The organism is Streptomyces sp. SCUT-3, assembly GCF_014083985.1.
Lineage (GTDB): Bacteria > Actinomycetota > Actinomycetes > Streptomycetales > Streptomycetaceae > Streptomyces_H > Streptomyces_H thermolineatus.
In genome coordinates, this window is the sequence record NZ_CP046907.1 from 2,497,811 (window position 1) to 2,553,993 (window position 56,183).

Annotated in this window: 56 protein-coding genes and 1 pseudogene (2 of these 57 running past the window's edge); 29 read left to right on the plus strand and 28 right to left on the minus strand. The window is 73.4% G+C overall.

What is annotated here, in order from left to right:
* A protein-coding gene (locus GQS52_RS10950) for a tyrosine-type recombinase/integrase (RefSeq protein WP_182313215.1) crosses the window boundary here: on the plus strand, positions 1-841 show its 3' portion. The gene continues 407 nt to the left of window position 1, outside the view; the window shows 841 of its 1,248 coding nt (coding positions 408-1,248); the start codon falls outside the window, past its left edge; its stop codon occupies positions 839-841.
* Positions 842-921: 80 nt separating this feature from the next.
* On the opposite strand, the gene GQS52_RS10955 is transcribed toward GQS52_RS10950, so the two are convergent.
* A complete protein-coding gene (locus GQS52_RS10955) occupies positions 922-1,683 on the minus strand; it encodes a phosphoglyceromutase (protein WP_182313216.1) in 762 nt (253 codons plus the stop codon).
* 102 nt (positions 1,684-1,785) lie between these two features.
* On the opposite strand from GQS52_RS10955, the gene GQS52_RS10960 reads away from it, so the two are divergent.
* Complete coding sequence (locus GQS52_RS10960; RefSeq protein WP_182313217.1) at positions 1,786-3,255, plus strand: MFS transporter; 1,470 nt, start codon at positions 1,786-1,788, stop codon at positions 3,253-3,255.
* A gap of 98 nt (positions 3,256-3,353) precedes the next feature.
* Here GQS52_RS10960 and GQS52_RS10965 read toward each other — a convergent pair whose 3' ends face one another.
* Entirely contained in the window at positions 3,354-3,854 is a 501-nt protein-coding gene (locus tag GQS52_RS10965; protein WP_259371092.1) for a YbjN domain-containing protein, read from the minus strand.
* Positions 3,855-3,993: 139 nt separating this feature from the next.
* Entirely contained in the window at positions 3,994-5,289 is a 1,296-nt protein-coding gene (mshA, locus tag GQS52_RS10970) for a D-inositol-3-phosphate glycosyltransferase (RefSeq protein WP_182316361.1), read from the minus strand.
* 332 nt (positions 5,290-5,621) lie between these two features.
* Between mshA and GQS52_RS10975 the strand changes: the two genes are divergently transcribed.
* Both GQS52_RS10975 and GQS52_RS10980 read left to right on the plus strand, forming a co-directional pair.
* The gene (locus tag GQS52_RS10975; RefSeq protein WP_182313219.1) at positions 5,622-6,464 is read left to right on the plus strand and encodes a class I SAM-dependent methyltransferase; all 843 of its coding nucleotides are present in this window, start codon (positions 5,622-5,624) and stop codon (positions 6,462-6,464) included.
* A 248-nt stretch (positions 6,465-6,712) separates the two neighbouring features.
* Positions 6,713-8,041 (plus strand): fused response regulator/phosphatase, encoded by a 1,329-nt coding sequence (locus tag GQS52_RS10980; RefSeq protein ID WP_182313220.1) that lies wholly within the window; start codon positions 6,713-6,715, stop codon positions 8,039-8,041.
* Between the two features lie 61 nt (positions 8,042-8,102).
* Here GQS52_RS10980 and GQS52_RS10985 read toward each other — a convergent pair whose 3' ends face one another.
* From GQS52_RS10985 to GQS52_RS11000, 4 genes and pseudogenes are all read right to left on the minus strand, one after another.
* On the minus strand, positions 8,103-8,429 hold the full coding sequence (locus GQS52_RS10985; RefSeq protein ID WP_182313221.1) for a DUF2516 family protein: 327 nt from the start codon (positions 8,427-8,429) through the stop codon (positions 8,103-8,105).
* 130 nt (positions 8,430-8,559) lie between these two features.
* Complete coding sequence (locus GQS52_RS10990; RefSeq protein ID WP_182313222.1) at positions 8,560-9,141, minus strand: hypothetical protein; 582 nt, start codon at positions 9,139-9,141, stop codon at positions 8,560-8,562.
* A gap of 485 nt (positions 9,142-9,626) precedes the next feature.
* Positions 9,627-9,983, minus strand: a pseudogene (locus GQS52_RS27695) (helix-turn-helix transcriptional regulator); the annotation flags it as partial.
* A 204-nt stretch (positions 9,984-10,187) separates the two neighbouring features.
* Positions 10,188-10,754, minus strand: a complete 567-nt coding sequence (locus GQS52_RS11000) for a DUF6817 domain-containing protein (protein ID WP_182313224.1) — start codon at positions 10,752-10,754, stop codon at positions 10,188-10,190.
* Between the two features lie 177 nt (positions 10,755-10,931).
* On the opposite strand from GQS52_RS11000, the gene GQS52_RS11005 reads away from it, so the two are divergent.
* The 3 genes from GQS52_RS11005 (at position 10,932) to GQS52_RS11015 (ending at position 13,144) form a co-directional block, all read left to right on the plus strand.
* Positions 10,932-11,870 (plus strand): LysR family transcriptional regulator, encoded by a 939-nt coding sequence (locus GQS52_RS11005; protein WP_182313225.1) that lies wholly within the window; start codon positions 10,932-10,934, stop codon positions 11,868-11,870.
* A gap of 232 nt (positions 11,871-12,102) precedes the next feature.
* Positions 12,103-12,585: a GNAT family N-acetyltransferase gene (locus GQS52_RS11010; RefSeq protein WP_182313226.1), complete on the plus strand. Its 483-nt coding sequence runs from the start codon at positions 12,103-12,105 to the stop codon at positions 12,583-12,585.
* Positions 12,586-12,730: 145 nt separating this feature from the next.
* Positions 12,731-13,144, plus strand: coding sequence for a GNAT family N-acetyltransferase (locus tag GQS52_RS11015; RefSeq protein ID WP_182313227.1), 414 nt, complete (start codon positions 12,731-12,733; stop codon positions 13,142-13,144).
* A gap of 16 nt (positions 13,145-13,160) precedes the next feature.
* On the opposite strand, the gene GQS52_RS11020 is transcribed toward GQS52_RS11015, so the two are convergent.
* Positions 13,161-13,787: an ABC transporter substrate-binding protein gene (locus tag GQS52_RS11020; RefSeq protein WP_259370703.1), complete on the minus strand. Its 627-nt coding sequence runs from the start codon at positions 13,785-13,787 to the stop codon at positions 13,161-13,163.
* Between the two features lie 572 nt (positions 13,788-14,359).
* Between GQS52_RS11020 and dtd the strand changes: the two genes are divergently transcribed.
* The gene (dtd, locus tag GQS52_RS11025; RefSeq protein ID WP_182313229.1) at positions 14,360-14,785 is read left to right on the plus strand and encodes a D-aminoacyl-tRNA deacylase; all 426 of its coding nucleotides are present in this window, start codon (positions 14,360-14,362) and stop codon (positions 14,783-14,785) included.
* Positions 14,786-14,821: 36 nt separating this feature from the next.
* Here the strand turns inward: dtd and GQS52_RS11030 are convergent, their stop codons facing one another.
* The 6 genes from GQS52_RS11030 to GQS52_RS11055 form a co-directional block, all read right to left on the minus strand.
* The gene (locus GQS52_RS11030; protein WP_182313230.1) at positions 14,822-15,793 is read right to left on the minus strand and encodes a folate-binding protein YgfZ; all 972 of its coding nucleotides are present in this window, start codon (positions 15,791-15,793) and stop codon (positions 14,822-14,824) included.
* 154 nt (positions 15,794-15,947) lie between these two features.
* Positions 15,948-16,382 carry a Fur family transcriptional regulator gene (locus GQS52_RS11035; protein ID WP_259370704.1) on the minus strand — a complete coding sequence of 145 codons (435 nt, stop codon included), beginning with the start codon at positions 16,380-16,382 and terminating at the stop codon, positions 15,948-15,950.
* A 130-nt stretch (positions 16,383-16,512) separates the two neighbouring features.
* Positions 16,513-17,076: an FABP family protein gene (locus GQS52_RS11040; RefSeq protein ID WP_182313232.1), complete on the minus strand. Its 564-nt coding sequence runs from the start codon at positions 17,074-17,076 to the stop codon at positions 16,513-16,515.
* 222 nt (positions 17,077-17,298) lie between these two features.
* Positions 17,299-18,231, minus strand: coding sequence for a hypothetical protein (locus GQS52_RS11045; protein ID WP_182313233.1), 933 nt, complete (start codon positions 18,229-18,231; stop codon positions 17,299-17,301).
* A complete protein-coding gene (locus tag GQS52_RS11050; protein ID WP_182313234.1) occupies positions 18,228-19,091 on the minus strand; it encodes a hypothetical protein in 864 nt (287 codons plus the stop codon). The genes GQS52_RS11045 and GQS52_RS11050 overlap by 4 nt, the downstream gene beginning before the upstream one ends.
* A complete protein-coding gene (locus tag GQS52_RS11055; protein ID WP_259370705.1) occupies positions 19,088-19,936 on the minus strand; it encodes a hypothetical protein in 849 nt (282 codons plus the stop codon). The genes GQS52_RS11050 and GQS52_RS11055 overlap by 4 nt, the downstream gene beginning before the upstream one ends.
* Before the next feature lie 480 nt (positions 19,937-20,416).
* On the opposite strand from GQS52_RS11055, the gene GQS52_RS11060 reads away from it, so the two are divergent.
* On the plus strand, positions 20,417-20,779 hold the full coding sequence (locus tag GQS52_RS11060; RefSeq protein WP_182313235.1) for a DsrE family protein: 363 nt from the start codon (positions 20,417-20,419) through the stop codon (positions 20,777-20,779).
* Between the two features lie 49 nt (positions 20,780-20,828).
* Here GQS52_RS11060 and GQS52_RS11065 read toward each other — a convergent pair whose 3' ends face one another.
* The 7 genes from GQS52_RS11065 to GQS52_RS11095 all read right to left on the minus strand — a co-directional run bounded on the left by GQS52_RS11065 (position 20,829) and on the right by GQS52_RS11095 (position 26,079).
* On the minus strand, positions 20,829-21,203 hold the full coding sequence (locus GQS52_RS11065; RefSeq protein ID WP_259370706.1) for a DUF3099 domain-containing protein: 375 nt from the start codon (positions 21,201-21,203) through the stop codon (positions 20,829-20,831).
* 148 nt (positions 21,204-21,351) lie between these two features.
* Entirely contained in the window at positions 21,352-21,642 is a 291-nt protein-coding gene (locus tag GQS52_RS11070) for a DUF1416 domain-containing protein (protein ID WP_182313236.1), read from the minus strand.
* 42 nt (positions 21,643-21,684) lie between these two features.
* On the minus strand, positions 21,685-22,524 hold the full coding sequence (locus tag GQS52_RS11075; protein WP_182313237.1) for a sulfurtransferase: 840 nt from the start codon (positions 22,522-22,524) through the stop codon (positions 21,685-21,687).
* 570 nt (positions 22,525-23,094) lie between these two features.
* Positions 23,095-23,763 (minus strand): DUF2993 domain-containing protein, encoded by a 669-nt coding sequence (locus tag GQS52_RS11080; protein WP_259370707.1) that lies wholly within the window; start codon positions 23,761-23,763, stop codon positions 23,095-23,097.
* 68 nt (positions 23,764-23,831) lie between these two features.
* Positions 23,832-24,923, minus strand: coding sequence for a hypothetical protein (locus GQS52_RS11085; RefSeq protein WP_182313239.1), 1,092 nt, complete (start codon positions 24,921-24,923; stop codon positions 23,832-23,834).
* The gene (locus tag GQS52_RS11090; protein ID WP_182313240.1) at positions 24,920-25,192 is read right to left on the minus strand and encodes a MoaD/ThiS family protein; all 273 of its coding nucleotides are present in this window, start codon (positions 25,190-25,192) and stop codon (positions 24,920-24,922) included. The genes GQS52_RS11085 and GQS52_RS11090 overlap by 4 nt, the downstream gene beginning before the upstream one ends.
* Positions 25,193-25,329: 137 nt before the next feature.
* Positions 25,330-26,079 (minus strand): alpha/beta fold hydrolase, encoded by a 750-nt coding sequence (locus tag GQS52_RS11095; protein ID WP_259370708.1) that lies wholly within the window; start codon positions 26,077-26,079, stop codon positions 25,330-25,332.
* Between the two features lie 266 nt (positions 26,080-26,345).
* Here GQS52_RS11095 and GQS52_RS11100 point away from each other — a divergent pair, with 266 nt between their 5' ends.
* The 3 genes from GQS52_RS11100 to GQS52_RS28220 all read left to right on the plus strand — a co-directional run bounded on the left by GQS52_RS11100 (position 26,346) and on the right by GQS52_RS28220 (position 29,644).
* Positions 26,346-27,119 carry a response regulator transcription factor gene (locus tag GQS52_RS11100; protein ID WP_182313242.1) on the plus strand — a complete coding sequence of 258 codons (774 nt, stop codon included), beginning with the start codon at positions 26,346-26,348 and terminating at the stop codon, positions 27,117-27,119.
* A gap of 53 nt (positions 27,120-27,172) precedes the next feature.
* Positions 27,173-28,195, plus strand: coding sequence for a LacI family DNA-binding transcriptional regulator (locus GQS52_RS11105; protein WP_182313243.1), 1,023 nt, complete (start codon positions 27,173-27,175; stop codon positions 28,193-28,195).
* Positions 28,196-28,534: 339 nt separating this feature from the next.
* Positions 28,535-29,644, plus strand: a complete 1,110-nt coding sequence (locus GQS52_RS28220) for a trypsin-like peptidase domain-containing protein (RefSeq protein WP_182313244.1) — start codon at positions 28,535-28,537, stop codon at positions 29,642-29,644.
* Between the two features lie 224 nt (positions 29,645-29,868).
* Here the strand turns inward: GQS52_RS28220 and GQS52_RS11115 are convergent, their stop codons facing one another.
* Positions 29,869-31,689: a bifunctional metallophosphatase/5'-nucleotidase gene (locus GQS52_RS11115; RefSeq protein ID WP_182313245.1), complete on the minus strand. Its 1,821-nt coding sequence runs from the start codon at positions 31,687-31,689 to the stop codon at positions 29,869-29,871.
* 264 nt (positions 31,690-31,953) lie between these two features.
* Here GQS52_RS11115 and GQS52_RS11120 point away from each other — a divergent pair, with 264 nt between their 5' ends.
* The 8 genes from GQS52_RS11120 (at position 31,954) to pstB (ending at position 42,451) form a co-directional block, all read left to right on the plus strand.
* Positions 31,954-33,300, plus strand: a complete 1,347-nt coding sequence (locus tag GQS52_RS11120) for an MFS transporter (RefSeq protein WP_259370709.1) — start codon at positions 31,954-31,956, stop codon at positions 33,298-33,300.
* A gap of 9 nt (positions 33,301-33,309) precedes the next feature.
* Entirely contained in the window at positions 33,310-34,224 is a 915-nt protein-coding gene (gene mshD, locus GQS52_RS11125; protein ID WP_182313246.1) for a mycothiol synthase, read from the plus strand.
* Between the two features lie 385 nt (positions 34,225-34,609).
* A complete protein-coding gene (locus GQS52_RS11130; RefSeq protein ID WP_182313247.1) occupies positions 34,610-36,799 on the plus strand; it encodes an RNA degradosome polyphosphate kinase in 2,190 nt (729 codons plus the stop codon).
* 75 nt (positions 36,800-36,874) lie between these two features.
* The gene (locus GQS52_RS11135) at positions 36,875-37,873 is read left to right on the plus strand and encodes a CHAD domain-containing protein (RefSeq protein ID WP_182313248.1); all 999 of its coding nucleotides are present in this window, start codon (positions 36,875-36,877) and stop codon (positions 37,871-37,873) included.
* Positions 37,874-38,263: 390 nt separating this feature from the next.
* On the plus strand, positions 38,264-39,391 hold the full coding sequence (gene pstS / locus GQS52_RS11140; protein WP_182313249.1) for a phosphate ABC transporter substrate-binding protein PstS: 1,128 nt from the start codon (positions 38,264-38,266) through the stop codon (positions 39,389-39,391).
* Positions 39,392-39,494: 103 nt separating this feature from the next.
* Complete coding sequence (gene pstC, locus GQS52_RS11145; RefSeq protein WP_182313250.1) at positions 39,495-40,535, plus strand: phosphate ABC transporter permease subunit PstC; 1,041 nt, start codon at positions 39,495-39,497, stop codon at positions 40,533-40,535.
* Positions 40,532-41,605 carry a phosphate ABC transporter permease PstA gene (pstA, locus tag GQS52_RS11150; protein WP_182313251.1) on the plus strand — a complete coding sequence of 358 codons (1,074 nt, stop codon included), beginning with the start codon at positions 40,532-40,534 and terminating at the stop codon, positions 41,603-41,605. The genes pstC and pstA overlap by 4 nt, the downstream gene beginning before the upstream one ends.
* Before the next feature lie 69 nt (positions 41,606-41,674).
* Complete coding sequence (gene pstB / locus GQS52_RS11155; RefSeq protein WP_182313252.1) at positions 41,675-42,451, plus strand: phosphate ABC transporter ATP-binding protein PstB; 777 nt, start codon at positions 41,675-41,677, stop codon at positions 42,449-42,451.
* A 132-nt stretch (positions 42,452-42,583) separates the two neighbouring features.
* Here the strand turns inward: pstB and GQS52_RS11160 are convergent, their stop codons facing one another.
* Entirely contained in the window at positions 42,584-43,579 is a 996-nt protein-coding gene (locus tag GQS52_RS11160) for an inorganic phosphate transporter (RefSeq protein WP_182313253.1), read from the minus strand.
* 7 nt (positions 43,580-43,586) lie between these two features.
* Positions 43,587-44,210, minus strand: a complete 624-nt coding sequence (locus GQS52_RS11165; RefSeq protein WP_182313254.1) for a DUF47 family protein — start codon at positions 44,208-44,210, stop codon at positions 43,587-43,589.
* Between the two features lie 202 nt (positions 44,211-44,412).
* Between GQS52_RS11165 and GQS52_RS11170 the strand changes: the two genes are divergently transcribed.
* A complete protein-coding gene (locus GQS52_RS11170) occupies positions 44,413-44,697 on the plus strand; it encodes a metal-sensitive transcriptional regulator (RefSeq protein WP_182313255.1) in 285 nt (94 codons plus the stop codon).
* Here GQS52_RS11170 and GQS52_RS11175 read toward each other — a convergent pair.
* Complete coding sequence (locus GQS52_RS11175) at positions 44,684-44,875, minus strand: hypothetical protein (RefSeq protein ID WP_182316365.1); 192 nt, start codon at positions 44,873-44,875, stop codon at positions 44,684-44,686. The two genes, GQS52_RS11170 and GQS52_RS11175, sit on opposite strands and share 14 nt — an antisense overlap.
* Positions 44,876-45,104: 229 nt before the next feature.
* Complete coding sequence (locus GQS52_RS11180; RefSeq protein ID WP_182313256.1) at positions 45,105-45,974, minus strand: hypothetical protein; 870 nt, start codon at positions 45,972-45,974, stop codon at positions 45,105-45,107.
* A gap of 132 nt (positions 45,975-46,106) precedes the next feature.
* On the opposite strand from GQS52_RS11180, the gene GQS52_RS11185 reads away from it, so the two are divergent.
* Complete coding sequence (locus tag GQS52_RS11185) at positions 46,107-46,265, plus strand: hypothetical protein (protein WP_182313257.1); 159 nt, start codon at positions 46,107-46,109, stop codon at positions 46,263-46,265.
* A gap of 25 nt (positions 46,266-46,290) precedes the next feature.
* Positions 46,291-47,280, plus strand: coding sequence for a carbohydrate kinase (locus GQS52_RS11190; RefSeq protein ID WP_182313258.1), 990 nt, complete (start codon positions 46,291-46,293; stop codon positions 47,278-47,280).
* Between the two features lie 155 nt (positions 47,281-47,435).
* On the opposite strand, the gene GQS52_RS11195 is transcribed toward GQS52_RS11190, so the two are convergent.
* Both GQS52_RS11195 and GQS52_RS11200 read right to left on the minus strand, forming a co-directional pair.
* A complete protein-coding gene (locus GQS52_RS11195) occupies positions 47,436-48,140 on the minus strand; it encodes a phosphatase PAP2 family protein (protein WP_182313259.1) in 705 nt (234 codons plus the stop codon).
* Between the two features lie 189 nt (positions 48,141-48,329).
* Entirely contained in the window at positions 48,330-49,349 is a 1,020-nt protein-coding gene (locus GQS52_RS11200) for a bifunctional lytic transglycosylase/C40 family peptidase (protein WP_182313260.1), read from the minus strand.
* A 252-nt stretch (positions 49,350-49,601) separates the two neighbouring features.
* On the opposite strand from GQS52_RS11200, the gene GQS52_RS11205 reads away from it, so the two are divergent.
* From GQS52_RS11205 to GQS52_RS11230, 6 genes are all read left to right on the plus strand, one after another.
* Positions 49,602-49,910, plus strand: coding sequence for a hypothetical protein (locus GQS52_RS11205; RefSeq protein WP_182313261.1), 309 nt, complete (start codon positions 49,602-49,604; stop codon positions 49,908-49,910).
* 275 nt (positions 49,911-50,185) lie between these two features.
* Positions 50,186-50,875: a hypothetical protein gene (locus GQS52_RS11210; RefSeq protein ID WP_346268234.1), complete on the plus strand. Its 690-nt coding sequence runs from the start codon at positions 50,186-50,188 to the stop codon at positions 50,873-50,875.
* A 40-nt stretch (positions 50,876-50,915) separates the two neighbouring features.
* Positions 50,916-52,262, plus strand: coding sequence for a hypothetical protein (locus tag GQS52_RS11215; RefSeq protein ID WP_259370710.1), 1,347 nt, complete (start codon positions 50,916-50,918; stop codon positions 52,260-52,262).
* Positions 52,259-53,785, plus strand: coding sequence for an SCO6880 family protein (locus GQS52_RS11220; protein WP_182313263.1), 1,527 nt, complete (start codon positions 52,259-52,261; stop codon positions 53,783-53,785). The genes GQS52_RS11215 and GQS52_RS11220 overlap by 4 nt, the downstream gene beginning before the upstream one ends.
* Before the next feature lie 11 nt (positions 53,786-53,796).
* A complete protein-coding gene (locus tag GQS52_RS11225) occupies positions 53,797-55,188 on the plus strand; it encodes an ATP-binding protein (protein ID WP_259370711.1) in 1,392 nt (463 codons plus the stop codon).
* A 2-nt stretch (positions 55,189-55,190) separates the two neighbouring features.
* A protein-coding gene (locus GQS52_RS11230) for a TraM recognition domain-containing protein (RefSeq protein ID WP_259370712.1) crosses the window boundary here: on the plus strand, positions 55,191-56,183 show its 5' portion. It continues 720 nt past the right edge of the window; 993 of the gene's 1,713 nt are visible here — the first part of the coding sequence; it begins with the start codon at positions 55,191-55,193; its stop codon lies off the right edge, out of view.

Consider the following 56,183-nt stretch of genomic DNA (forward strand, 5'->3'; position numbering starts at 1 on the left):
GCTACAGGAGAACGGCGTCCGCGGGTCGTACGCCCGGACGATCTACTCCAACGTGCGCGCGGCGCTCAGCGCAGCGGTGGATGACGGCCACCTTCCCCGGAACCCTTGTGCCGCTCGCTCGGTCCGGCCGCCGACCGTCGACAACAAGCGTGTCGTGCCCTGGACGCCCGAGCGGGTCTTCGCCGTCCGGGCCGCCATGCCCGAGCGCTTCCAAGCCATGGTCGACCTGGGCAGCGGCTGCGGGCTCCGTCAGGGCGAGATCCTGGGCGTGGCCGTCGACGCGCTCGACTTCGAGTCGGACACGCTCCACGTGGTGCAGCAACTGAAGCTGAGCCGCAGCAAGGCCGTGTTCGCCCCGCCGAAGGGCGGCAAGCTGCGGGACGTGCCGCTTCCCGGCCCCGTCGCCGATGCGCTCCGGGGGCACATGAAGCGGTTCCCGCCAGTCGAGATCACCTTGCCGTGGAAGGTGGCCGACGGGCCCCCGGTGACCAAGCGGCTGATCTTCACCGGGCCACGTGGCGGGCACGTCTGGCGGACGTCGCTCAACGAGGAAGCGTGGAAACCGGCACTCGCCGCGGCCGGCATCATCCCCGTGCCCGAGCGGGGTCGGCCGTACGCCGAGTCCCGCGAGAACGGCATGCACGCCCTGCGCCACTTCTACGCCTCGGTGCTCCTGGACGCGGGCGAGAACATCAAGGCCCTTGCCGAGTACCTCGGCCACTCGGACCCGGGCCTGACGCTCCGGGTGTACGCGCACCTCATGCCGTCGAGCCAGGAGCGCACTCGCAAGGCGGTCGCCGCTGTCTTCGACACGGCCCGGCCGGACCCGTCCGGCACCTGACGGCCCAGAGACGGCCCAGAGGCAGCAACGAGCCCCCTCCCGGCGGAGAAACCGCAGGCAGGGGGCTTGTTCGCAGGTGCTTACTTCTTCTTGCCCTGGTTCTTGACGGCCTCGATGGCGGCCTTGGCGGCCTCCGGGTCGAGGTAGGTGCCGCCCTTGACGAGGGGGCGGAAGTCGGCGTCCAGCTCGTAGGTGAGCGGGATGCCGGTGGGGATGTTCAGGCCGGCGATGTCCTGGTCGGAGATGCCGTCGAGGTGCTTGACGAGGGCACGCAGGCTGTTGCCGTGGGCGGCGACGAGCACGGTGCGGCCGGTCAGCAGGTCGGGCACGACGGCGTCGTACCAGTACGGCATCATGCGGACCACGACGTCCTTGAGGCACTCGGTCCGCGGGCGCAGCTCGCTGGGGATCATCGAGTAGCGCGGGTCGTCGGACTGGGAGAACTCGGCGCCGTCCTCCAGCGGGGGCGGCGGGGTGTCGTAGGAGCGGCGCCACAGCATGAACTGCTCCTCGCCGAACTCGGCGAGGGTCTGCGCCTTGTCCTTGCCCTGGAGGGCGCCGTAGTGGCGCTCGTTCAGCCGCCAGCTGCGGTGGACCGGGATCCAGTGGCGGTCGGCGGCCTCGAGGGCCAGCTGGGCGGTGCGGATGGCGCGCTTCTGCACCGAGGTGTGGACGACGTCGGGAAGCAGGCCGGCCTCGCGCATGAGCACGCCGCCGCGTACTGCCTCCGCTTCGCCCTTCTCGGTCAGGTTGACGTCCACCCACCCGGTGAACAGGTTCTTCGCGTTCCACTCGCTCTCGCCGTGGCGGAGCAGGATCAGCTTGTACGGTGCGTCGGCCATGGTCCTGAGCCTAGCCGTAAACCCGTGGCGCCCTCCGAGCGGGCAGGAGTAATATTCAGCAGCTGGTTTTGCCAATTACACATCCCGTGCGGGGGGCTCTTCGTGGGAACGGTCGGACGCGCCGTCAAGGAGGCGGTCTCGGGGCTGCCCCGGGAGTTCTGGTGGCTGTGGACGAGCACCCTGGTCAACCGGCTGGGCGGCTTCGTCGTCACCTTCCTCGCCCTCTACCTGACCGTGGAACGCGGCTTCTCCGCCTCCTACGCGGGCCTGGTCGCCTCCCTGTACGGGCTCGGCGGCTCGGTGGCGGCGGTGGTCGGGGGCGTGGCCGCCGACCGGTGGGGGCGGCGGGCCACGATGACGGCCGCCCAGATGGGGACCGCGGTGGCCACGGCGGCCCTGGGCTTCGCCGAGCACCCGGCTGCGATCGCCGCCGTGGCCTGCCTGGTCGGGTTCACCGGCAACGCCTCCCGGCCGGCCGTGCAGGCGATGATCGCCGACCTGGTGCCGGCCGCCGACCGGGTGCGGGCGTTCTCCCTCAACTACTGGGCGATCAACATCGGCTTCGGCGTCTCGGCGGCCGTGGCCGGCCTCGTCGCCGCCCACGGCTACCTGTGGCTGTTCCTCGGCGACGCGCTGGCCACCGTGCTGTGCGCGGCGGTGGTCTTCCTCAAGGTGCCCGAGACCCGGCCCCAGGACGGCCCGGCGGACGACCCGGCGGTCGCGGGGCGGGCCGGCAAATCGGGAGGGGCCGGGGTCTCGCTCCTCGACGTGCTGCGCGACGGCCGCTTCGTGGCGCTGACCGGGGCGACCTTCCTGCTGGCCGTCGTCGCCCAGCAGGGCAGCACCACGCTGTCGGTGGACATGGGCGCGGCCGGACTGTCGGCGAGCCAGTACGGCCTGGTCATCGGGTTGAACGGGCTGCTGATCGTGATCCTGCAGATCCCGGTCACCCGGCTCCTGGAGGGCCGCGGCCGGGCCGGGCTGCTGGTCGTGGGCACCCTGCTGATGGGCTGGGGCTTCGGCCTGACCGCCTTCGCCGGCTCGGCCGGGTTCTACGCGCTGACGGTCGCGGTGTGGACGCTGGGCGAGGTCGTCCACGCCCCGGCCATGATGTCGGTGGTCGCCGAGATGTCCCCTGCCCGTGCCCGCGGCCGGTACCAGGGCGTGCACTCGCTCGCCTGGTCGGCGGCGGCGTTCCTCGGCCCGGCCGTGGGCGGCTGGGGGCTGGACCGGTGGGGCGGCGGCACGGTGTGGGGCGCGTGCGCGGTGATCGGCACGGTGGCGGCGGCCGGCTACTGGCTGCTGCTGCGGGAGCGCCCCGCGTCGGCGGGCCCGCCCCTCGCGCGGGGCGCGGCACCGGCCGCCGGCCGCCCCGCGGCCCCGGTCCTTCCCACCGCTCCCCCGCCCGCTCCGTCCGCCCCGGCCGCTCCGAAGGTCTCGGACGCCTTGGAGGTTGCGGCCGCCCCGGCGATCCCGGGCGTTCCGGCGGGCGTTCCGGCGGACGGCCGGGGGCCTGGGGCGGACGCGGACGGAGCCGCGGCCAGGCCTGCGGCGCCGCGCGCGGGCGTCTGAAAGCCCGCGACCCCGGGAGCCCCGGCAGGGGCCCGGCAGGCCGCAGGCCCGGCAGGTCGCGCCCCGCAGACCGCGCCCCGCCCCGTGCGGCCGGGGGTTCAGCCCCGGCCGGGGCCGTCCTCCGAGGGGCTCCCGAGGTCGCGGGTGAGGTGGGTGAACGCCTCCAGGTTGCGGGTGGACTCGCCCCGCTTGGTGCGCCACTCGTACTCCTTGCGGATGGAGGTGGCGAAGCCGAGCTCCAGCAGGGTGTTGAAGCTCCCGTCGGCGTTCTCCAGGACGGACCCGAGGAGGCGGTCTACCTCCTCCGGCGTGACCGCGGCGAGCGGGAGCCGGCCGACGAGGTAGACGTCGCCGAGGCGGTCGATCGCGTAGGCCACCCCGTACAGCCGGGTGTTGTGCTCCAGGAGCCAGCGGTGGAACGCCTCGGTGTTCTCGTCGGGGCGGCGCACGACGAAGGCGTTCACCGAGAGGGTGTGCGCGCCCACCACCAGGGAGCAGGTGGTGGACAGCTTCTTGGTGCCGGGCAGTTTGACCACGAAGTGGCCCGGCTTCGGGGTCTCGAAGTCCAGCTCCGCGTCCCGGAGCGTCCGCTCGACCACCTGCGCCGCGCGGTCCGCGTTCGTGCCGGGGGCGGTGCCCGTGCCGGTGCTGGTGCCCGTGCCGGTGTTGGTGCCGGTGCCCGTACCGGGGGCGGTGCCCGTACCGGGGGCGGTGCCCGTGCCGGTGTTGGTCGCTGTGTCACCCATGGCGGTGATGGTAGGCCCCCGGCGCGCGGCCGCACGCGGCCGCGTACACCTCGGCGGTCGCTGCGGCGGTCGCCTCCCAGCCGAAGTCCCGGGCGTGGCGGGCCGCGGCGTCCCCCATCGTGAGGGCCAGCTCGGGGTTCTCGGCGAACCGGCGCAGGACCGCGGCGTAGTCGGCGGGGTCGTGGCCCCGCACCAGGAAGCCGGAGCTGCCGTCGGCCACGGCCACCGGCAGCCCGCCGACCTCGGCGGCGACCACGGGGGTGCCGCAGGCCTGGGCCTCGATGGCGACCAGGCCGAAGGACTCGCTGTGGGAGGGCATGACCAGCACGGTCGCGGCGCGGAACCAGTCCACGAGCCGGTCCTGGTCGACCGGGGGCTGGAAGCGGACCAGGTCGCCGACGCCGAGGTCGGCGGCGAGCTTGTGCAGCCGTTCCGGCCTGGCCAGGCCCGATCCGCTGGGGCCGCCCACGATCGGCACGACCAGGCGGGAGCGCAGCGACGGGTCCTCGTCGACGAGCCGGGCCGCCGCGTGCAGCAGGACGTCGGGGGCCTTCAGCGGCTGTATCCGGCCGGCGAACATCGGGACGACGGCGTCCTGCGGCAGCCCCAGGCGGTGCCGGGCCGCGGCCCGGCCGGCGGCGATGCCGGCCGGGTCGGGACGGAAGCGGCGCAGGTTGACCCCGGGATGCACGACGGCGATCCGCTCGCGCGGGGCGTCGTAGTACCGGGCCAGCTCGTCGGCCTCCTCCTCGGTGTTGGCTATCAGCCGGTCCGCGGCCCGCACCACCTGGTTCTCGCCGATCACCCGGGCCTCCGGCTCGGGCGTGTCGCCCTCGGCGAGGGCGGCGTTCTTCACCTTGGCCATGGTGTGCATGGTGTGGACCAGCGGCACGCCCCAGCGCTGCGCGGCGAGCCAGCCGACGTGGCCGGAGAGCCAGTAGTGGGAGTGCACCAGGTCGTAGTGGCCGGCCCGGCGGGACGCCTCGGCCTGCATGACGCCGTGGGTGAAGGCGCACAGCTGGGCCGGCAGGTCCTCCTTGGCCAGGCCCTCGTAGGGGCCGGCGTCGACGTGCCGGACGGTGACGCCGGGGGCCAGCTCCACGATGGGCGGCAGGGCCCCCGTCGTGGCCCGGGTGAACACCTCGACCTCGATGTTGATCTCGGCGAGACGTTTCGCCAGCTCGACGATGTAGACGTTCATGCCGCCCGCGTCGCCCGTGCCCGGCTGGTGCAGCGGGGAGGTGTGGACGCTGAGCATGGCGATCCGCCGGGGGCGGCGCCCCGGCATGCGCCACCGCAGCCCCTGCCGTACCTGACGCACCTGCCCGAACCTGGTCGGCCGTGCCGTCTGCTGGCTCACCTCGAGCAACCTCCTGCACCGGCTTCCGGAGCTGACGAATCCACCGAAGGTGCAACCGGGCGGAGCGCCTTCCCATTCCGGATTGCCGAAACTTGACCTTCCGCCCGGGCCCCGGGCCCCGGATCTTGGACCCCGGGCCCCGGGGAGGCGGGACGTACCGGGGCGGGAAGAGGCGGACGGGGCCGGACGGGGAGGGCGGGCGGGGAGGGTGGGCGGGGAGGGTGGGCGGTTCGGCCGGGGCGGCGCTTAGGCTCCGTTCCATGCCCTCCCGCCGTCCACCGCTCCCGCTCGGGAACCCCCGTCCCGCGGGCACGGCCGCCCGCCGTCCCGTCGGCACGGTCACCCGCGGCACGACCAACCCCAACCGGCTGCGCCGCATGGACCGCTGGATCGCCGCCGGCCACGCCGCCGTGCTGCGGCGCTGCGACGACCCCGTCGCCGTCGACCTCGGTTACGGAGCGGCCCCGTGGACCGCCGTCGAACTGCTGGGACGGCTGCGCACGGTGCGTGCCGACGCCGAGGTCACGGGCATCGAGATCGAGCCCGAGCGGGTGGCCGCGGCCCGGCCCTACGAGCGGGAGGGCCTGTCGTTCCGGCACGGCGGCTTCGAGGTGCCGCTGCCCGGCGGCCGGCGGCCGGTGCTGATCCGGGCGGCGAACGTCCTGCGCCAGTACGACGAGGCCGAGGTCGCCGCGGTGTGGGAGCGGCTGTGCGGACGCCTCGCGCCGGACGGCCTGCTGGTCGAGGGCACCTGCGACGAGATCGGCCGGAGGCACGTCTGGGTGGCCCTCGGGCCGCGGGGGCCGCGCACCGTGACCTTCGCCACGCGTCTCGGGTCGCTGGGCCGTCCCTCCGACCTGGCGGAGCGGCTGCCCAAGGCGCTCATCCACCGGAACGTGCCCGGGGAGCCGGTGCACGCCTTCCTCACCGACTTCGACCGGGCGTGGGCCGCGGCCGCCCCGCTGGGGGCGCTGAGTGCGCGGCAGCGCTGGATCGGGGCGGTGCGTTCGCTGGCACAGGTCTGGCCGGTGGTGGACGGGCCGAACCGCTGGCGGCAGGGGGAGGTCACCGTGCGGTGGGACGCCCTGGCCCCACGCGGCTGACCGCTCCTCCCCCGTCACGCCGGGCGAGGAGAAGCCGGGGGCGTTCGGCGGGACGCCGACGCGCCGGACCGTGACGTTCCCCCGGGAGGAGGGTGATCTGCGTCATGCCGCCGTCGTGCCGTCGGCGGCCGAAACCCGCCCGCACCTTGTCATATGCCGAAGGCAATGATCAGGCACCTCTCCCCGGACGGCCCCTCCGCCCGCTATCGTCGCGACAGTGCCCTCGGGGGGAGGGAAGGAATGTCCTCATGTCCGCATCCGGACAGCCGACGGGCCCGGCACAGCAGGAGTGGCCGGTCTCCCGTACGGAGATCACCGGCGGCCCGGGCCGCAGTGGTGATGCCGCACACCCCCGGGTCCTCGACAGCGTCCCCGCGCCCCGCTCCCGCCCCCGGTCCGCGTCCGACACTGCCGGCCTGACCCTCCTCGTCGTCGGCGACGATCCCCCCGACGCCTTCACCGCCCCCGAGCTGTCCGACTCCTCCGGCACCCGCATCCGCATCCGGCGCGCCCGCAACCTCACCGAGGCCGAGCGGCTGCTCACCGACGACGTCAACTGCGTGCTGCTGGACAACCGGGACCGCGACCGCGACCTCGCCCACCTGCGCGAACTGCTGCGGCTGGCCCCCACCACGGCGGTCATCGCCGTCACCGGGGAGGGGGACACCGAACTGGGGGCCGAGGCCGTCCGGGTCGGCGCCCAGGACTACCTCTTCCACCGCGACCTGAGCCCTTCCCTGCTCACCCGCGCCATCCGCTACGCCGTCGAGCGGAAGCGCGCCGACGTCGCACAGCGGCAGCTCACCGAGTCGCGGCTGCGGGCCCAGGAGAACGCCCGCCTCGAACGCGGCCTGCTGCCCACTCCGCTGCTCGCCGGGGCCGGACTGCGGTTCGCGGCCCGCTACCGGCCGGGCCGCAGCCGCGCCCTGCTCGGCGGGGACTTCTACGACGCCGTCCGCACCGCCGACGGAACGGTCCACGCCATGATCGGCGACGTGTGCGGGCACGGCCCGGACGAGGCCGCGCTCGGCGTGGAACTGCGGATCGCCTGGCGCGCGCTGACCATGGCGGGCCTGGCCGGCGAGACGGTGCTCGACGCACTGCAACTGGTCCTGGAGAACGAGCGGCCCGACGACGAGATCTTCGCCACGCTGAGCGTCCTCGAGATCGCCCCCGACGGCACCCGGGCCGGCCTGTACCTGGCCGGCCACCCGGCCCCGCTGCTCACCCGCCCGGCGCACGGCCCCCGCCTGCTGCCGCACGAGGCGGGCGGGCCCGCCCTGGGCCTCCTGCCGGACGCCGAGTGGGAGCGCTACGAGGTGGAGCTTGGGGACGAGTGGAGCCTGATGCTCTACACCGACGGCCTGATCGAGGGCCGCACCGGCGAAGGGGCCGGCCGGCTGGGCCAGGAGGGCCTGCTGGACCTGGTCGCCGCACGGCTGGCGGAGGGCCTGGGCGGTGAGGAACTGCTGGACGCGGCGGTCACCGAGGTCCGCCTGCTCAACGGCGGCGAGCTGACCGACGACGTCGCCGTGGTCCTGCTGGAACGCGGCCGGGACGCGCCGGAAGGCGGCTGAGGCACGCCGGAACGCGGCCGGGACACGCCGGAGCGGGGCCGGGGCGCGCCGCCGCGGCGGTTCACCAGGGGCCGTAGGGGCCCTGCCGGCCGCCGCCCTTGTTCCCGCCCGTCACCTGCTTGAGCGCCGGCCGGACGTCGACCACGTACACGATGGACGCGATCAGTCCGATGATCGACAGGAAGGACATCGCGCCGAGCCAGCCGTTCACCACGGCCGACAGGGCCAGGACGATCAGCCAGAACGGCTTGGTCTTCTTGTCGGCGGCCGGGTACGCGTCGGCCCGCCGCACCGCGGCGTCGACCAACGCGAAGACCGTGAAGGCGAACAGCGCGATCGAGACCAGGCCGAGGACCGAGTTGAACGCGAACACCAGCGGGCCGTTCATCGTTTCCGCTCCTCCTGAAAGCCGTACCGATCCTCATGTCCTGCCACCGTCACGGTACCCGTAACAACGGGCCGGGCACCCGATGCGTGCCCGGCCCGCCGAACTGCCGCCGTACCGCGCCCCTCGGGGCTTATCGGGCCAGGTCCCCGTCCCCGGCCGCCGGGGCGGGCTTCTTGGCCGCGGTGGTTTTGCGGGCCGCCGGCTTCTTCGGGGCGGAGGCCTTCACCGTGGAGCCGTCCGAGCCGGTGGAGACGGTGGAGCCGCCCTCGACGGCCGCGGCGACCTCCTCGATCCCGTCGGCTGCCTCACCGCGCCAGGTCCGCACCACGTCCCGGCCGCGGACGGCCAGCTCGTCGTAGGTCTCGCGGGCCTTGACCGCGTACTCGGCTGCGCGGCCGACCTGCTGCAGGACGAAGTCCTGGGCGGTGTCGCGCACCTCGCGCACCTTCTTGCCGTCGATCTCGAAGGAGGAGACGGCCGAGGAGATCTTCGCCTGCGCCTCCTTGGCCTGCTTGCGCACCCGCTCCTGGTCGAGCCGGGCGTCGACCTGCTCGCGCACGGCGGCCAGTCGCTCCGGCGCCTCGGCGCGCAGCTTCTCGATCAGCTCCGGGACCTCGCGCAGCTTGGCCGCCGCCAGGTCGGCGGTGCCGGCCACGGCGTAGAGGGGGGTCGGGTCGGTCAGGGTCTTGCGCAGGTCATCGGTGATGGCCATGTGGGGTTCGCACCTCCTGTGCGGGGGAGCGCGCGGCGGTTCGGCCCCGCGCCTCCGTGTGTAGTCGTCACTGCTGTTCGCGCGTCTGCCCGTGGTCCGGGCGATCACGCGGTGGCGGCGGTGCCGTCACCGCCGTCCGCCGGGTCGCCGGACGCGGCCGGCGCCGTCCGCACGTCCGGCACGTCCGGCACGGCCTCGAGCTGCCGCCCGGTCCGTGCGCTCCGGCCCGCAACGGTGCCCGCCACCTTGGCCGCGGCGCTCTTCGCCACGCCCCTGGCCGCCTTCTTCGCCGCCTTCTTGGCGGTGGTCCGCTCACCCGAACGGCCGTCGCCGGGCTGCCGGGCCGCCCTGGGCGAGCGCCTGCGCACCGCCTTGGGGGCAGCAGCGCCGTCGTCCGCGGCACCGCCTTCCGCCGCGCCGCCGTCCGCCGTACCGCCCTCCGTGCCGCCGGTAGCGGCGGGAGCCGGGCCGGGCGCCGTGGCGGCCCCCTCCCCCGGGCCGCCGTTCTCCTTGCGGAACGACTCGTAGATCTGCAGGAGGACCTGCTTCTGCCGCTCGTTGAGCACGGGGTCGCCCATGACGGCCTGCCGCACGCCCTCCCCCTGCCGGTCCCGCTCGTCGAGGATCCCGGCCTGCACGTAGAGCGTCTCCGCGGATATCCGCAGCGCCTTGGCGAGCTGCTGGAGGATCTCGGCGCTGGGCTTGCGCAGCCCCCGCTCGATCTGGCTGAGGTAGGGGTTGGACACTCCGGCCGCGTCGGCGAGCTGCCGCAGGCTCAACTGCGCGTTGCGCCGCTGCTCCCGCAGGTACTCACCGACATTGCCGACATTCAGTGAAGCCATACTCACGATGGTGGCCCACCTTGCTAACTTTTGCAAGCACCCGCTTGCAAAAGTATCCCGCGGAGCCGCACCGGACCCCCGGTCGTCTCCCGCCCGACGCATGCGTCCTGCTCCCGGGTTCGTCTGCTCCGATGCCGCCGGCGGTGGCCCGTTCTCCGCGGCGGCACGACTCCCGCGGGAGGGCGACGGCTCCTTGCGTCTGCTTCAGCCCTGCGGGCGGGGCTCCGGGGCGAGAACGGCGCGGCAGGCGGACCGGGCCGGCTCGCTCAGCAGCGGACGGACACGGGTGAACAGGGCGAGGAGTTCAGCTCCCCACTCCTCCCAAAAGGACGGGTCGACGCGGGCGAGATCGAGCTCGTTGGCTGCGGTCAGTTCGACGAAGTCGCGGCGCAGCCGCGGCTCGGGGACACGATCGCGTCCGGTGAACCGGTCGCGGAAGGCCGCATCGGCGTCCGCGAGCTTCGGGTAGGTGGCCTTCCGGTCGCACGAGGCGTAGAGGTACACGATCGCTTCGGCCTCCGCGCCGATCACTGCTGCGAGTTCGGTGCGACGGTCCGGGGACAGCAGGGCGACGGGGAAGCCGTCGGTGCCGTAGGACGCGTGGCACAGGCCCGCAAGCTGGAGGGCGGGGCGGGCGCCCCATGCGGCGAGCTGCTCCCGGACACGCTGGAGGTGCACGAGAAGGGCACCGCCCGGGTGGGCGGTGTCCGCGGCACCGAGGTCGCGCAGGAGCGCGACGGCCCGGCCGGTGGCAGGAGGAGGAGCAGGCACGAGGCGGGATCCTTCCGTTGCTCGGGTCGGCACCCGTCCGCTGCTTTCGCGGAGTCCGGACGCCGCGAAAGCACCGGACGGGTTGCCGCCCAGGGCCCTGCGCCGATCATCGCGGGTGGCAGAAACCCCAGTCAATCCTATGGATTTGTTGAAATCCCCAAGCTGTAGCTTGGGGACATGACTTTGGACGACCTCCGCGTTTTCGTGGCCGTCTGCCGGGCCGGCAGCCTCAGTGCCGTCGCCCGGGAGCTGGCCTGCACACAGTCCGCGGTCAGCCAGCACGTGAAACGGCTGGAACGGGAGACCGGGGTGAGTCTCCTGGAGCGCCAGGCACGAGGGGTCGTGCCCACCCACGCGGGGCGTGTCCTGCGGGACGCTGCCGCCGACGGCATCGCCGGTCTGGACCTGGCCCTGCGGCGCATCAAGGACCTGGCCGACGGCAACAGCGGTTCCGTGCGCGTGACCACGGGCGGAACGACCGTCCGGCACTTCATGTCCGAGGCCGTCGTCACTTTCCGGCAGCGCTACCCGAAGGTGAACCTGGAGTTCCAGACGGAGACCTCCGGCCGGAGCTGCTTCGACGCCCTCATGGCCGGCAACCTGGACCTCGCCTGGGTCACCATCGGCAGCCCGGTACGCGGCATCGAACAGCGCGCCGTCCTCGATCTGCCCTGGGTGCTGGCCGTCCACGCCGACGATCCGCTCGCAGGCCGGACCCGCATCGGCGCGGCCGACCTCGCCGGCATCAGCCTCATCCGGCTGCCGCAGAACTCCGCCTCGGGCACCCGCCTCGATGCCGCCCTCACGGAACTCGGCGTCCGCAGCAGCTCCGACACCAGTGTGGCCGACTGGGACACCGCCGTCCTGCTGGCCGAACTCGGCCTCGGCCACGCCGTCGTTCCCGCTCTTCCCGGCCGGCCGGTACCCGGCGACGACGGCCCCCTCCGCCTTGTCCCCATCCCCGACCTGCCGCCCCTCCCGGTCGGTTGGGCCGTACGCCGCTGGGACGCGCTTGCCCCGATCGCCCGGATCTTCGCCGACACCGTCGCAGACAGTTGCGCGGAGAAGGGTGCGGATGCACACCGCCGGCAGGCATGCCCGCCCGACCGGCACTGACCACCCACCCGACCGGCACTGACCGGCAGGCTCGGTGCAGGGCCCTCGCGACGGGAAGCACGGAACGGAGCAGGTCCGCGGGGCGTCCGCAGCCCACGTCGACCGGGACAGGGCACCCGACGCGCGCCCGGTGCCCCGGCAAGACACGGGCGAGGCACTGGCGGGGCGGAGTGCCGGGATGGCCGAGTGGCCTCTTTCCGCGGCCTGCCACCGCTGACTACCCTGAGTCCCCATGGTGCTTCTACGGGTCACCTCGTCCGCCGATCTCGACGCGCTCGTGTCGCTGGAGAGCGCCCCGGACACCTCGCGCTGGCTCGGGGAGACCGGACGCGCCTGGCACGAGCAGGCGCTGGCCGACCCGGACCAGGAGCACCTGACCGGTGAGGTCGAGGGGGCCCCGGTGGGCTTCGCGGTCCTGTCCGGCGTGCGCGAGGGGGAAGGGCTGCTGGAGATCCGCAGGATCGTCGTCTCCGCCGGACGGCGCGGCACCGGCCACGGGCGGGCCCTGCTGCGCGGCGTGGTGGCGCACGCCTACGAACGGCTCGGCGCGCGCCGGGTCCGGCTGGACGTGAAGGCCCGCAACACCCGCGCCCTCGCCCTGTACCGCTCCGAGGGGTTCGTGGCCGAGGGGACGCTCCTCGCAGCGGTGCCCGAACCCGACGGCAGCCGTTCCGACCTCGTGCTCATGGCCCACGCGCGCCGGCTCGGCGGCTGACTCGGGCGGGTGCGTCCGGCTGCGGAGCCGCGGGGCCGCAGGACCGCAAGGACCACGGGTCGCCGGGGCGTGCCGGGGCGCACGGGCGGGCCGGTGCGTGGATTCCTGTTCGACAGGTGCCGGTCCCGGCTGCCAGTCTCGCCGCATGCAGTACGAGATCTCCACCGACCCGGCGCGGCTCGACCTGCCGCGCGTCCACCAGTGGCTGTCCACGGACGCCTACTGGGCGATCGGCCGCCCCTTGGAGAAGGTGCGCCGCGCCGCCGAGGGCTCCCTCAACTTCGGGGCCTACGACCCGGCCACCGGGGAACAGGTCGCCTACGCCCGGGTGGTCACCGACCGGGCGACCTTCGCCTGGCTGTGCGACGTCTACGTCGCCCGCCCGGCCCGCGGTCTCGGGCTGGGCACCCGCCTGGTCGAGGCGGTCCGCGACCACCTGCTGCCGATGGGGCTGCGCCGCGTCACCCTGGCCACGGCCGACGCCCACGGCGTCTACGCGAAGGTGGGGTTCGCGCCGCTGGAGGACCCCTCGATGTGGATGGTCCTGGGCGAGCAGTGAACGGGCCCGCGGCGGCTCAGGCGTCGGGGCCGGAGAGCAGGTCGTCCACCCGCGCCTCGCCGTCGCGGTAGCGGCGGGCGATCTCGGTGTTGCAGCCGTCCGCCGTGCGCTGCAGCCGCTGGCGGCGGCGGGAGACCTCCTGCTCGTGGCGGACCAGCCGGCCCATCGCCTCGTGCAGTTCGTCGTCGGTACGGGCGTCGAGGTCGGACAGCTCGACCTCGGAGAGCATCTGCTCGGCCAGCTTCCGGTACTCCTCGCCGCGCGGCGTGCCCAGGGTGACGTGGCGGGCGGAGGAGCGCACCCGGGACGGCTCGTCCGCGAGGATCTGCGGCAGCCGGTCCAGCAGCGGCGAGGAGGCCGAGACGGTGGGCCCGGTGAGGGGCGGACGGCCGGACGCGCCCGAGGGTGCCGCCGGCACCACGGGGGTGCGGCGCCTGTCCACCTCCGCCCGCAGGATGTCGATCCGGCCCTGCAGCAGCCGCCGCAGGTAGGACAGGTCGGCCTCGTCCTGCTGGGCCCGGCCGCGCAGTTCGCGCAGGGCCGGGAGGTCGAGTGCGGCGAGGTCGCGTTCGGCCGCGGTGTCCCCGGCGAGGGGTGCGCGCGGCCCGGGGGTCCTGGGGTGGAGTGCGTCCGCCTGCAGCATGTGGCCGTCCTCGGTGCGGGCTGTGTGGGTACCGGCAGGTCCTGTGTCGGCGCGGAGCGCGCCCGTCCGGTCCGCCGGTTCGGTACCGGATGTCTGTCCGGTGGCGTCTGTGCTCATTCCTCGTCCCCCTCGTACGGCGGCTGCACTCCGGCGGCGCGGCTCCTCGGGGGCCGGGACGGCCCGGGCGGCGCGGCGCGGGATGCGGGGAGGCCGGGACGCAGGAGTGCCGGGACTCCGGGAAACCGGCCGTGCCGAGAATCGTGCCATCCTGCGGCGATGCCGCGCACCGGCTCTGCACCCGAACGGCCCCGGCGCCTTCGGGGCACGCCACCCCACTCGGCGCACGCTCCCCGGCGCGCGCCCTGGCCCTGCGCCCCCTCCCGCGGCCCGCGCCCGCCCGTTCCGGGGGCCTCCCCGCGCCGGGGACTTCCTCGCGCCGGGGACTTCCGGGGGCCGGGGACTTCCGGGGGCCGCTCGGGGCGGCCGGGGGCCGGTTTCGGACGGCCGGAGGCCGCCCCGGCTGCCGGAGCGCCCGGGCCGCTGGCCGGGCGGCGGATGGGACAATGGCCCGCATGCGAGCAGTGGCCCAGGTGGTGACCGAGGCGAAGGTGGACGTCGACGGCGTGACGGTGGGGTCGATCATCGGCCCCGGCCTGTGCGTCCTCGTCGGGGTCACCCACGACGACACCCCCGAGAAGGCCGCGCAGCTGGCCCGCAAGCTGTGGAGCCTGCGAATCCTACCCGGCGAGAAGTCCTGCTCCGACCTGGGCGCCCCGCTGCTGGTGATCAGCCAGTTCACCCTCTACGGGGACGCCCGCAAGGGCCGCCGCCCCACCTGGAACGCCGCCGCGCCCGGACCGGTCGCCGAGCCGCTGGTCGACGAGGTGTGCGCCCGGCTGCGGGAGCTGGGCGCACACGTGGAGACGGGCCGGTTCGGCGCGGACATGAAGGTGTCGCTGACCAACGACGGCCCGTTCACCGTGGTGCTGGACATCTGACGCGCGGGGCCGGCGGCAGGGCCCGCACGGCGCCGCCTACGGCTCGACGACGACCTCCTGGCCCGCCGCCACGGTGTCGGCGAGCAGCACCTCGTCCACGGGCACGTTCCGCTTGACGACGGCCAGGGCGATCGGCCCCAGCTCGAAGTGCCGGGCCGACGAGCCGACGAAGCCGACCTGCCGCCCCTCCGGCCCGTCCTTGGCCAGCCGCACCGGCGCGCCGTGCCCGGGGAGGGAGACCTCGCTGCCGTCCAGGTGCAGGAAGACCAGGCGGCGCGGGGGGCGCCCGAGGTTGTGCACCCGGGCCACGGTCTCCTGGCCGCGGTAGCAGCCCTTGTTCAGGTGGACGGCGCTGTCGAGCCAGCCCAGTTCGTGCGGGATGGTGCGGTGGTCGGTCTCGAGACCGAACCGGGGGCGGTGGGCCTCGATGCGCAGCGCCTCCAGCGCCAGCGTCCCGGCGGGCGGGCCGTGGGAGGCAGCGGCGGCGAACGCCTCCAGTTCCTCGCGGGGCAGGAACAGGTCGCGGCCGTGGGCGGTCTCGCGCACCACCGTCCCCCCGGGGACCTCGGCGATGCTGCCCGCGGGCAGGTGGACGACGGCGTAGCGGTCCGTGACGTCGGCGGTCTCGACCCGGTAGAAGAACTTCATGCTCTCCAGGTAGGCGAGCAGCCCGCCCTGCGTCCCGGGCTCCACGTGGATCCAGGTGGTCGTTCCGTCGTCCACTAGGTAGAGCGCGTGCTCGATGTGGCCGTGCGGGGAGAGGATCAGCGCCTCGGTGGCCTGTCCCGCCGGCAACTCGCTGACGTGCTGGGTGAGCAGCAGGTGCAGCCAGCCCAGGCGGTCCTCGCCGGTGACGGTGACGACGCCGCGGTGGGAGAGGTCGACGAATCCGGTGCCCGCGGCCAGCGCGCGCTGCTCGCGGAAGGGGTCGCCGTAGTGGGCGGCCACGCCCTCGTCGGGGCCTTCGGCGGGTACGGCGCCGGGGAGCGACAGCAGGGGGCTCTTCATGGCGTCCAGCCTACGGCCCGCCCGCCGGACGCCGGTCGCCCGGCGGGCGGTCCCGGCAGCGGGCGGCCCGGGCAGCGGATGGGACGGGCGGAAGGCGGTCCGGGCGGAAGGCGGGGCGGCGGGCGGTCCGGGCGGAAGGCGGGGCGAGGGGCGGTCAGTCGGCGGAGCAGTTGCGGCAGCGGCCGAAGATCGCGAAGTGCTTCATGTCGGTCTCGAAGCCGAACTCCTGCTTCAGCCGGGTGATCAGGGGCTCGGCGACGGAGACGTCCGTCTCGATCACCGAGTCGCAGTCCCGGCACACCAGGTGGATGTGGTGGTGCCGGTCGGCCAGGTGGTAGGTGGGGGCGCCGTGGCCGAGGTGCGCGTGGCTGACCAGCCCGAGCTCCTCGAGGAGTTCCAGCGTGCGGTAGACGGTGGAGATGTTCACCCCGCCCGCGGTCCGGCGGACCTGGGTGAGGATCTCGTCGGGAGTGGCGTGCTCGAGGGAGTCCACGGCTTCGAGCACCAACTGCCGCTGGGGAGTGAGCCGGTACCCGCGCTTGCGGAGCTCGGCGACCCAGTCTGCCTCGTGCTGCCTCTCGGTGCTCACCACACCGGCCATTGTAGGGACGGTGCGGGGCGCCGCGGCAGAACCGCGACACCCCGTGCGCACGGAAAGCCGAAGGCGGAACGGCGGCCCGGCGGGCGGGCCGGCCGCGGAACCGCGGCCGCGGGGCCGCCTACTTGAAGAACGCGATGCCGTCGTCGGGCAGGTCCTTGATGTCCTTGGCCCACTGGGACGGGTCCACGACCTTCTTCAGGTGCGCGGACATGTAGGGGCGCAGCTCGACCTCGGGAGTGGCCTTCTCACCCACCCACATCAGGTCGCCGTTGACGTAGCCGTACAGCCGCTTGCCGCCGGAGTACGGGGCGGCGCTGCCGGTGCGGGCGACCGCGTCGGTGACCAGGTCGATCTGCGGCTTCTTGTCGGCGAGTTCGCCGTACCACAGCTCGACGACGCCCGCGTCGCGGGACATCACGATCTCGACCTTGCGGTCGGAGCCGATGCGCCAGTAGCCGCTCTCGTTCTCCAGCGGGCGGACCTTGCGGCCCTCGCCGTCGAGCACCCAGGTGCGCGAGGTGTACTCCAGGAACGGACGGCCGTCGTGGGTGAACGTGACCTCCTGGCCGAAGTTGCACCCCTCGGCACCGGGGAAGTCGGAGACGCCCGCACCCTCCCAGTTGCCCAGCAGGAAGGCCAGGGGGACGAGCTCGGGGTGCAGGTCGGACGGGATCTCGATCATGGTGTCAGCGCTGGCCCTGGTAGAGCTTCTTCACGGACAGGGCGACGAAGCCGAGCACGGCCAGGCCCACCAGGACGAGAAGGGAGGTGAAGAAGTACTCAAGCACGGTCGTGCTCCTCGGGGAGGATGACGGTTTTCGGACCTTCGGCCCAGTCTAGTCGTCCCGCCCCCGCCCGGGGAGGCACCCCCGCAAGGGCGGGCCGTCCCCGGGCGGGGCGGTGTTCAGCCGAGCATCCGGGCCTGCAGGGCCACGGTCTGCCGGTAGGCGGTGTCCGGGACCTCTCCGGCCCCGGCTCCGTCCCTTTCCGCGGTGAACATCACCACGCCCAGGGTGTCCCCGGAGGAGATGTACGCATACCTCAGGGCGGTCCCGCCCTTCTTCGGCTTCTCCTCGCTGCGGGAGACGACGTAGACGCCCTCGGGCCGCCCTTCCTCGTCCAGGGTGGCGGCGTCGTCCACGACGCTGTCGGCCGAGGCGGGAAGCCTGGGCGCCGACTCCGTCCGGTAGACGGCGGCCGTCGCCGCGGTGGGGAACTGCAGGAGGAAGACCTGCACCCGGGTCCCGTCCGGCATGGACCAGGCGCGGCCCGCGATGTGCCGCAGTCCCTCCTCCGCCAGCCGTACCCGCACCCCCTTCTCGCCGGTCCACAGGGCGGCGTAGTCCTCGGCCCTCACCCAGCCGTCGCGGACGGGGGCGGCGTCGTCCTCCACCGCCTTCCGGGGGAGCGGGACCAGCAGGTCGCGCAGGTCGGCGTGGTGGCGCCCGGTGGGGTTGTCCTCGGCGTGCGGGGGCGGCGAGCCGGAGGGGAGCGCGGGCAGTTTCAGCGCCGGATAGGCCCAGCGGCCGTCGTGCGGCGTCTTCAGGCCGGGCAGTTCGGTCCGTTCCGGGACCGTGACGGCGTACGCCGTGGCCGCGGCGGACACCGCCAGGACGAGGAGGGCCGACACCCAGCGCGCCACGGCACGCGTCCGGCGGGGCGGGCGTGCGGGACCGCCGTCGGGCACGGTGGGCTCCGGGGCCGGCTCCGAGGCGGAGGCCTCCGCGGCGGGTCCGGCGGCGGGAGCCGTGGCGGGACCGGCTGCGGAAGCCGCGTGCGGGGCGGTCCGGTCCTCCGGGGCGGTCCGGTCCTCCGGGGCGGTGCGGTTCCCGGTCACACGACCTCCCCGGGGGTGGCGATCCGCTCGAGCTGTCGGCGCAGCAGGTCCGCGGCGTCCTTCGTCTTCAGCGGGGACGTGCCCTCGGCCGTCATGGTGACCATGAGGTCGCCGTCGTGCGCGAAGCAGATCATCAGGTCGAGTTCCTGTCCTTTCTCCTTGGGGGGCAGGAAGCAGCGGGCCTCGTCGAAGCCCTTGATCCGGGGGCCGTTCCGGAAGACGCCGAGCTCTTCGAGCAGCTCCGTCCGGAAGGCGGTGAGGGACTTCGCCCCGCTCTTGCGCATCTGCACGAGCTGCATCTCGACGAGGAGGTCGTGGTCGTACCGGTCCTGGAAGGTCCTCGCCCCCACGCCCTTGACCTTCAGCGCCTCCACGGCCTTCAGCGCGGCCTTGCGCTCTTTCGCGGGGAGCCCCTCGTACGCCCGGCCCGCCATCTCGCGGGCCTCCTTGCCGGTCAGCTCCACGTCGTTCCCCCAGACGCCGACGTCGGGGCCTTCCTCGTACCCGTCCGGCAGCGGCAGGAGCAGCTTGCCCAGCGGCCCGTAGTGGCTGCCGCCGCGTTCGGCCCCGTACTCGGCCGACGCCTCGGGGGCGGGCGCGGCCCACGGCTTCTCCGCCACGGGCGTGCCGCTCTCCCGCTGCTCCAGGGCCACGCGTCCGACACCGACGGCGGCGGCCACCGCCACCAGCGCGGCGACGACGCCGAGGACCGTCCGGCGGCCCCGGCGGGAGCCGGGCGCGGGCGCGGGACCGGGCGCGCCCGGCGGTTGCGGGGACTTCGAGTCCGCCGTCGCGTCGTCCTGCGCGGCCACCTCCTCGGGGGTGGCCACGTCACCGGACTGCGTGCTGTCGTCGTTCACAGCCGCTCCAGCTGGCGTGCGGCGATGTCCATCGCGGCTTTCCTGTCGATCGGTTTCGTGCCGTTGAACACGATGTCCATCACGATGTCCCCCCGCCGGGCGAGGGCCCGCGCCTCGTAGCGCGGGAGGTAGCCCGGCTCGATCACCGGCGCGTCGCGGAAGAACACCCTGCCGTCGAAGGTCCCGGGGAGGGCCGTGCCCACGTTGCCGGCATGCTCCTCCTGCGGCATGTACCTCTTCTGCGCCCCGAAGTGCATACGGGCGCTCATGCCGTTGTCCGTCTCGCGGAACTGGACCAGGTCGATGTTCACCCACATCCCGTCGCCCTTCTCCGTCCACGCGCTGTGGGCGACGCGGCGCAGGTTCTTGTCGAGGACCTCGGTGAACATCCAGGCGGGACTGCGGAATCCGTCGGCGTACTCCGCCGCCGACTTCCAGACGCGCTCGCCGGTCCGCTCGTCCACCTCGGCCCCTCCGGGCTTCGGCAGGAGCAGCTTCCGCAGGTCGCCGTCGGTGACGACGAGATGGTCCTCGTCGGCGCTGAGCGGCTTCGTGCTCGCGGCGGGTTTCTTCGGGTACTTCAGGGCCTCGCCGGCCAGGGGCGGGAGCGGAGTGGGCGGACGCTGCCACTGGATGCCGTAGCCGGTGGCGGCACCGGCGAGGACGCCGAGGGCTGCGGCGGAGGCGATCAGGACGGCGGTACGGCCCCGGCGGCGCGCCGGCTCCGGCGCGGGTGCCGCGTCCGAAGTGCCGGCCGGGGCAGCCCCGGTCTCCTGACGGGGCGCCTCCTCGGCCGGTGAGGAGGCTCGTTCGGGTGTTCTGGGGACAGGAGGGTCCTGGGACAAGAGGGAGATCTCCAAGGAAGGGGCGGGAAGAGGCCGACGGCCGGTCGGCGAACGGTGCGCGGGCGCTCGTACCGGTCGTCGGGGAGCGGGCGGGGCGGCTTGCGGTCGGGCTTCTCCCCACCCGTGACGGTCGGGGCGACGTGGGCGTCGCCCCGGTGGAGGACGGCCGGAGGTCCGGCGGGGGCCGGCAGGCCCACGGCGGCCGGTGCCGCGGTCCTTCCGCGTCTCCGGGTCCGCGGTCCGCGCGGATCCGGCCCGTTCCCGGGCGCGGCGGAAGGATCGTCGGACGGTGCAGCCACGAAGCCCCCAGCTCTGGATCACGGTGCTCGGAGCGCCCGGTGATCACGTGGGACGGCATTATGCCGGGAAGCCGTCAAGCATTCACGCAATTTTGACTGAGACATGACGTGCCGGTCCGGATGGTGCCGACGCGCGCCGACCGGACCGGTGCCCGCCGGGGGCGGCGTCTACAGTGGGCACGTGGCGAAGAAGCTGGTGATCAAGTTGACGGCGGGGGCCGACGCTCCCGAGCGCTGCTCGCAGGCGTTCACGGTGGCGGCGGTGGCCGTGGCCAGCGGGGTCGAGGTCTCGCTGTGGCTGACCGGCGAGTCCTCGTGGTTCGCCCTGCCCGGCCGCGCGGCCGAGTTCGACCTGCCGCACTCCGCGCCGCTGCCCGATCTGCTGGAGTCCGTGCTGGTCGGGGGCTCGGTCACCCTGTGCACGCAGTGCGCGGCGCGCCGGGAGATCACCTCGAAGGACGTGATCGAGGGCGTGCGGATCGCCGGCGCCCAGGTGTTCGTCGGCGAGGCCGTGGCCGACGGGGCGCAGGCTCTCGTCTACTGACACCGACGTCCGGGCCTCCGGCGCCCGGGTCCGCCGGAGCCGTCCGCGGTCACCGGTCGTTCCCGCGCAGGTCCTCCTCGTGCCAGCGCCAGTCGGCCTCGTCCCAGTGCTCCTCGTCCCAGTTCTTCCCGTCCCTGCTCTCCTGGCCCTCGCTCTTCCCGCCCCCGTCCGCGTCCTCGTCCTCGTCCCACCAGTGGTCCTGGGGTTCGCGCCGGTTCGCGGTGACGGCCGCCAGCGGCGGGATGACCATGGCCACCACGCACATCGCCACGGCGAGCGGCACCGACCACAGGCGCACCACGCCCCACGCCAGGACGAAGAGGGCGACGCACGTGCCCATCATGGCGAAGTAGAGGTGCCGGCGGTGCGGCTGGGACCGCGGGGTGCCTCCCGCGGGCGGCGGGGCCGGGCGGTGCGTACTCACCCTTCCACGGTACGGCGGGCGGGGCCGTCCGCGGAGCGCCCGGGCCCGGGAACACCGGGGCGCACGGGCGCCGGAACGCACGGAGGCCGCGTCCCCGCAAGGTGTCCAACCCCGGGACGCGGCCTCCGCACGTCGGTTGCGGCCTGGATCAGACCGCGATGGCGACCTCCGCCACCGAGCCCTGCTGGGCCACCACGGCGCGGTCGACGGTCGCGCCCGGCACGAGGGCGCGCAGCGTCCAGGTGCCCGGGGCCGCGAAGAAGCGGAACTGCCCGGTCGCCGAGGTGGGCACCTCGGCGGTGAACTCGCCGGTGCCGTCCAGCAGTCGCACGTAGCCGTTGACCGGCTCGCCGTCACGCGTCAGCGAGCCCTGGATGATGGTCTCCTTGGCGGTGTCGATGCCTGCCAGGTCCGGGCCGCCGGCCTTCGCTCCACACATATCGGGTTTCCTTAACTCTCGAGCCTTGCAGCGGGGGACGGGTCAGCTGTTGGCGCCGAGCTCGATCGGCACGCCGACGAGGGAGCCGTACTCGGTCCAGGAGCCGTCGTAGTTCTTGACGTTCTCGACGCCGAGGAGCTCGTGCAGGACGAACCAGGTGAGCGCGGAGCGCTCGCCGATGCGGCAGTAGGCGACGGTGTCCTTGGACAGGTCCACCTTCTCGGCCTCGTAGAGGGCCTTGAGCTCCTCGTCGGACTTGAAGGTGCCGTCGTCGTTGGCGTTCTTCGACCACGGGATGTTGCGCGCGGTCGGGACGTGGCCCGGGCGCTGCGACTGCTCCTGCGGGAGGTGGGCCGGGGCGAGCAGCTTGCCGGAGAACTCGTCGGGCGAGCGGACGTCGACCAGGTTCTTGGTGCCGATCGCCTCGAGGACGTCGTCGCGGAAGGCGCGGATGGAGGCGTCCTGCGGCTGGGCCTTGTACTCGGTGGCCGGGCGCTCGGGGACCTCGGAGACCAGCTCGCGGGCGTCCAGCTCCCACTTCTTGCGGCCGCCGTCGAGCAGGCGCACGTCCTGGTGGCCGTAGAGCTTGAAGTACCAGTAGGCGTACGAGGCGAACCAGTTGTTGTTGCCGCCGTAGAGGACGACGGTGTGGTCGTTGGCGATGCCATTGGCGGAGAGCAGCTTCTCGAAGCCCTCCTGGTCCACGAAGTCCCGGCGCACCGGGTCCTGGAGGTCCTTCTGCCAGTCGATGCGGACGGCGTTGCGGATGTGGTTCTTCTCGTAGGCCGAGGTGTCCTCGTCGACCTCCACGATGACGACCTTCGGGTCGTCGATGTGGTCCTGGACCCAGTCTGCGTCGACCAGGACGTCGCTGCGGCTCATGCTGTTCTCCTCCGGGGCAGTTCTCGGAATGTGCCTCGATGCCGCGTACCCGGTCCTTCCCGGTTCGACCGGGTGCGGACGGTGCGCGGCGCGGGGTTCGGTAAGGACGCGTGCGGGTGCGGACGCGGGCGGAGCGGCCCGTGGTGCGCCTGCGGCAGGGAGGCCGGTCGAATGCCGGCGGTGCCGACCCGTCAAACGGTGAGACAGAGCATGGCGGCCACGCGACACAGGTCAACTGCCCGCCGCTTTGTGAGGTCCGCCTGTCGCTTCATGGCACTGATCGTAGGGAAGCGCGGGCCCACTGTCATGGGTGTTTTGGGATGTGAGACGGAATCGTCCATCTATCGGGACGCATCGTGCGCCGGGAGGCCCCGGAGCCCCCGGCGGGAGGCGCGGACCGGCCACGCGCTTCTGTTCGACGGACACTTTCGTCTCACCCGTCGGACAGGCCTGCGCGGTGTCTCCGGCGGCGCTGCGGCCCCGGGCCGGCCGGGCCCCGAGCGGCCCGGCACCCCTGGTGGCCCGGCGTCAGGCGTCAGGCGTCAGGCGTCAGGCGTCAGGCGTCAGGCGTCAGGCGAGCCGTACGTCCGTGCCCTTCAGGGAGATCACGATCCCGTCCTCCGTCGCCCTGACGCCGTCCATCGTGATGCCGGCGGGCAGCCCTCCCAGCTTCCGGTCCATGTCGATCCGTTCGCGCACCATGCCCTCCAGGCCCGGCACGCCGTCCACGACGGGGATGTCCTCCGCGCGCAGCCGGAACGTGTTCCCGTCCCGGACGGAGACCCGGCTGTTCAGGCTGTGCTCGACGCTGCGGCCCAGCACGGACAGCGAGAGGGTGACCTTCACCCGGCCCGCGCCGTCGTCGCCCTTGCCGCCGTAGGCGACGGACACGCCGTCGGGGGCCGCCTCGCCGAGGTCGGCGTAGGAGATCAGCGCCGTACCGGTCGCGGTGGCCGCGACGGCGGACGAGTAGTTGTCCTTCAGCCGGACGTCGTGCAGTTCGGTGGTGATCCGCTCGATGCGCAGCGTGCCGTCCTGGGTGCCGGCCTCCGCCCCGTCGACGACGGCCGTCACCTTCTCGAGGTTCTTGCCCACGACCTGGGTCAGGAACGGGAAGCCGTGGATCTCCACGTCCGGGGCCGTGGACAGCCCCTGGGAGCGCTGGGCGCGCTCGGCGACCTCGGTCTCGGCGAACGCCACCGCGGCCCGGTCCGCCGCCACCAGCAGCACTCCGAACACGACCAGAACAATCAGCAGTCTGCGTACGGCACGCACAGGACCCCCATGGACGACGACTGTGAGCGAGCCTAACCGCCGAAGTGTTCGAGCATGCCCGCCACGACCGGGACGGCGGGTGCCGCGAGGGCCAGGGGGAGGGACACACCGGCGGTGAAGTGGACGAAGCGGGACGGGAAGTCGTAGCTGGCCACCCGCAGCCCCGCCAGCGCGCACAGGCCCGCGGTCAGTCCCAGCACCGCCCCGCGCACCCCGTCCAGCGCCGCGCCGCTGCCCGCCGCGGCCGCGGCGGCGAGCACCGCGGCGGCGGCCGCGGGCAGCGGGAGCCCGCGGACGACGACGGCCGCGGCGACGGCCGCCACCGCGGTGAGGACGGCCTCGCCGCTCCCCGCCGGGCCCGACGGCCAGGGCGCCGCCAGGGCACCGGCCAGCACCGTGACGACCGTGGCCGAGACGGTGACCGTGAGGGCGTAGAGACGCTCGTCCGCAGCCCCGCGGTGCCGCATCTGCAGGACCAGGACCGGGGCGATCCAGATCGCGAGGGTGCCGACGAGGACGGCGGCGGCGCGCTCGGGGCCGTCCCCGAGCAGCAGCAGCCCCGCGTCGGCGGCCAGCCCGGCCAGGAATGCGAGGGCGATGCCCTGCCGGGCGGGCCACATGCCGTTGAGCCGGAACCAGCCCGCGGCGGTGACGGCCTGCAGCAGGACCACCGGCACGACCAGGAGGATCTGCGACACCTGGGAGGCCAGGGCCAGCAGGGCGCACAGGGCGGTGGTCACCAGGGCCGGCAGGAGACCGGGCGCGATGATCGGCGACCCCGTGCGGACGGGGGCGGCAGGGGCGTCCGGGGCGCCGGGGGCGGCAGGGACGCCGGCGGGGGCGCAGCCGGTGCCCGGCATCGGGCCGGGGCCCTGCGGGGCCGGGACGTCCGCCTGCCGCGGCACCTCTCCCGGCCCGTGGAGGACGGTGCCGTACCCGTCGTGGGGTACGACGGCCTCCGCCCGGGGGTCCTGCACGGGGGCGGCGCCGGGGCCGGGGTGCGGGGGCTGCTGCCAGGACTGGGCCTGCCAGGACTGGGCCTGCCAGGACTGGGCCTGCCAGGACTGGGCCTGCCGGGGCTGGGGCTGGGGCTCGGAGTGCCGGCCGGACATGGGTGTGGTCATCCTCCTGCGAAGGGCGGCAGGACCTCGACGGTGTCGCCGTCGTGCAGTTCCACCGTGGCGTGGTCACGGGTGCCGACGGGGTCGCCGTTCACCAGGAACGACGAGCGTTCGAGCACCCGCGCGAACTCGGGCCGCCCGGCGTGCCTGCGGCGCGCCCCGTCCAGCGCCTCCGCCAGTGTGGCGGCGCGGTACGGCTCCTCGGCCAGGCCGGCCGCGGCCTTGGCCGCGGCCCAGTAGCGGATGGTGCCGCCCCGTGCGGTGGTGCTCATCTCGTCACCCGTCCGGTGGTCCGGTGGTCGGCGGCCGGTGGCCGGCCGCCCTGTGCCCGTGTGGTTCGCGCCTCGTCGGCTCTCGGTCCCGCCGTCCATGATGGCGGGTCGGCCGGGTCGGCCGGACGACAGGTTACTTACCCGCGGCCGCTGCTGTCGGCGAGCCACCGGCCGATGCGGTGCAGCAGTTCGGGCCGGGCGGCGTTCTCGGCGTGCCCGTAGCCGTGCTCGATCCACAGTTCGGCCCCCTCCCCCGCCGCCTCGGCCAGGGAGAGGGGGTGGTCCAGCGGGAAGTACGGGTCCCGGTCGCCGTGGACGATCAGCAGCGGGGTCGGGGCGGTGGAGGCGGCCGCCTCCACCGGGGAGAGCGGGACCGGGTCCCAGCCGCGGTGGTCGACGCGGGTGCGCAGCGCCCAGCGGGAGACCAGGCGGCCGGCGGGGCGGGTGATGGCCCAGTGCAGGCGCCGCATGGGTGCCGTCCCGCGGTAGTACCAGCGCGCCGGGGCGCTGACGGCCGCCACGGCGTCGACGTGCGCCTCGGTGCCCCGGGAGAGGGCCGCCTGGCGCAGGACGACGGAGCCGCCCATCGAGAAGCCGAGCGTGGCGACCCGGGCGTAGCCGAGGGCGCGGGCCCACAGCACCGCCGCGTCGAGGTCGAGCACCTCGCGGTCCCCGACGGTGGAGAGGCCTCCGGACCGGCCGTGCCCGCGGAAGGAGAAGGTCACGGCGGCCCCGTAGCCGGTCAGCAGTTCGGCGGCGCGCTGCAGCGCCGGACGGTCCAGGGCGCCGGTGAAGCCGTGCGCGAGGACGATCGCCAGGTCCTGGGCACCGCCCCGCGGGGGGTGGTGGCGGGCCTCGATCTGCACCCCGTCCTCGGTCGGCAGCATGATCCGTCGGGGACCCGGCGTGATCGACCGGACACTGCGGCGCGGCGTTCCGGCCTCTTCAGAAGGCTCCATGTGGGTTATTCTCCTGGGAAGAGGATCCGGGCAGCGTCGCCCCCGGGTCCTTTCGTGCTTCAAGGGATCCGGCGCGTCCTCCCCCGGGCGCACCGGTACCGCGAAAGCCGCCGCACCACTGAGTTCCGGCGGGGACCGAGGAGGGTCGCGATGGGCAAGCGAAGTGTTGTGGGACGACCGGGCAGGTGCTGCCGATGAGTTCGCTGCTGCTGCTGACCAACGCGCTCCAGCCCTCCACCGAGGTGCTGCCGGCCCTCGGGCTGCTGCTGCACAGCGTCCGGGTGGCCCCCGCCGAGGGCCCGGCGCTGGTGGACACCCCCGGCGCGGACGTGATCCTCGTCGACGGCCGCCGCGACCTGCCGCAGATCCGCAGCCTGTGCCAGCTGCTGCGCTCCACCGGCCCCGGGTGCCCGCTGATCCTGGTCGTCACCGAGGGCGGACTGGCCGCGGTGACCGCGGACTGGGGCGTCGACGACGTCCTGCTGGACACGGCCGGGCCCGCCGAGGTCGAGGCGCGGCTGCGGCTGGCGCTGGGACGGCAGCAGGTGGCAGCGGACGACAGCCCGATGGAGATCCGCAACGGCGACCTGTCGGTGGACGAGGCGACCTACAGCGCGAAGCTCAAGGGCCGGGTGCTCGACCTGACCTTCAAGGAGTTCGAGCTGCTCAAGTACCTGGCGCAGCACCCGGGCCGGGTCTTCACCCGGGCCCAGCTGCTGCAGGAGGTGTGGGGCTACGACTACTTCGGCGGCACCCGGACCGTCGACGTGCACGTGCGGCGGCTGCGGGCCAAGCTCGGCCCCGAGCACGAGTCCCTGATCGGCACGGTGCGCAACGTCGGCTACCGGTTCGTCGCCCCGGAGAAGGAGAAGGCCGACCGGGGCGAGCGGGCCGACCGGGCCGACCGGGGCGATTCCGAGCCCAGGGGGAGGAAGCCGCAGGAGACCGCCGCACCATCCACATCGTAGGACGATGCGGACAACCCCTCCTGACCTGCGGTAGACCCGCGTAGACTGCTCAGGTGCCCAAGGTGACGCGCGACGACGTGGCCAGGCTCGCGGGGACCTCGACCGCAGTCGTCAGCTACGTCATCAACAATGGTCCGAGGCCGGTAGCACCGGCCACCCGCGAGCGTGTCCTGGCTGCGATCAAGCAGCTGGGATACCGGCCCGACCGGGTGGCCCAGGCGATGGCCAGCCGCCGCACCGACCTGATCGGCCTGGTGATCCCCGACGCGCGCCAGCCGTTCTTCGGCGAGATGGCGCACGCGGTCGAACAGGCCGCCGCCGAGCGCGGGAAGATGGTCCTGGTCGGCAACTCCGACTACCTCGACGAGCGCGAGGTGCACTACCTGCGGGCCTTCCTCGGAATGCGGGTCTCGGGGCTGATCCTGATCAGCCAGGGCCCCTCCGAGCACGCCGCGGCCGAGATCGACGCCTGGGACGCCCGGGTGGTGCTGCTCCACCGCCGCCCCGACGCGATCGACGACGTCGCCGTGGTGACCGACGACGTCGGCGGCGCGCAGCTGGCCACCCGCCACCTGCTGGAGCACGGCCACCGGGACGTGGCCTGCCTGGGCGGCCCGGAGACCACCCCGGCCTCCGGCGACCCGGTCACCGACCACATCGAGGGCTGGCGGCGGGCCATGCAGGAGGCCGGGCGCCCCACCGAGGGACTGCTGTACTCCTCCCGGTTCAACCGCTACGACACCTACACCGCCGCCCTGGAGTTCCTCAGCCGCCCGGACCGCCCCTCGGCCATGGTCTGCGCCACCGACGACCAGGCGATCGGCGTGCTGCGCGCGGCGCGCGAGCTGGGCATCGACGTGCCCGGCGAGCTGGCCGTCGCGGGCTTCGACGACGTCAAGGAGGCGGCGCTCACCGACCCGCCGCTGACCACCGTCGCCTCGGACCGGCAGGCCATGGCACGGGCCGCCGTCGACCTGGTGCTGGACGACTCCCTGCGGGTCTCCGGCTCTATGCGGCAGCGGCTGCGGCAGTTCCCCTCGCGCCTGGTGATACGCCGCTCCTGCGGCTGCGGCTGACCCCCGCCGCGCGGCAGCGGCGGGCAACCGGCACGCGGCTGCTGCGGGCAACCGGCACAGGGGCCCGTAGGGCGCGGACCGGTGCGGAACGGCACGGACCGGCGCGGACCGGTGCGTACCCGCGCGGACCCGTGCGGACCCGCGCGGACCGGAGTAGTGGTGAGGGGCGGGTGGCGAAGGCCCGGGGCGGCCCGCCTTCCCCCGTTCGGCGGATCCCGGCCGGGTCCGGCCCGGGGGCGGGAACACCGCGGAAAACCGGCACGTCCGGCTTCCGGGTTCTGCGCCTCCCCTCGCTTCCTCCTCGGGCGTCTCTCATCCGGTCGGCGGACAGTCGACCACATGGACGACACGCACTCCCCGCGGGAACCGTTCACCGATCCGGGCGGCGGCACCGCCCGGCCCGGCGGCGTCCGGCCCCCGGGCCCCGTCGCCCGCGGACGGGAACCGTCCCCGGCCCCGCCTCCGCTCCCCCGTCCGCACCCCGCCGCTCCCCCGTCCCCGCGGCGGGCCGGGGCGCACCGCCGCGGCCCGGACCGCCGCGGGCGTCGGCTCCGGGGGCCGGTCGCCCTGGCGGCGGCGGTCGTCCTGGTCTCGGGCCTCGCGGGCGGCTCGGTCGCCACCCTGGCCGCGCGCACGACGGCTCCCGCGGCCACCGTGCCCTCGCCCGCCGTCGGCACCGCCGTCGTCTCGGGCCCGGACCCCTCCGGCGGGGTGAGCGCGATCGCAAAGGCGCTGATGCCCAGCGTGGTGGAGATCAACGTCACCGCGCAGGGCGGCGGGAGCACCGGCTCCGGGGTGGTGCTCTCCTCCGACGGCGAGATCCTCACCAACCACCACGTGGTCTCCGGCGCGTCCGGGGGGAGGATCACCGTGGTCTTCAGCGACGGCAGCACCGCCGGTGCCACGGTCACCGGAACCGACCCCTCCCTGGACCTGGCGCTGATCGAGGCCGAGGGCGTCGACGGCCTGGTCCCGGCGGTCCTCGGCGACTCCGACGCCGTGGCCGTGGGCGACCAGGTCGTGGCCATCGGCTCCCCCGAGGGGCTGACCGGGACCGTCACCAGCGGCATCGTCAGCGCCCTGGACCGGGAGGTGACCGTCTCCGTCGAGGACCGGAAGGCCGGCTCGGAACCGGGATCCGGCCCGGCGCCGGGGCGGGGGACGGGCGGGTGGCCCTTCCGGTTCGGCGAGGGCGAGTACAACGGCCCGGTCGAGGGCTCGACCACCACCTACCGGGCCATCCAGACCGACGCCTCCCTCAACCCCGGGAACTCCGGCGGGGCGCTGATCAACACGAGCGGACAGGTGATCGGCATCAACTCCGCCATGTACGCGCCCTCCTCGTCCTCGGGCGGCGAGTCCAGCAGCGTCGGGCTCGGCTTCGCCGTCCCCAGCAACTCCGTCTCCGAGGCCCTGGACGGCCTGCGCGCCGGCGGCGGCAACGCCTGAACCGGACCCGCCCGCGTTCCCGGACCGCCCGCACACGTCCACGGCGAGGTACCACCCCGTGCCCACCGCCGGGAGCGGCGAGGGGCGGGCCGGGGCCGGAGGAGCCACCGGCCCGCCCCTGACGGGCGGCCCCGCCGGGCCCCTGGCGGGGCCACGGTCTGCCGGACCACTGCGCCGCCGCACTCGTGCGGCCGCCGCGCTTCTGCGGTTTCCGGGTCTACCGGCTACTGGACGACGGTGATCCGGTCCGCGGCGGGGGCTCCGAGCGGTGCCCCGGCCGAGGAGTTGGCCGTCAGGTAGTCGATCAGGGCGGTGAGGTCGTCGCCGCCGACGAGCTCGTTCGTCCCCTCGCCGAGCGCCGTGAAGCCGTCGCCGCCGCCGGTCAGGAACGAGTTCATCGCGACCCGGTAGGTGGCCGACGGGTCGATGGCCTTGCCGTGGAGCCGGATCGAGTCGGTGACCACGCGGTCGGCGCCGCTGCGGGTCATGTCGAGGGTGTAGGTGAGGCCCTCGGAGACCTGGAGGATCTTGACCGACTTCTCGTTGGCGCCGCTGACCTGCTGGCGGAGCGCGGTGACCAGCTGCTCGCCGGTCAGGTCGACGACGTTCACGGTGTTGCTGAACGGCTGGACGGTGTAGGCCTCGCCGTAGGTCACCACTCCGTCTCCCTCGTCGCCGGAGGTGGCGTGCACCAGGTCCGAGCGGATGCCGCCGGGGTTCATCAGCGCCAGGTCGACCGCGCCGCCGTCCGCCTTCTCGGCGTGGGCGAGCTGGGCGTCGGCGATCAGGTCGCCGAGCGGCTTCTCGTAGGCGGTGCTGCCGCGGCCGAAGATGTCCTCGGCGATGTGGCCGACGGGCCTGGCGGCGACCGGGGCGGCCAGGGCGGCCCAGCGGTCGACGAGCGAGATCATGTCGCCGGCCACCTCCTCGGCCTTCTTCTGGTCGCGGCGCACGATGTGGTTGGCCGACTCGACCGAGGTGCGCACGATGTCGCCGGTGGCGCGGTCGTAGGTCATGGTCGTGTCGGTGTAGAGGCGGCCGTAGGAGGCGGCCGAGGTGACCGTGCGCGGCTTGCCGCCGGGGTCGGGGATCGTGCAGACGTACGGGTTGTGCGTGTGCCCGGTCACCAGCATGTCGACCTGCGGGGTGACGTTCTCGGCGATGTCGACGATCGGGCCGGAGATGCCGTCGCCGGGGCCGGGGCTGTCGCAGTCGTAGTCGTAGGCGGCGCCGGCCGGCGGGTTACCGCCTTCGTGGATCAGCGCCACGATCGACTTCACGCCCTGCTTCTGCAGCTTGCGGGCGTACTTGTTGATCGTCTCGGTCTCGTCGTGGAACGACAGGCCCTTGATCCCCTCGGCGCTGACGATGCCGGGGGTGCCCTCGAGCGTGACGCCGATGAAGCCGATCTTGACGCCGTCCTTCTTCCAGACCCAGGTGGGGTCCAGGAGCGGCTTGCCGGTGCTGTCCTCGGTGACGTTGGCCGCGAGGTAGGGGAAGTCGGCCCCCTCGAACTTGCGGTCGTCCTCGTAGCAGCCGTCGAGGGGGTGGCAGCCGCCGTCCTGCAGGCGCTTGAGCTCGGTGGCGCCCTCGTCGAACTCGTGGTTGCCCACGCCGGTGACGTCCAGGCCGAGCCCGTTCATCGCCTCGATCGTCGGCTCGTCGTGGAAGAGGCCGGAGACCAGCGGGCTGGCGCCGACCATGTCGCCGGCCGCGGCGGTGACGGAGTACGGGTTGCCCTCGCGGGCGGTGCGCAGCGAGGCCGCCAGGTGCGCGACGCCGCCGGCCGGAACGTCCCCGATCTTGCCCGAAGAGCCCGACGGGGGCTCGAGGTTGCCGTGGAAGTCGTTGAACGACAGGAGCTGGACGTCGACCGTGCGGCCCTTGCCGGGGCCGCCGTGGCCGGAGGAGGAGACCTGCCCCTCGGAGGAGCCGACGCCGGCCTGGGCCGGCATCGCGGAGACGAGTGCACCGACGGCGGCGAGGCTCGCGGCCGCGGCCACGAGTCTGCGGTTCCTGCGGCGCCGGTGGGGTGTTGCGGACATGAGTCCCCTTCAGGAGAGCGGGAGGACGCGGAGCATGCGGGCGGCAGCATATTGTCAACGCGCGTAGCCTGTCAGCGCCCGGGGCGTGAACGGAGGATTTCGGTCCGCTCACCGCCCCCGGACCGCCCGCCGCACCGCCCGCCGCTCCGGCGCCCGCGACGCACCCCGCGGACACCCCGGCGGCCCGGCACCCAGGCCCTCCGCCCGGCCCTTCCCACCCTCCCGCGTCTCTCATTGCGAGAAGCACTGTCTCATGATGCGAATGTGCAGCAGAGTAGGTGTACCGGCCACGAGAAGGAGGCGCCCACCGTGCGACGCTGGCTGATGCTGTTCCTGGCGACCACCGCCCAGACCGCCACCTGCGCGTTCCTCTACGGAATCCCCTACCTGGCCGACGAGTTGCGCACCGCCTGGCACCTCTCCCTGCCCCAGGTGGGCCTGCTCGTGGCCGCCCCCACCCTCGGCCTGCTCGTCTCCCTGGTCGCCTGGGGCGCGGCCGCCGACCGCTACGGCGAGCGCGTGGTGATCGCCTCCGGCCTCGGCCTGTCCGCACTCTTCCTCCTCTCCGCGCAGGCCGTGCACGGGGTCGCGGCCCTGGGCGCCGTGTTCGCCCTGGCCGGGGCCGCGGGTGCCTCCGTCTCCTCGGCCGGGGGACGGCTCGTCATGGGCTGGTTCGGTTCCGCCGAGCGCGGGCTGGCGATGGGCATACGGCAGACCGCCACCCCGCTGGGCATGGGAACGGCCGCCCTCACCCTGCCCCCGATCGCGGGGCGTTGGGGGCTGCACGGGGCGTTGGCGTTCCTGGCCGTCCTTGCCGGGGTGACGGCGGTGCTGGTCGCGGTCCTCGCCGCGGACCCCGCCGGGACCACGGCCGGGGGCAGTGCGCGGCGGCGGGGCAACCCCTACCGGGGGACGGCCCTGTGGCGCATCCACGGCGCGGGCGCGCTGCTGGTCCTGCCCCAGTTCACGACGGGCGCGTTCGCCCTGGTCCTGCTGGTCGACCTGCGCGGCTGGAGCGCGGTGGAGGCCGGACGCATCCTCGCCTGCGCCCAGGTCCTGGGCGCACTGCTGCGGATCGCGGCGGGACGCTGGTCGGACCGGGTGGGCAGCAGGATGCGCCCGATGCGGCAACTGGCCCTGTTCACCTCGCTGGTGGTCGCCGCCGGTGCGGCCGGAGCCGCCTTCCCCTCCCCGCTGACCGACGTCCTGCTGGTCCTGGCCGTCGGAGTCACCGCGAGCACCAACGGCCTGTCGTTCACCGCCACCGCCGAGACCGCGGGCCCCGCCTGGTCCGGCCGGGCCCTGGGGGTCCACAACACCGGCCAGAACCTCTCGGCGTCCCTCACCCCGCCGCTGATGGGCGCGGTCATCACCGCCGCCGGCTACTGGCCCGCCTTCGCGGTCGCCGCCGCGGCGGCGGCCGCGGCGGCCGCCGTCGTCCCCGCCCGCGACGCCGCACCCGCGCCCGCCCGGTCCGACGGCGGCGACGATGCCGGCGGCGACGACAATGACGGTGACGGCGGCGACGGCGACGCAGCCCGGGCCCCGGCCCGCCCGGCCCCGGCGGCCGGGATCGCGCAACGGCCGTCCCCGGGTCAGCAGCCGTCGTAGAGTCGGGGCATGACCGCAGATCAGGGCAGTACGCGACGGATCGAGACGCTGGACGAGCTCCCCGAGGACACCGCGCGGGACGTCCTCGGACTGATCGAGGAGGCCGCGCGGCAGGACGGCCCGTCGGCCGTCTCCGAGCAGGGACGGCTGCACCTGCGCCGTCCGCGCGCCGGCGTCCGCCACCTGCTGCTGCACGCCGACGGCAGGCTCGTCGGCTACGCGCAGCTCGAGGACACCGACCCCGTCGAGGCACCGGCCGGCGAGCTGGTCGTCCACCCCTCGTACCGCGGCCGCGGCCACGGGCGCGCCCTCGGGGAGGCGCTGCTCGCCGAGTCCGGCAGGCGGCTGCGGGTGTGGGCGCACGGCGGCCACCCGGCCGCCCGGCACCTGGCGGGGGCGCTGGGCCTGTTCCTCTTCCGCGAGCTGCGCCAGATGCGCCGCCCCCTCACCGGCCTGGTGCTGGAGGAGCCCGTGCTCCCCGAGGGCGTCCTCGTCCGCACCTTCGTGCCCGGCCGGGACGAGGCCGACTGGCTCGCCGTGAACGCCGCGGCCTTCGCCCACCACCCCGAGCAGGGCGGCTGGACCTCCCGGGACCTCGCCGACCGGCTCGCCGAGCCGTGGTTCGACCCGGCCGGCTTCTTCCTCGCCGTGCGCGGGGAGCGCATCGTCGGCTTCCACTGGACGAAGGTGCACGAGGCCGAGCGGCTCGGCGAGGTGTACGTGCTCGGCGTCGACCCCGCCGAGCAGGGCGGCGGCCTGGGCAAGGCGCTCACCACCATCGGGCTGCGGCACCTCGCCGACGACCGGGGCCTGCCCACCGCCATGCTCTACGTCGACGCCGACAACGCCCCGGCCGTCGCCGTCTACGAGCGCCTGGGCTTCACCACGCACGAGACCGACCTGATGTACCGCACCGAGGCCTGACGGGGCCGCCCGCCCGGTCCCGGGCCCGCCCCCGGCCCGGGCCGCCCCGGTTCCGCCCGCCCGGGCCCGGCCCGGGCCGCCCCGGGCGGGCCGGCGCCCCTCCCCCGCCCCGCGGCGGCCGCTCCCCGCCGCGCCCCCGGCCGGACGGGTTCCGCTTTCCCGCACGCCACGTGGCCTTCACCGTCCATTCAGGCGCGCTTGCGAGCATCCCGGAATGCAGCCCGCTGCGCGCTCTGCCCTGTCCCGTCGGGACGGCCCGCCCTCCGATCACGGCGGCAGCCGCTCCGACCTGCCGCTTTCTCCGGCGACGTTGGACAATGGAGTGATGGCCGGGCGGCACAGCCGACGGCCCGTCGCCCGCCGCACCGGAGGAGAGCAGGCCACGATGAACCAGCCCCGCGCCGCAGGTCCTATCGCTTCTGTCGAAACCCTCGTGCCCCACCGGCCGCACGCCGTTCCGGACCTGCAGGAATCCCCCCTCGAGGTGTTCGACCGCGAGGAGGGGGAGCTGCCGCGCGGCCGGTTCCTGGACCGCGAGCGCAGCTGGCTGGCCTTCAACGAGCGGGTGCTGGAGCTGGCCGAGGACCCGACGACCCCCCTGCTGGAGCGGGCCAACTTCCTGGCGATCTTCGCGAGCAACCTCGACGAGTTCTTCATGGTCCGCGTCGCCGGCCTGAAGCGCCGGATCGCCACCGGTGTGGCCACCCGCTCCGCCAGCGGCCTCCAGCCGCGCGAGGTCCTCGACCTGATCTGGACGCGCTCGCGGGAGCTGATGGCCAGGCACGCCGCCTGCTACCAGAACGACGTCGCCCCGGAGCTGGCCTCCGAGGGCATCTGCATCGTCCGCTGGCACGAGCTGGAGGAGAAGGAGCAGGCGCAGCTGTTCGCCCTCTTCCGCCAGAAGATCTTCCCCGTGCTGACCCCGCTGGCGGTCGACCCGGCGCACCCCTTCCCCTACATCTCCGGCCTCTCCCTCAACCTCGCCGTCGTGGTCCGCAACCCGGTCAGCGGGCACAAGCACTTCGCCCGGGTGAAGGTGCCGCCCCTGCTGTCCCGGCTGCTGGAGGTCGGCCCCCAGCGGTACGTGCCGCTGGAGGACGTGATCGCGGCCCACCTGGAGGAGCTGTTCCCCGGCATGGAGGTCCTGGACCACCACATGTTCCGGGTCACCCGCAACGAGGACCTCGAGGTCGAGGAGGACGACGCCGAGAACCTCCTGCAGGCGCTGGAGAAGGAGCTGCTGCGCCGCCGCTTCGGCCCGCCGGTGCGCCTGGAGGTCGAGGAGAGCATCGACCCGTACGTGCTGGACCTGCTGGTGCGCGAGCTGAAGGTCAGCGACTCCGAGGTCTATCCGCTGCCCGGCCCGCTGGACCTGACCGCCCTGTTCTCCGTCGCCTCCCTGGACCGTCCCGAGCTGAGGTTCCGCACGTTCGTCGCCGGGACGCACCGCGACCTGGCGGAGGTGGAGTCCGCCTCCGCCCCGGACATATTCGCGGCCCTGCGCGAGCGCGACGTCCTGCTGCACCACCCCTACGACTCCTTCTCGACGTCGGTGCAGGCCTTCCTGGAGCAGGCCGCGGCCGACCCCGACGTCCTGGCGATCAAGCAGACCCTGTACCGGACCTCCGGCGACTCCCCGATCGTCGACGCCCTGATCGACGCCGCCGAGTCCGGCAAGCAGGTGCTGGTGCTGGTGGAGATCAAGGCCCGCTTCGACGAGCAGGCCAACATCAAGTGGGCCCGCAAGCTGGAGGAGGCCGGCTGCCACGTCGTCTACGGCCTGGTGGGCCTGAAGACGCACTGCAAGCTGTCCCTGGTCGTGCGCCAGGAGGGCGAGACGCTGCGCCGCTACAGCCACGTGGGCACCGGCAACTACCACCCCAAGACCGCACGGCTCTACGAGGACCTCGGCCTGCTGACCGCGGACCCGCAGGTCGGGGCCGACCTGTCGGACCTGTTCAACCGGCTGTCCGGCTACTCCCGCCGCGAGTCCTACCGCCGCCTGCTGGTCGCCCCGCGCTCGCTGCGCGACGGCCTGGTCGAGCGGATCCTCAAGGAGATCGAGCACCACCGGGCCGGCCGGCCCGCCTTCGTCCGCATCAAGGTCAACTCCATGGTGGACGAGGCGGTCATCGACGCCTGTTACCGGGCCTCCCAGGCCGGGGTGCCGGTGGACATCTGGGTGCGCGGCATCTGCGCCGTGCGGCCGGGCGTCCCCGGGCTGTCGGAGAACATCCGGGTCCGCAGCGTGCTGGGCCGGTTCCTCGAGCACTCGCGGGTCTTCGTCTTCGGCAACGGCGGGGAGCCCGAAGTGTGGTTCGGCAGCGCCGACATGATGCACCGCAACCTCGACCGCCGCATCGAGGCCCTGGTGCGGGTCACCGACCCCGCCCACCGCGCCGTCCTCGCCGACTTCCTGGAGAAGGGCACGTCGGACGACACCTCGTCCTGGCACCTGGGTCCGGACGGCAGCTGGACCCGGCACAGCACCGACGCGGACGGCAGGCCCCTGCCGCACATCCAGGAGATGCTCATCGACGCCCGGAGGCGCCGGCGTGGCCCAGCGACACTCTGAGACCGCACCCGACACGGCGGCGCCGCCCGCACCCCCGCCGGGGCGCCGGGCACCGCCGCCCTCCCGGCGGGGGAGGTGCTCGGCCGCTACCTGGGGGACCAGGCCTCGGCCTTCCTGAGAGCCCTGCGGCTGCGGGAGGCCGACGAGGCCGAGGCCGCCCGCCGGATGCGGCGCTCCGCCCGCCGGATCGGCGCGGCGCTGCACACCTTCCGGCCCCTGGCCGAGCCAGAGTGGGCCGAGCGGCTGCGCACCGAACTGAACTGGCTGTCCGGGCTGCTCGCCCAGGAGCACCAGTACGCGGAGCGGCTCGTCCGGCTGACCGACGCGCTGCAGCGCCTGTCCGGCCGGACGCCGCCCGCCACCGAGCCGCCGGGCTCCCCCTCCGCGGGCGACGGCCCCACGGCCCCCGCCTCCACCCTGGGCGCGGCCCGGGCCGGGGCCCTCCTGGAGCGCCGGCTGACCCTGGCCCGCACCCGGGCGCACTCGGCGGCCCTGCAGGCCCTCGGGTCCGCCCGGTTCCACGCGCTCGCCGACGCGGTGGCGGTGCTGGTCTCCGAGGTGCCGCTGAGCCCGGCGGGCGGGCAGCCCGCGGGACGGACCCTGCTCCCCCTGGCCGAGGCCGCCCACCGCCGCCTGGCCGAGGCCGCGGACGCGCTGCCCCTGGGCCGGTCCGGGTACGCCTACAACTTCGACCCCCTGCACTCCTCCCTCACCGCCACCGTCACCGTGGTGGGGCCGGGCTCCGCCGGGGAGCAGCTCGGCACGGACCGCCAGGACGCGCCATGGCACCGCGTCCGGGTGCTGGCCCGGCTCAGCCGGTACGCCATGGAGGTGGCCTCGCCGGAGGAGGACCCGGCCTCGTCCCTGCAGGCGCACGCGGGCCTGGTCCTGCAGCGCCACCGGGAGGCGGCGGAGGCCGCCTCCGCGGCCGCCTCGGCGGCCCTCACCCCCCGGATCGCCCCCGCCACCGCGTACGCGCTGGGCGTGCTGCACGCGGACCAGCGGCAGCAGGTGGAGGCCGCCCGCTACGCCTTCAGCCGCCTGTGGCACCGGCAGATGGCGGACGTGTCCTGAAACCTTCGGTGACACAGCCGCTACGGAAGGTGCGGGGGCCGCACCCCGGCCCGGCAGGCACCCCGCCGCGCGCCCCGGGGCGCGCCGGTCCGTGCCGGGTCCGGCCCGGTGCGCCGTGCGGCCGCCGTCCCGCCGGGGTGGTCGCGGCAGGTCACCGGTCGAGCGCCGTCCGTGTACAGCGCGGGCCGCTCCGGCGCGCCCACCGCGCAACCGATACGCCGCACTGATATGCGAGGTTCACCTCGCGTTCACTCGGGGCCGTCGGGCGCTTCACCTGTCCTGCCTACTTTCGGCCGTACCGGTGAGCACCTCGCCGCCGGGTGGATGCAGGACAAAACCTCTTCTGCTTCGCCGTCCCCACCGGCGGGCTCCAGGAAGGAACATCCCAAGGTGAAGCTTCAGCACAAGAGCGGCCTGCGCACGCTGGCCGTCAGCGCCATCGCTCTGACCAGCGCGTTCGCCCTCACCGCCTGCGGCTCCGACAACAACACCCCGGGCGGCGGCGGCGAGACCACCCAGGCCGGCGCCGGCGACATCAAGTGCGACGGCAAGGGGCAGCTCCTGGCTGCGGGCTCCACCGCGCAGAAGAACGCCATGGACCTGTGGGTGCAGAACTACTCCCAGGCCTGCAAGGACGTCCAGATCAACTACCAGGGCACCGGCTCCGGCGCGGGCATCGAGCAGTTCATGCAGGGCAAGATCGGCTTCGCCGGCTCCGACTCCGCGCTGAAGCCGGAGGAGGTCGAGGCCTCGAAGAAGGTCTGCAAGGGCGGCCAGGCCATCGACCTGCCGATGGTCGGCGGCCCCATCGCCATCGGCTACAACCTGCCGGGCGTCGAGAACCTCGTCCTGGACGCCGAGACGATCGCCAAGATCTTCGACTCCAAGATCACCAAGTGGAACGACGCGGCGATCAAGAAGCTCAACCCCGACGCCAAGCTGCCCGGCACCGCGATCCAGGCCTTCCACCGGTCCGACGAGTCCGGCACCACCGACAACTTCACCAAGTACCTCAAGGGCGCCGCCCCCGACGCCTGGAAGTACGAGCCGGCCAAGGCGTGGGAGGCCAAGGGCGGCCAGTCCGCGGACGGCTCCTCCGGCGTCGCCTCGCAGGTCAAGCAGGTCGAGGGCGCCATCGGCTACTTCGAGCTCTCCTACGCCGACGCCAACCAGATCCCCACCGTCGACCTGGACAACGGCTCCGGCAAGCCCGTCGAGGCCACCACCGCCAACGCCTCCGCCGCCATCGGCGAGGCCGAGGTCGTCGGCACCGGCAAGAGCCTGGCCCTCAAGCTCGCCTACGACACCAAGGCCGAGGGCGCCTACCCGATCTCCCTGGTCACCTACGAGATCGTCTGCGACAAGGGCAACAACGCCGAGACCCTGGGCGCCGTGAAGTCCTTCCTCGCCTACACCGCGAGCGAGGCCGGCCAGAAGGCCGTCACCGACAAGGGCTACGCCCCGCTGCCCGAGGAGATCGCGGTCAAGGTCCGCGAGACCGTCGACTCCCTCTCCTGACCCACCGCGCGGCCCCCGCCACGAACGGGGGCCGCGCGTTCCGGTGCACCGCCGCCAGGGACCGGCCCGCACGAAGGGCCGGCCCCGTCAGACCGGAGAAACCATGGACACACCGAGCCGTTCAGAGCACACCCCCTCACCACCCGACCTGGTCACCCCGCCCGGCCTCACCTCCCCGCAGACCGGGCTGGCCGCCGCCTCCGCCGCCTCCGGCCGGGCCCGGCTGGGCGACCGCCTCTTCGCCGGGGCCTCCAAGGGCTCCGGCATCCTGCTCCTGGTGATCATGGCCGCCATCGCGGTCTTCCTCGCCGTCCGCGCGACCGTCGCGATCTCGGCGAACGAGGGCAACTTCCTCACCACCTTCGAGTGGAACGCCAACGCCAACCCGCCGGTCTTCGGCATCGCGGTCCTCGCCTACGGCACCGTGGTCAGCTCGATCATCGCCATGGTGATCGCCGTTCCCGTGGCCGTCGGCATCGCGCTGTTCGTCTCCCACTACGCGCCGCGCCGCCTGGCCCAGCCGATCGCCTTCGTGATCGACCTGCTCGCCGCGGTGCCCAGCATCATCTACGGCCTGTGGGGCGCGCTCTTCCTCGTCCCCCACCTGACCGGCCTGAACCTGTGGCTGGACGAGTACCTGGGCTGGACGGTGATCTTCGACAAGACGAACCCGGCCGCCACCCCGCGCTCGCTGTTCACCGTGGGCATCCTGCTGGCGATCATGATCCTGCCGATCATCACCAACGTCACCCGCGAGGTGTTCCTGCAGGTCCCGCGGGCCCACGAGGAGGCCGCCCTGGCCCTGGGCGCCACCCGCTGGGAGGTCATTCGCATGTCGGTGCTGCCCTTCGGCCGCTCCGGCATCATCAGCGCCTCGATGCTCGGCCTGGGCCGCGCGCTCGGCGAGACGATGGCCGTCGCCACCGTGCTGTCCGCCTCCCCCGTGCTGACGGCGCACCTGCTCGACGCCGGCGGCGGCACCTTCGCGCAGAACATCGCGAGCGCCTTCAAGGAGGCCAACGACATGGGCCGCGACGCCCTGATCGCCTCCGGCCTGGTGCTCTTCGTCATCACGCTGCTGGTGAACGGCGCCGCCCGCCTGATCATCGCGCGCCACAAGGAGTACTCGGGGGCCAACGCATGAGCACCGTCACCACCCGCCCCGCCGACACCGCCGCGCCGCTCCCCGAGGGCCTGAAGCAGCGCCGGCTGCCCTCCTGGGCGCCGCTGGGCATCGCCGTCGTCTCCGTGGCCGCGGCCGTGGGCGCGGGCATGCTGTTCGGGCTGCAGAGCAAGGTCCAGTGGGGGCTGATCGCCGCCCTCCTGTTCGTGGCCGTCAGCTTCGCGCTCGCCTCCGCGGTCGAGGGCCGCCGGCAGGCCAAGGACCGGCTCGCCACCAGCCTGGTGTGGGTGTGCTTCCTGCTGGCCGTGGTGCCGCTGGCCTCCCTGATCTGGACCACGGTCGGCCAGGGCTCCAAGGTCCTCGACGGGTACTTCCTGACCCACTCGATGGCCGGCCTGCTCGACATCCAGCCCGGCGGCGGCATCTACCACGCCATCATCGGCACCCTGGAGCAGGTGGGCCTCGCGACCCTGATCGCCGCCCCGATCGGCCTGCTGACCGCGATCTACCTGGTGGAGTACGGCAAGGGCACCCTCGCCAAGGCCGTCACCTTCTTCGTCGACGTCATGACGGGCATCCCCTCGATCGTCGCGGGCCTGTTCATCCTGTCCTTCTGGCTGCTGATGCTGGGCTTCGACTACTCGGGCTTCGCCGGCGCCATGTCCCTGGCCATCCTGATGATGCCGGTCGTGGTCCGCTCCACCGAGGAGATGCTCAAGCTCGTCCCCAACGAGCTGCGCGAGGCGTCCCTGGCCCTGGGCGTGCCCAAGTGGCGCACGATCACCAAGGTCGTCCTGCCCACCGCCGTCGGCGGCATCACCACCGGACTGGTGCTCGCGGTCGCCCGCATCGCCGGTGAGACCGCGCCGATCCTGCTGCTCGTCTACGGTGCCCCGTACATCAACAACAATCCGTTCGAGGGCGCCCAGTCGTCGCTGCCGCTGTACGTGTACCAGCAGTACGTCAACGGGAACGCGGCCTCCTACGACCGCGCGTGGGCGGCGGCACTGGTGCTGATCATCTTCGTCATGCTGCTGAACCTGGTCGCCCGCGGCATCGCCCACTGGAAGGCCCCGAAGGCCGGTCACTGAGCCGCCGGGCCCCTCCGGCCCGCCCCCGGCCCTCCCCCAGACTTCACGGATGGATTGAGAGTTACCCCCATGGCCAAGCGCATCGACGTCAGCGGCCTCAGCGCCTTCTACGGCAAGAACAAGGCGATCGACGACATCTCCATGACCGTCGAGCCCGGTTCCGTGACCGCCTTCATCGGCCCGTCCGGCTGCGGCAAGTCCACCTTCCTGCGCACCCTCAACCGGATGCACGAGGTCATCCCCGGCGCCAGCGTCGAGGGCAAGGTCCTCCTGGACGACGAGAACCTCTACGGCCCGGGCGTCGACCCGGTGGCCGTGCGCCGCACCATCGGCATGGTCTTCCAGCGCCCGAACCCGTTCCCGACGATGTCCATCTACGACAACGTCGCGGCCGGCCTGCGGCTCAACGGCATCAGCCGCAAGAAGGACCTGGACGACATCGTCGAGAGGTCCCTCAAGGGCGCCAACCTGTGGAACGAGGTCAAGGACCGCCTGAACCGGCCCGGCGCCGGCCTCTCCGGCGGCCAGCAGCAGCGCCTGTGCATCGCCCGCGCCATCGCGGTCGAGCCGCAGGTCCTGCTGATGGACGAGCCCTGCTCGGCGCTCGACCCGATCTCCACCCTCGCGATCGAAGACCTGATCCGCGAGCTCAAGGAACGCTTCACGATCGTCATCGTCACGCACAACATGCAGCAGGCCGCGCGCGTCTCCGACCGCACCGCCTTCTTCAACCTGGCAGCCGTCGGGCAGCCGGGCAAGCTGATCGAGATCGACGAGACCGAGCGGATCTTCTCCAACCCGTCGGTCCAGGCCACCGAGGACTACATCTCCGGCCGGTTCGGCTGAGCCGGACCGCCCCGATGCCGCTTTGCGGTGCTGCATGGCGGTGCCACCGCAAAGCACAGGGCCCGCCCCTCCTGCGAAGGAGGGGCGGGCCCGTCCCGTTCCCGGCCCCCGCGGTGAGGGGGCCGGGACGGGTCAGCCGACGATCAGGACGCCGACCGCGTACGACAGGGCGGCCACCAGCGCCGCCGCGGGCATGGTGATGAACCAGCCCATGACGATGTTCTTCGCCACCCCCCAGCGGACCGCCGAGACCCGCTTGGTGGCCCCCACGCCCATGATCGCCGAGGTGATCACGTGGGTGGTGGAGATCGGCGCGTGGAACATGAACGAAGCGGTGTACATGATCGACGCCGCGGTGGTCTCCGCGGCGAAGCCCTGCGGCGGGTCCAGCTCGATGATCCGGCGGCCCAGGGTGCGCATGATGCGCCAGCCGCCGGCGTAGGTGCCCAGCGACAGGAACAGGGCGCAGGAGATCTTGACCCACACCGGGATCTCGTTGTGCTGCTGGACGTCCGCGATGGTCAGCGCCATCACCACGATGCCCATCGTCTTCTGCGCGTCCTGGAGCCCGTGGCCGAGCGCCATGCCGGCCGCGGACACCGTCTGGGCTATCCGGAAGTTCCTCTTGGCCTTGCTGGGGCTGGCCCTGCGGAACATCCACATGATGGCGAGCATCACCAGGTAGCCGACGAGGAGGCCGACCAGCGGGGAGAGGAACATCGGAATGACGATCTTCCCCACCACCCCGGACCAGTAGACGGTGACGGAGCCGGCCAGCGCCGCACCGACCATCCCGCCGAAGAGCGCGTGGGAGGAGGACGACGGCAGGCCGAAGTACCAGGTGATCATGTTCCAGGTGATCGCGCCGACCAGCGCCGCGAACAGGATGAGCATGCCCCGGTCGCCGACCGGGGTGGCGATCAGGCCCTCGCTGACCGTCTTCGCGACCCCGCTGCCGAGGAAGGCGCCCGCGAGGTTCATCACCGCGGCCATCAGCAGCGCGGCGCGCGGGGTGAGCGCCCGCGTCGACACCGAGGTGGCGATGGCGTTGGCGGAGTCGTGGAATCCGTTGGTGTAGGTGAAGAAGAACGCGACCCCGACGGTCACGAGGAGTGCGAAGGTGTCCACGACAGGATCAGGACTCCTTGACCGCGATGGTCTCCACCGTGTTCGCCACGTGCTCGAACGCGTCCGCCGCCTCTTCGAGGACGTCCACGACCTGCTTGAGCTTGAGCACCTCTATGGCGTCGTACTTGCCGTTGTTGAAAAGGTGCGCGAGCAGTTTGCGGTGGATCTGGTCGGCCTGGTTCTCCAGGCGGTTGACCTCGATCCAGTACTCGGTCAGGTTCGACATCGTGCGCAGGTTGGGCATCGCCTCGGCCGTCAGCTCGGCGGCCCGCGCGAGGACCTCGATCTGCTGGTCGATGCCCTTCGGGAGCTCCTCGATCTGGTACAGGACGACCAGGTCGACGGCCTCCTCCATGAAGTCCATCACGTCGTCCAGCGAGGAGGCCAGGGAGTAGATGTCCTCGCGGTCGAAGGGCGTGATGAAGGAGGAGTTCAGCTGGTGGAAGATGGCGTGGGTGGCGTCGTCGCCCGCGTGCTCGGCGGCTCTCATCCGGTCGGCGATCTCGGAACGCGCGGATGTGTCTGCGCCGAGCAGTTCCATCAGGAGCTTCGAACCTGTGACGATGTTGTCCGCGGAGGCGGCGAACATGTCGTAGAAGCTCGTCTCCCTGGGGGTCAGACGAAAACGCACGTGAAGTCTCCGGGGTGCTGCGGATTCGGACTCGTTGATGCTAGGCGCAATGAACGTCGGGTGAGCAATCCGGGTGCCCAAGACGTACACGGTGTACCCGTGGGCAATCGGGTGCACGCACAGTGCTACCGGAAGAATTCGCGCGGAAACGGGTCCAATACCCCGCCAGGGTATTCTTCAAGGGGAGAACGGGAGGGCGGCCATGGAACACGGCTACACCAAGGAGAAGGAGCAGCACCTCAAGCGGCTGCGCCGCATCGAGGGGCAGGTGCGGGGTCTGCAGCGGATGGTGGAGGAGGACGTCTACTGCATCGACATCCTCACCCAGGTGTCCGCGGGGACCAAGGCGCTGCAGTCCTTCGCCCTCCGGCTGCTGGAGGAGCACCTGCGGCACTGCGTGGCCCACGCGGCCGCCGCCGGCGGCCCCGAGGCGGACGCCAAGGTGGCCGAGGCCACCGCCGCCATCGCCCGGCTCATGCGGACCTGACGAACTCCGCCGCCCCGTCGTCCCCCCGGCCGACCCGGAGCACCTCGTCGATGCGGTCGGGGCTGAGCCGCTCCTCCCGCGCGGTCGACGCGGCGATGATCAGGTCGCCGCACATGTCGATCTCGGCGAGGGCCACGTGGTCCTGCACTCCCGTTCCGCGCGACGGCGCCACGTGCACCACCTCCTCGTTCTCGAGCCCCGAGCGCCGGCCCCAAGACTAGGGACGGGCGCACGCTCCGCGCATGACACGGACGGGCCATTTGAGCGGGCCATTCCGGAGCCCCCCGGAAGTCCCCGGTCCGCGGGACGCGCCCCCGTGCACCCGTGCGCCCCCGGAGAGGACCGGGGCGCCGGGGCGGGGCGCCCGGCCCGGGGCGGCCCGGGGGCCCGGGGCGCCCCGGGCGCCGTCACGGAACCGCGGGGGAGACGACCTTCCCGTGGTAGACGTCCGCCGCGTCCGGAAGCTCGACGACGACCCGCGCACCGAAGTCGTGCAGCTCGGTCACGGAGCGCACCACGACACGGGACTCCGCCCGCCGCCCCGCGCCCGCGCCGGCCGCCCCGGTGAAGGTGAAGACCTGCTCGATCCTGCGCAGCCGCCCCCGGTCGTCCAGGTAGGCGTCGAAGGGCACCCGGCCCCCGGTGAAACCCCTGGCCGCCGCCCGCAGCGGCTTCGCCGCCGCCTCCGGCACCGCTCCGGCGGCCCGCGCGATGTCGCTCACCCCCCGGAAGTGCCGGACCCGCACCCCGCCCACGGTCGTGGCACCCACCAGTTCCACCTCCCGCGCCCCCCGCAGCAGGTCGGCGGCGGTGACCGGGTCGGTCGCCCCGCCGGTCACCAGGTTCCCGTCCGGCAGGGTCGCGGTGTCCACCCGGACCCACTTGCCCTCGGGCACCCCGGCGCCGCGGTTCTTCATGTACAGCCAGCCCGGGACGATCAGCTCCCCGAGCGGCTTGCGGACCCGCTCGCCGGACGCGTCCGCGGGCAGGACGACCGTCAGCCGCCCCCGCCTGCGCGCGTAGTCGAAGCCCCCGCTGCCGCGGACGGTGATCTTCGTCCCACCGCTGTCCATGGACATCGTCGTCGTGGTCCTCGACGTGCCGGAGCGGGCCAGCACGTCCGCGGCCCCGCGCACCTCCTCCGCCGGGGAGGAGGCGATTCGGTCCGAGGAATGACCGCCCGCGTCGGCGTCGCCCGTGCACCCGCCGAGCAGCACGGCGGCCGCGGCGGCCCCCGAGACCGCGGCAGCGGCTGCCCTCCCGGTCCTGCCCACCATCGTCCGTCGCCCTCCCGGATTCCGACAGATGAAGCTCCTCTCCGACAACGAGCCGGTGACTGCGGAGTCACGCGGGGCCCACGCGGGGCCCGGGGCGCCGCCCCGAGCCCCGCTTGCCGCTACCGTGGCTGCGTGCTCAACCTCCACGAGGACTGCCGGCCCGTCACCCACCGCACCTCCACGGTCGAACGGGGATCGTTCTGCTTCGCCACCTGCGACTGCGGCTGGCGGGGACCGGCCCGGCGGGCGCGGGACAAGGCACGCAAGGACGCCGAGGAGCACGCCCGCTGACCGGGCCCGCCGGAAGGACGCAGCATTGATCGTGGTGGCCGGCGAGGCGCTCGTCGACCTCGTGCCCCAGCGGCCCGCCGGACCGCCGGGCCGCCCCGGCACGGCCCCGGGCGGTACGCCGCTGTCCCCGCTGCAGCCGCGGCCGGGCGGGGGCCCGTACAACGTCGCGGTGGCCCTGGGGCGGCTGGGTTCGCCGGTCTCTTTCCTCTCCCGCGTCTCGCGGGACCCCTTCGGCCGGGTCCTGCTGGACCGGCTCGCCGCCGCCGGCGTCCGCACCCACCTGGTGCAGCGCGGCGACGAACCGACCACCCTCGCCCTCGCCTCGGTCGACGCACACGGCTCCGCCGACTACACGTTCTACGTGCAGGGCACCGCCGACCGGCTGTTCGGCGACCCCGGTCCCCTGCCGGACGACACCCGCGCCCTCTCCCTGGGAACCCTCTCCCTGGTCCTCGAGCCCGGCGCGAGCGCCTACGAGGCGGTACTGCGCAGGGAAGCCGCGCGGGGAGTGCTCACCGCCCTCGACCCCAACGTCCGCCCCGCCCTCGTCGACGACCCGGACGCCTGCCGCAGGCGCTTCACCGGCTGGCTGCCGCACACCGGCCTGCTCAAGCTCTCCGAGGACGACGCCCGGTGGCTCTCCCCCGACGCACCGGCCGACCGGGCTGCCCGGCAGTGGCTGGACCGCGGCCCGGCCGCCGTCGTCCTCACCCGCGGCGCCCGGGGGCTCTCGGTGGCCACCTCCTCGGGCAGGAGCGTCGACGTCCCCGCCGCCCCCGGCCCGGTGGCCGACACCATCGGGGCGGGCGACACCGTCCACGCCGCACTGCTGCACCGGCTGGCCGAGGAGTCGCTCCTCTCGCGAACGGCCCTGGAGGGGCTCGGCACCGGCGACTGGCAGGAGATCCTGCGGTTCGCCGCCCGCGCCGCCGCCGTCACCTGCTCCCGCCCCGGCGCGGACCCGCCGCGGGCGGAGGAGCTGGACCGCCTCCTCCCCCGCGACGAAACCCCCTGACCCGGCGGCCGCCCGCCCCGGCGCCCCACCGGTCCGGCGCCCCCTCTGCCCGGCGTTCTCCCGACCCGGCGTTCCACGGTCCGCCTCCCGGAAACGCCGAGGGGCCGCCCGAGGCCCGCAACGGGTCCCGGACGGCCCCTCGGGCCTTCAGATCCTCAAGCCGCCAGGTCCGCCCGGCGGTCCCCGGCGTCCTGGGCGTCCCGGGCGTCCGGCCGCGCCCCGGCCCGCGGCGCGCGCCGCTCGGCGACGACCACGCCCCGCAGCACCCGCGAACCCGACCTGGACACCGCGGTGGTCAGCGGGACCAGCAGCATCTGGGCCAGCGGCGCGAGCAGCAGCGCGGTGGCCGTTCCCAGCGCGAACCCGCCGACGACGTCGGTCGGGTAGTGCACGCCCATGTAGACCCGGGCCACGCCCTGGAAGAACGCCAGCACCATGGCGACCAGCCCGAGCCTGCGGTTGACCAGGAACAGCCCGACCGCGACGGCCGCGCCCATCGTCGAGTGGTCGCTGACGAAGGAGAAGTCGGTCTTCCCCGCCACCAGCACCTCGAGCCCGTCGTGGGAGAGGAACGGCCTGGGCCGCTCCACCAGTCCGCGGATCGGGACGTTGATCAGCAGGGCCACGGCGGCGGCCAGGGGCGCCCAGACCACGCCGGCCACGGCCGCCGGCGCGTCCGGCCTGCTCCGTGCGCGCCACCAGCAGATGACGCCCAGCAGCACGATCACGGCCATGCAGCCGTACTCGCCGACGTACTCGACCGTCCGGTCGGCCCAGTCCGGGGCCGCCTTGGCAAGGCCGTTGATGTCGTAGAGCAGGCTGACGTCCGGGTCGGCCCCGTCGAATGCGAGCTCAGCCATGCACTGCCCTTCTCCTTGTGCCGTGGAACGGCCGCGGTTCCGCCCCGTGCGTGAACGCCCGCCCACCCCGGGAGCGTTCCGCCGTTCACCGGATGATCACCAGGAAGTTACCCAAGGGTGATCATGCGCGGTGAACGCGCCGTCGCGCCCGCGTCGCGGGAACCGCGCCGACACGGCGTCACATCTGTCTCAGGACCCCACGGAACGGTCACCGGTGCCGTTCGGCAGAGCCGCGGCACCGTCGCTCGTGACCCGGGTCGCGCCGAAGTACTTCGGGGTGTCGATCTTGTCGAAGCGGATCACCGCACCCGTGCGGGGAGCGTCGATCATATAGCCGCCCCCGACGTAGATGCCCACGTGATCGATGCTGCGTGGATCGCTCAAGTCGGTGGCGAAGAAGACCAGGTCGCCCGGGAGCAGTTCGTCGCGCGCGGGGTGCGGTCCGGCGTTCCACTGGTCGTTGGCCACCCGGGGCAGTTCGATGCCCACGGAGGCGTACGCGGCCTTGGTCAGGCCCGAGCAGTCGAACCGGCCCCCGTGCTCGGGGGTCCCGTTGCCGCCCCACAGGTAGGGGGTGCCGAGCTTGTCCTGGGCGTAGTAGATGGCGCCCGCCGCCTGCCGGGAGGGCTCCACCGTCGTCACCGGGGCGGCGAAGCTCTTCTCGAGCGTGCGGATGGTCTTCACGTAGTTGCGGGTCTCGGTGTACGGCGGGACGCCGCCGTACTGGATGACCCGGTAGGCGCCCGCGTTGTAGGCGGCGAGCATGTTGTCCGTGGTGTCCCCGGGCACCTTCTTGACGTACCCGGCGAGCTCGCAGTCGTAGGAGGCGGCGGACGGGATCGCGTCGGCCGGGTCCCACACGTCGCGGTCGCCGTCGCCGTCGCCGTCGATGCCGTGCGTGGCCCAGGTGCCCGGGATGAACTGCGCGATGCCCTGCGCGGCGGCATGGCTCTGCGCCTTGGGGTTCCAGCCGCTCTCCTGGTACAGCTGGGCGGCCAGCAGCGCCGGGTTGATCGCCGGGCAGAGGTTCCCCCACTTCTGCACCAGGTGCTGGTAGGCGGCCGGCACGGAGCCCTTGGCGAGCCCGACCGAGCCGCTCGCGCCCACCAGGCCGGCGGCGGCCGCGTACACGCCCACCACCAGCAGCACGACGAAGCAGAACATCGCGGCGGTACCGAGACTGAGGGAGAGCCAGACCTTACGAGCCATCACCGTCGCCCCCAATCCCGATCATTGCTCAGCGCAACCACGCGTGATACACAGAGTAAGCCGTCGCCCTGTCCGAACACGAGCACGCACCATTGTGGGCCCCGAAGGGTGCTCCGCGGTGGGGATCGCGTGAGAGAACCGTCGAGAAAATCGCTAAGTCGACATCTGGATGCGGGTACGTCGGCGAAGATGGATGATGGTTTCTCACGCCCCGACGGGGGCACCAAGTGACCGAGCAGGGTGGTGAGTTACATGTTCCTGGCAGCCGAGAAGGGCGACATCGACACCATCATCGGCGGCATCGCGCCCGACTGGGGTCCCTTCGGATCCCTCGGCACCGAGGCCCGCGTGATGGTCGAGGTGGTGATGGCGGTCGCCATCCTGCTGTGCCTGGGCATCGCGATCTGGGGCGCGGCCAAGCAGCGGATCGGGGCGACGGCGCTCCGCGACACCTTCAGCGCCGAACAGGGCAAGGGGCTGATCATCGCCGGCCTCACCGGCGTGTTCATCATCGGGTCGCTGGGGACCCTGTTCACCATCGTCTACGGAATGGCCGTCTAGCGTCGCCGGCGCGAGCGCCTGTCCCCTTCCGACCGAGGCAGCGTTACTGATGCCCACCCAAACGTCCGTGCCGGTCCCGCCACGGAGCCGACCCACCGGCACGCCGCGCACGCGGCGTGCCGCCGCGTCATGTCCGAGGGGGCGATGAATCCGTGAGCTTCACCGAGAACGACGGCCCACCGACCAGGACCAGGCTTCCGGAGACCAGAGCCACGGGCCCGGCCGGCGGCGGAACGGGACGACGCTCACCCCGGTCGATGGTCACCGTGGCGGCCGTGGTCGTGCTGCTCGTCGCCGCCATCGCGTTCGCCAACCGCGGCTCGGGCGGCGGAGGCACGAACGACGGCCCCGCCGAAGGCCGCCGGACCGGGCAGGCCGACCCCACCGCGCCCACCGGCGTCGAACCGGTCACCGGCAAGAACGCCGGCATCGCCTCCGGCTTCGCCCGCACCGAACAGGGCGCCCAGTCCGCCGCCGCCAACTACGCCGTGGCACTCGGCTCCGACGGCATGTTCCGCACCGAGGACCGCCACCGCATCGTGGACGCCGTCTACACCCCCGACGCCGCGGACAAGCTGAAGAAGCCTCAGGACAGAGCCTATTCGGCGGACTTCTTGGCCAGCCTCGGACTTGACGAGAACGGCGCCCCGCCCGAGGACAAGACCTTTGTCTCCCGCGCGATTCCAATCGGAACAAAGGTCGAAAGCTTCGCCAAAGACACCGCGAAAGTGTCTGTGTGGTACACGGCGCTGATCGGCATGGCAGGGACCGGATCCACCGACCCGGTGCGGTCCGCATGGAAAACCTGGACCTTTGACCTGGCGTGGACCAATTCCGACTGGAAGATCGTTCGCGATGGCCAAAGGGACGGGCCGGCTCCGGTGCAGGGCGATGTTCCTGCGGCCGGCGCAAAGGAGATCACCGAGGCCGTTGAGGGGTACGGAGGCTTCACCTATGCACGGTAGTCCCCGTCCTCAGCGGAGGCGCGCAAGCATCCTCGGCAGCATGCTCGGAGCCGTCCACCTGCTTGCGTGGGCTCTTCCGACCTCTGCTGCAGCCGATCCCGCCCCCTCCGAATCCCCTGCGGCAACCGAATCACCGATTCCGTCCGGCTCCCCGAGCCCGTCCGGTGCACCGAGCTCAGAGGCGAGCAACAATCCCTGCGACCTCCTCATCGGTCCGGCCAAGGACTACTGCGAGGGGGACGTCACCGGGGGGAGCGGCGGGGGCGGCAGCACCACGAACCTGCCCGGCGTCGCGGACCCGCTCGACTCCCTCGCCCGCGCCTGCGCCGACGCCGCGGCCTGGGTGGTCAAGCAGCTCAGCAGCGCCGTCGAGTCCACCACCCAGGTCGACTTCACCAACCCGGCGTTCCGCGCGCAGTACGGCGTCGTCTTCGCCGCCACGACCTTCCTGACCCTGGTCCTGTGGCTCTTCGCGGTCGCCAAGCGGGCCGTCCGCGGCATCCCGCTGACCGAGGCGATCAGCGAGGCCGTCGGGTTCCTGTGGCTGGCGGTCCTGGCGTCCGCCTTCACGCCCCTGGTCCTCTACACCCTGGTCTCGGCGACCGATGCGATCACCGAGGTGATCGCCATGGGCACCAGGGACGACACGGACATGTTCTTCGGCTCCTTCGTCGAGGCGCTGTCGCAGGACAGCGACATCGGCGGCGGGCCGATCATGCTGATCGTCGTCTCACTGGTGTCCATCGTCGCCGCGGGCGTGCTCTTCCTCGAGCTGTTCATCCGCGCCGCCCTGCTCTACGTCGGCGCGCTGCTCGGCGTGGTCGTCTACTCGGGCCTGGTGGACAAGAACCTGTGGCACCACGTCCGCCGCTGGGCGGGCATCATGATCGCCATCATCATGGTCAAGCCGGTGATCGTGATCGTGCTCGGCCTGGCCGGTGCGCTGGCGGCCTCCGAGGAGGGCCCGAACTCCTTCTCCGCCGTCGTCTCCGGCCTCGCGATCATCCTGCTCGCCATCTTCGCGAGCTTCATGATCTACCGCTTCGTGCCCGGCTTCGGCGACGACATCGCCGCCATGCGCAGCAGCCGCAAGAACGCCGGCGCGGGCGGCGCCGGTTCCGCGGCCGCCGTCATCAGCAGCCCCGCCGCCCTCGTCAAGCAGGGCATCAACACCCACAGCGCCCGCGGCGGCGGCGCCGCTGGCGCCCAGGGCGCCAGCGGCGGCCAGTCCGCCAACCCCGTCTCCTCCGGGATCGCCGCGCACAGCAGCCGTTCCGGGGCGGGCGGCGGCCCCGTGCCCGCGCCGGCCCCCCGCGCGCCCGGCGCGTCCCGCACCCCCGGAACGCCCGGCGCGTCCGGTACCACTCCCGGAGGTGACCGGCCGTGACGACACAGCCGATCAGCCAGCGGCGCACCTACCTCATCGGCAAGGCACGCCCCAACGCCATCATCGGCAAGAACCGCGAGACCGGCGAGATCGCCGTGATCGTCGCCTGCGCCTTCGTCGGCATGATGTGCGGGCTGCTCGTGCCGCTGCTGCCGCTGCGCATCGCCGGGCTGGTCGGCTTCCCGCTGGTCGGCCTGGCCGTCGTCTACATGCCCTACAAGCACCGCACCTTCTACCGGTGGTTCGAGATCAACCGTTCCTACAAGCGCACTGTGCGCCGCGGCGCCGCGTACCGGTCGGACGCGGTCGAGGCGGGCACCCGCCTGGACGGGCGCGAGGTCGAGATCGGCTCCCCGCCCGGCATCGGCCGGATCAACTGGCTGAGCGCCCCCTTCGGCCCGGACGAGATCGCGGTGCTGCTGCACGTGGAGCGGCGCACGGTCACCGCCGCCATCGAGATCGAGGGCCCGGGCGTGGGCCTGCGCGACTCCGAGGACCAGGAGGCCTTGGTCGAGCGGTTCGGCACCCTGCTCAAGCACGTCGCCAACGGCGACGGCTTCGTCACCCGCCTGCAGATGCTCGCCCGCACCCTGCCCGCCGACCCCGACGCCCACGCCAAGGACGTCGAACGGCGCGGCGACTCCTCCGCCCCCGCCTGGCTGCGCGACTCCTACGACCAGCTGCAGTCCATGGTGTCCACCTCCTCCGAGCAGCACCGCGCCTACCTCGTCGCCTGCATGCACTACACGCGCGAACTGGCCGCCGAGGGCAACGCCATGGCCCGGGCCACCGGCCACAGCAAGGACGAGGGACTGGCCGTCGTGATGGCCCGCGAGCTCACCGACATCTGCGCCCGCCTGGCCGAGGCAGACATCCGGGTGCGGCAGCCGCTGGGGCAGGCCCGGCTGTCGTCACTGATCCACTCCATGTACGACCCGGACCACCCCATCGACCACATCCAGGCGATGACCCGGCGCAACGCCTGGCCGGCCGAGCTGGACGCCACCGAGCCGACGTACCTGCAGGCCAAGACCCGCGAGTCGGCCACCCGCGCCCCCTGGTGCCACGCCACCGCCTGGATCAAGGAGTGGCCGCTGACCCCCGTGGGCGTCAACTTCCTCGCGCCCCTGCTGGTCCACACCCCGGACGTCATCCGCACCGTGGCCGTCGCCATGGACCTGGAGCCCACCGACGTCGCCATCGAGCGCATGCTCACCGAGAAGACCAACGACGACGCCGAGGCCAGCCGGGCCGCGAAGATGAACCGCGTCGTCGACCCCCGCGACATCGCCCACCACAGCCGCGTCGACCAGCGCGGCGAGGACCTCGCCAGCGGCGCGGCCGGCGTCAACCTGGTCGGGTACATCACCGTGTCCGCCCGCTCCCCGGAGGCCCTCGCCCGCGACAAGCGGACGATCCGCGCCTCCGCGGGCAAGAGCTACCTGAAGCTGGAGTGGTGCGACCGCGAGCACCACAGGGCGTTCGTCAACACGCTGCCGTTCGCGACCGGCATCCGCCGCTAGGAGGCTGCGCCGTGCCCGACCCCCTGACGATGATCACCGAGGCCTTCACGAGCTTCCTGTTCGGCAAGGTCGAGACGACCCGGCTCCCGGTGCGCACCTCCACCGGCCAGGCCCAGGCGGTCTACCTGCCGACCGCAGCTCCGGGCCTGGGCGACTCCGGCGTGATCATCGGCCGGGAGGTGTACAGCGGCAAGGGCTACATCTACGACCCGTTCCAGCTCTACGGCCAGCAGCTCCCCGCCCCCCACTGGCTGGTACTGGGCGAGTCCGGCAACGGCAAGTCCGCCCTGGAGAAGACCTACGTCCTGCGGCAACTGCGCTTCCGCGACCGCCAGGTCGTCGTGCTCGACGCTCAGGGCGAGGACGGCGTCGGCGAGTGGAACCTCATCGCCGAGCACCTGGGCATCACACCGGTCCGGCTCGACCCGGTGGCCGCCCGCGACGGCGGGATCCGCCTCAACCCCCTCGACCCGTCCATCACCACCACCGGGCAGCTGGCGCTGCTGCGCACCATCATCGAGGTGGCCATGGGCCGGGGCCTCGACGAGCGGGCCGGCTTCGCCCTCAAGGTCGCCCACGCCCAGGTCAACGCGTCCGTCACCGACCGGCAGCCGGTGCTCACCGACATCGTCGAGCGCCTGCGGCACCCCGTCGAGGACTCCGCCGAGGCGATGAACGTCGACCTGGAGGACGTCCGCGCCTGGGGGCTGGACGTCGCCCTGGTGATCGACCGCCTCGTCGACGGCGACCTGCGCGGCATGTTCGACGGCCCGACCACCGTGGGCATCGACCTGGACGCGCCGCTGATCGTCTTCGACCTCTCCCACATCGACCGCAACTCCATCGCCATGCCCATCCTGATGGCGATCGTCGGCGTGTGGCTGGAGCACACCTGGATCCGCCCCGACCGCAAGAAGCGGATCTTCCTGGTCGAAGAGGCCTGGCACATCATCAACAGCCCCTTCGTGGCGCAGCTGTTCCAGCGGCTGCTCAAGTTCGGACGCCGCCTGGGCCTGTCGTTCGTCGCCGTGGTCCACCACCTGTCGGACGTGGTCGACGGCGCGGCGGCCAAGGAGGCGGCGGCCATCCTCAAGATGGCCTCCACCCGCACGATCTACGCCCAGAAGGCCGACGAGGCCAGAGCCACCGGCCGCGTGCTGGGCCTGCCCCGGTGGGCCGTCGAGATCATCCCCACCCTCACCCCCGGCATCGCCGTGTGGGACGTCAACGGCAACGTGCAGGTCGTCAAACACCTGATCACCGAGGCCGAGCGGCCCCTGGTCTTCACCGACCGCGCCATGACCGAGGACTCGTCCGTGCCCGACCCCGTCGGCCCGGCCGCGCCCCGGACGAAGGCCGAGGTGGACCTGGAGAAGCAGCTGGCCAACGACGCGGTGGCCTGAACGTGCGCGGCCCCGACGACGTGCACGGCAACGACGGCAGGGGCCGCCGCGGCGCCGGGTCCCGCAGGGACCACCCGGCCGGCAGGGGCGGTACCGCGAGCAGCACCGGGAACAGCACCGGAGGCGTTCCCGACGGCCTTCTCCTCGGCGGCCTCGGCCTCCTCCTGGGAGGGACGACGGTCGCCTGGCTGGCGACCGGCATCGCCGGCCGGCTCGACCGCGGAAGCTGGCCCGAGGGCGTCACCTTCACCGCGACCCCCTCCGCCGTGCGCCGGCTGATCACCGATCCGCAGGACCTGCCGGCGGCGTGGGACCGCGCCGAGCCGTCCCGGCTGCCGGACGCCACCACGTTCTGGGTGACCCTGGTGCTTCTGCTCCTGCTGCTGCTCCTGGCCGCGGCGGTCGTCGCCGTGGCGGTCTCCCGCCACCGCGCGCTGCTCGCCGCCGCCCGCGCGCGACGCGCAGCCGGCCCGGCCGACCCGGCCGGTGCACCGGCCCCGAGGACCCGGACCGACGCGGAGGGGGCGTCACACCCCCCGCAGGCGCGACGCCCCGGGGAGAAGCCCCCGGAACCCTCCGGAAGGCCCACAACGGCGCCCCACGGCCCCGCAGCCCACCCGTACGACACGGAGAGCCGCCCGGACCCCGAACGCACCCCAGGGGCCCTTCTGCAGGCTTCTCCCAACCACGCCGCCGCGGACCCCGTCACTCTCCTGGCCGCCGCCGAACTCACCCGCAGCTGCTGCCTGTTCTCCCCGCCCCGGAGCGACAGGTCCGCACGGATCCTCCAGCCCGCCCTCCTCAACGCCACCGGTGCGGTCCTGGTGACCACGGCGGACCCCGACCTCTGGCGGCAGACGGTCGGCAACCGCAGCAAGCACGGCCCGGTCCACGTCTTCGACCCCCTGCACCTCCTCGACACCCCGGCCCGTCTGCGCTGGGCCCCGCACAGCGGCTGCGAGGACCCCCGGGCCGCCCGCTCCCGTGCCCGGGCC

Excerpts from the sequence above, each read along its gene's own strand:
- GQS52_RS11180 (WP_182313256.1), bottom strand. The coding sequence starts at position 45,974 with ATGGTGGGCAGGACCGGGAGGGCAGCCGCTGCCGCGGTCTCGGGGGCC.
- pstA (WP_182313251.1), top strand. The coding sequence starts at position 40,532 with ATGAGCACCGTCACCACCCGCCCCGCCGACACCGCCGCGCCGCTCCCC.
- GQS52_RS11115 (WP_182313245.1), bottom strand. The coding sequence starts at position 31,689 with ATGTCCGCAACACCCCACCGGCGCCGCAGGAACCGCAGACTCGTGGCC.
- GQS52_RS11205 (WP_182313261.1), top strand. The coding sequence starts at position 49,602 with ATGTTCCTGGCAGCCGAGAAGGGCGACATCGACACCATCATCGGCGGC.
- GQS52_RS11090 (WP_182313240.1), bottom strand. The coding sequence starts at position 25,192 with ATGAGCACCACCGCACGGGGCGGCACCATCCGCTACTGGGCCGCGGCC.
- mshD (WP_182313246.1), top strand. The coding sequence starts at position 33,310 with ATGACCGCAGATCAGGGCAGTACGCGACGGATCGAGACGCTGGACGAG.
- GQS52_RS11030 (WP_182313230.1), bottom strand. The coding sequence starts at position 15,793 with ATGAAGAGCCCCCTGCTGTCGCTCCCCGGCGCCGTACCCGCCGAAGGC.
- pstC (WP_182313250.1), top strand. The coding sequence starts at position 39,495 with ATGGACACACCGAGCCGTTCAGAGCACACCCCCTCACCACCCGACCTG.
- GQS52_RS11130 (WP_182313247.1), top strand. The coding sequence starts at position 34,610 with ATGAACCAGCCCCGCGCCGCAGGTCCTATCGCTTCTGTCGAAACCCTC.
- GQS52_RS11020 (WP_259370703.1), bottom strand. The coding sequence starts at position 13,787 with ATGCTGCAGGCGGACGCACTCCACCCCAGGACCCCCGGGCCGCGCGCA.
- dtd (WP_182313229.1), top strand. The coding sequence starts at position 14,360 with ATGCGAGCAGTGGCCCAGGTGGTGACCGAGGCGAAGGTGGACGTCGAC.
- GQS52_RS11095 (WP_259370708.1), bottom strand. The coding sequence starts at position 26,079 with ATGCTGCCGACCGAGGACGGGGTGCAGATCGAGGCCCGCCACCACCCC.
- GQS52_RS11170 (WP_182313255.1), top strand. The coding sequence starts at position 44,413 with ATGGAACACGGCTACACCAAGGAGAAGGAGCAGCACCTCAAGCGGCTG.
- GQS52_RS11215 (WP_259370710.1), top strand. The coding sequence starts at position 50,916 with ATGCTCGGAGCCGTCCACCTGCTTGCGTGGGCTCTTCCGACCTCTGCT.
- GQS52_RS10955 (WP_182313216.1), bottom strand. The coding sequence starts at position 1,683 with ATGGCCGACGCACCGTACAAGCTGATCCTGCTCCGCCACGGCGAGAGC.
- GQS52_RS11100 (WP_182313242.1), top strand. The coding sequence starts at position 26,346 with ATGAGTTCGCTGCTGCTGCTGACCAACGCGCTCCAGCCCTCCACCGAG.
- GQS52_RS10985 (WP_182313221.1), bottom strand. The coding sequence starts at position 8,429 with ATGAACGGCCCGCTGGTGTTCGCGTTCAACTCGGTCCTCGGCCTGGTC.
- GQS52_RS11195 (WP_182313259.1), bottom strand. The coding sequence starts at position 48,140 with ATGGCTGAGCTCGCATTCGACGGGGCCGACCCGGACGTCAGCCTGCTC.
- GQS52_RS11040 (WP_182313232.1), bottom strand. The coding sequence starts at position 17,076 with ATGATCGAGATCCCGTCCGACCTGCACCCCGAGCTCGTCCCCCTGGCC.
- GQS52_RS11005 (WP_182313225.1), top strand. The coding sequence starts at position 10,932 with ATGACTTTGGACGACCTCCGCGTTTTCGTGGCCGTCTGCCGGGCCGGC.
- GQS52_RS10980 (WP_182313220.1), top strand. The coding sequence starts at position 6,713 with ATGTCCGCATCCGGACAGCCGACGGGCCCGGCACAGCAGGAGTGGCCG.
- GQS52_RS11015 (WP_182313227.1), top strand. The coding sequence starts at position 12,731 with ATGCAGTACGAGATCTCCACCGACCCGGCGCGGCTCGACCTGCCGCGC.
- pstB (WP_182313252.1), top strand. The coding sequence starts at position 41,675 with ATGGCCAAGCGCATCGACGTCAGCGGCCTCAGCGCCTTCTACGGCAAG.
- GQS52_RS28220 (WP_182313244.1), top strand. The coding sequence starts at position 28,535 with ATGGACGACACGCACTCCCCGCGGGAACCGTTCACCGATCCGGGCGGC.
- GQS52_RS10975 (WP_182313219.1), top strand. The coding sequence starts at position 5,622 with ATGCCCTCCCGCCGTCCACCGCTCCCGCTCGGGAACCCCCGTCCCGCG.
- GQS52_RS11010 (WP_182313226.1), top strand. The coding sequence starts at position 12,103 with ATGGTGCTTCTACGGGTCACCTCGTCCGCCGATCTCGACGCGCTCGTG.
- mshA (WP_182316361.1), bottom strand. The coding sequence starts at position 5,289 with ATGCCGGGGCGCCGCCCCCGGCGGATCGCCATGCTCAGCGTCCACACC.
- GQS52_RS10990 (WP_182313222.1), bottom strand. The coding sequence starts at position 9,141 with ATGGCCATCACCGATGACCTGCGCAAGACCCTGACCGACCCGACCCCC.
- GQS52_RS11075 (WP_182313237.1), bottom strand. The coding sequence starts at position 22,524 with ATGAGCCGCAGCGACGTCCTGGTCGACGCAGACTGGGTCCAGGACCAC.
- GQS52_RS11085 (WP_182313239.1), bottom strand. The coding sequence starts at position 24,923 with ATGACCACACCCATGTCCGGCCGGCACTCCGAGCCCCAGCCCCAGCCC.
- GQS52_RS11070 (WP_182313236.1), bottom strand. The coding sequence starts at position 21,642 with ATGTGTGGAGCGAAGGCCGGCGGCCCGGACCTGGCAGGCATCGACACC.
- GQS52_RS11200 (WP_182313260.1), bottom strand. The coding sequence starts at position 49,349 with ATGGCTCGTAAGGTCTGGCTCTCCCTCAGTCTCGGTACCGCCGCGATG.